The 57671-nt window shown below is 74.2% G+C and carries 42 protein-coding genes and 1 riboswitch (1 of these 43 running past the window's edge); of the genes, 25 read left to right on the top strand and 17 right to left on the bottom strand.

Annotation, left to right across the window (positions count from 1 at the left end; translation table 11 throughout):
- Positions 1-1222, bottom strand: the 5' portion of a protein-coding gene (locus AB6N24_RS06615; RefSeq protein WP_412868632.1) for an ROK family protein. Its footprint begins 116 nt before the window's first position; 1222 of the gene's 1338 nt are visible here — the first part of the coding sequence; its start codon is at positions 1220-1222; its stop codon lies off the left edge, out of view.
- Between the two features lie 134 nt (positions 1223-1356).
- Here AB6N24_RS06615 and AB6N24_RS06610 point away from each other — a divergent pair, with 134 nt between their 5' ends.
- The 4 genes from AB6N24_RS06610 to AB6N24_RS06595 all read left to right on the top strand — a co-directional run bounded on the left by AB6N24_RS06610 (position 1357) and on the right by AB6N24_RS06595 (position 6360).
- Positions 1357-2658 (top strand): ABC transporter substrate-binding protein, encoded by a 1302-nt coding sequence (locus tag AB6N24_RS06610; RefSeq protein ID WP_412868635.1) that lies wholly within the window; start codon positions 1357-1359, stop codon positions 2656-2658.
- Positions 2659-2700: 42 nt separating this feature from the next.
- A complete protein-coding gene (locus AB6N24_RS06605; RefSeq protein ID WP_412868631.1) occupies positions 2701-3627 on the top strand; it encodes a carbohydrate ABC transporter permease in 927 nt (308 codons plus the stop codon).
- On the top strand, positions 3627-4526 hold the full coding sequence (locus AB6N24_RS06600; RefSeq protein WP_412868630.1) for a carbohydrate ABC transporter permease: 900 nt from the start codon (positions 3627-3629) through the stop codon (positions 4524-4526). The genes AB6N24_RS06605 and AB6N24_RS06600 overlap by 1 nt, the downstream gene beginning before the upstream one ends.
- Before the next feature lie 148 nt (positions 4527-4674).
- On the top strand, positions 4675-6360 hold the full coding sequence (locus tag AB6N24_RS06595) for a glycoside hydrolase family 13 protein (RefSeq protein WP_412868629.1): 1686 nt from the start codon (positions 4675-4677) through the stop codon (positions 6358-6360).
- A gap of 148 nt (positions 6361-6508) precedes the next feature.
- On the opposite strand, the gene AB6N24_RS06590 is transcribed toward AB6N24_RS06595, so the two are convergent.
- Complete coding sequence (locus AB6N24_RS06590) at positions 6509-7168, bottom strand: YflT domain-containing protein (protein WP_412868628.1); 660 nt, start codon at positions 7166-7168, stop codon at positions 6509-6511.
- 151 nt (positions 7169-7319) lie between these two features.
- Here AB6N24_RS06590 and AB6N24_RS06585 point away from each other — a divergent pair, with 151 nt between their 5' ends.
- The 13 genes from AB6N24_RS06585 to AB6N24_RS06525 all read left to right on the top strand — a co-directional run bounded on the left by AB6N24_RS06585 (position 7320) and on the right by AB6N24_RS06525 (position 22014).
- Positions 7320-8624, top strand: a complete 1305-nt coding sequence (locus tag AB6N24_RS06585; protein WP_412868627.1) for a magnesium transporter MgtE N-terminal domain-containing protein — start codon at positions 7320-7322, stop codon at positions 8622-8624.
- Positions 8617-9150: a DUF1003 domain-containing protein gene (locus tag AB6N24_RS06580; RefSeq protein WP_412868626.1), complete on the top strand. Its 534-nt coding sequence runs from the start codon at positions 8617-8619 to the stop codon at positions 9148-9150. The genes AB6N24_RS06585 and AB6N24_RS06580 overlap by 8 nt, the downstream gene beginning before the upstream one ends.
- Before the next feature lie 103 nt (positions 9151-9253).
- A complete protein-coding gene (locus AB6N24_RS06575; RefSeq protein WP_412868625.1) occupies positions 9254-10414 on the top strand; it encodes an Mrp/NBP35 family ATP-binding protein in 1161 nt (386 codons plus the stop codon).
- Between the two features lie 172 nt (positions 10415-10586).
- Positions 10587-11408: a DeoR/GlpR family DNA-binding transcription regulator gene (locus AB6N24_RS06570; RefSeq protein WP_412868624.1), complete on the top strand. Its 822-nt coding sequence runs from the start codon at positions 10587-10589 to the stop codon at positions 11406-11408.
- The gene (gene galT, locus AB6N24_RS06565; protein ID WP_412868623.1) at positions 11405-12631 is read left to right on the top strand and encodes a galactose-1-phosphate uridylyltransferase; all 1227 of its coding nucleotides are present in this window, start codon (positions 11405-11407) and stop codon (positions 12629-12631) included. The genes AB6N24_RS06570 and galT overlap by 4 nt, the downstream gene beginning before the upstream one ends.
- Positions 12628-13899, top strand: coding sequence for a galactokinase (gene galK / locus AB6N24_RS06560; protein WP_412868622.1), 1272 nt, complete (start codon positions 12628-12630; stop codon positions 13897-13899). The genes galT and galK overlap by 4 nt, the downstream gene beginning before the upstream one ends.
- Before the next feature lie 324 nt (positions 13900-14223).
- Complete coding sequence (locus AB6N24_RS06555; RefSeq protein ID WP_412868621.1) at positions 14224-15270, top strand: permuted SH3 domain-containing protein; 1047 nt, start codon at positions 14224-14226, stop codon at positions 15268-15270.
- Positions 15267-16031, top strand: a complete 765-nt coding sequence (locus tag AB6N24_RS06550; protein ID WP_412868620.1) for an ABC transporter ATP-binding protein — start codon at positions 15267-15269, stop codon at positions 16029-16031. The genes AB6N24_RS06555 and AB6N24_RS06550 overlap by 4 nt, the downstream gene beginning before the upstream one ends.
- A complete protein-coding gene (locus AB6N24_RS06545; RefSeq protein WP_412868619.1) occupies positions 16028-17227 on the top strand; it encodes an ABC transporter permease in 1200 nt (399 codons plus the stop codon). The genes AB6N24_RS06550 and AB6N24_RS06545 overlap by 4 nt, the downstream gene beginning before the upstream one ends.
- 138 nt (positions 17228-17365) lie before the next feature.
- A complete protein-coding gene (locus tag AB6N24_RS06540; RefSeq protein WP_412868618.1) occupies positions 17366-18349 on the top strand; it encodes a hypothetical protein in 984 nt (327 codons plus the stop codon).
- Positions 18350-18389: 40 nt separating this feature from the next.
- On the top strand, positions 18390-20030 hold the full coding sequence (locus AB6N24_RS06535) for a hypothetical protein (protein WP_412868617.1): 1641 nt from the start codon (positions 18390-18392) through the stop codon (positions 20028-20030).
- Positions 20027-20746, top strand: a complete 720-nt coding sequence (locus AB6N24_RS06530) for an ABC transporter ATP-binding protein (protein WP_412868616.1) — start codon at positions 20027-20029, stop codon at positions 20744-20746. Before AB6N24_RS06535 ends, AB6N24_RS06530 begins: the two co-directional genes overlap by 4 nt.
- Positions 20743-22014, top strand: coding sequence for an ABC transporter permease (locus AB6N24_RS06525; RefSeq protein ID WP_412868615.1), 1272 nt, complete (start codon positions 20743-20745; stop codon positions 22012-22014). Before AB6N24_RS06530 ends, AB6N24_RS06525 begins: the two co-directional genes overlap by 4 nt.
- Before the next feature lie 16 nt (positions 22015-22030).
- On the opposite strand, the gene AB6N24_RS06520 is transcribed toward AB6N24_RS06525, so the two are convergent.
- Complete coding sequence (locus AB6N24_RS06520) at positions 22031-22969, bottom strand: winged helix-turn-helix transcriptional regulator (protein WP_412868614.1); 939 nt, start codon at positions 22967-22969, stop codon at positions 22031-22033.
- Between the two features lie 56 nt (positions 22970-23025).
- On the opposite strand from AB6N24_RS06520, the gene AB6N24_RS06515 reads away from it, so the two are divergent.
- Positions 23026-24411 (top strand): MFS transporter, encoded by a 1386-nt coding sequence (locus AB6N24_RS06515; protein ID WP_412868613.1) that lies wholly within the window; start codon positions 23026-23028, stop codon positions 24409-24411.
- Between the two features lie 152 nt (positions 24412-24563).
- Positions 24564-24941: a DUF5655 domain-containing protein gene (locus AB6N24_RS06510; RefSeq protein ID WP_412868612.1), complete on the top strand. Its 378-nt coding sequence runs from the start codon at positions 24564-24566 to the stop codon at positions 24939-24941.
- Positions 24942-24965: 24 nt separating this feature from the next.
- On the opposite strand, the gene AB6N24_RS06505 is transcribed toward AB6N24_RS06510, so the two are convergent.
- The 6 genes from AB6N24_RS06505 to AB6N24_RS06480 all read right to left on the bottom strand — a co-directional run bounded on the left by AB6N24_RS06505 (position 24966) and on the right by AB6N24_RS06480 (position 35282).
- Positions 24966-25778, bottom strand: coding sequence for an exodeoxyribonuclease III (locus tag AB6N24_RS06505; RefSeq protein ID WP_412868611.1), 813 nt, complete (start codon positions 25776-25778; stop codon positions 24966-24968).
- A 244-nt stretch (positions 25779-26022) separates the two neighbouring features.
- Positions 26023-31065, bottom strand: a complete 5043-nt coding sequence (locus AB6N24_RS06500) for an ExeM/NucH family extracellular endonuclease (protein ID WP_412868610.1) — start codon at positions 31063-31065, stop codon at positions 26023-26025.
- 373 nt (positions 31066-31438) lie between these two features.
- Positions 31439-32323, bottom strand: a complete 885-nt coding sequence (locus AB6N24_RS06495) for a bifunctional methylenetetrahydrofolate dehydrogenase/methenyltetrahydrofolate cyclohydrolase (protein WP_412868609.1) — start codon at positions 32321-32323, stop codon at positions 31439-31441.
- 117 nt (positions 32324-32440) lie between these two features.
- Positions 32441-33715 (bottom strand): serine hydroxymethyltransferase, encoded by a 1275-nt coding sequence (gene glyA / locus AB6N24_RS06490; RefSeq protein ID WP_412868608.1) that lies wholly within the window; start codon positions 33713-33715, stop codon positions 32441-32443.
- Positions 33716-33788: 73 nt separating this feature from the next.
- Positions 33789-33878: riboswitch (ZMP/ZTP riboswitch) on the bottom strand.
- An 89-nt stretch (positions 33879-33967) separates the two neighbouring features.
- Entirely contained in the window at positions 33968-34459 is a 492-nt protein-coding gene (locus AB6N24_RS06485; RefSeq protein ID WP_412868607.1) for a GNAT family N-acetyltransferase, read from the bottom strand.
- A gap of 94 nt (positions 34460-34553) precedes the next feature.
- Positions 34554-35282: a TetR/AcrR family transcriptional regulator gene (locus AB6N24_RS06480; RefSeq protein WP_412868606.1), complete on the bottom strand. Its 729-nt coding sequence runs from the start codon at positions 35280-35282 to the stop codon at positions 34554-34556.
- Positions 35283-35443: 161 nt separating this feature from the next.
- Between AB6N24_RS06480 and AB6N24_RS06475 the strand changes: the two genes are divergently transcribed.
- The 3 genes from AB6N24_RS06475 (at position 35444) to AB6N24_RS06465 (ending at position 40243) form a co-directional block, all read left to right on the top strand.
- Positions 35444-37735: an MMPL family transporter gene (locus tag AB6N24_RS06475; RefSeq protein ID WP_412868605.1), complete on the top strand. Its 2292-nt coding sequence runs from the start codon at positions 35444-35446 to the stop codon at positions 37733-37735.
- Between the two features lie 87 nt (positions 37736-37822).
- Positions 37823-38692: a formyltetrahydrofolate deformylase gene (purU, locus tag AB6N24_RS06470; RefSeq protein ID WP_412868604.1), complete on the top strand. Its 870-nt coding sequence runs from the start codon at positions 37823-37825 to the stop codon at positions 38690-38692.
- Between the two features lie 186 nt (positions 38693-38878).
- Positions 38879-40243 carry an extracellular catalytic domain type 1 short-chain-length polyhydroxyalkanoate depolymerase gene (locus tag AB6N24_RS06465; RefSeq protein ID WP_412868603.1) on the top strand — a complete coding sequence of 455 codons (1365 nt, stop codon included), beginning with the start codon at positions 38879-38881 and terminating at the stop codon, positions 40241-40243.
- Between the two features lie 27 nt (positions 40244-40270).
- On the opposite strand, the gene AB6N24_RS06460 is transcribed toward AB6N24_RS06465, so the two are convergent.
- The 4 genes from AB6N24_RS06460 to AB6N24_RS06445 are packed head-to-tail and all read right to left on the bottom strand — an operon-like array spanning position 40271 to position 44566.
- The gene (locus AB6N24_RS06460; protein WP_412868602.1) at positions 40271-41497 is read right to left on the bottom strand and encodes a sugar ABC transporter permease; all 1227 of its coding nucleotides are present in this window, start codon (positions 41495-41497) and stop codon (positions 40271-40273) included.
- Positions 41494-42348 carry an ATP-binding cassette domain-containing protein gene (locus AB6N24_RS06455; RefSeq protein WP_412868601.1) on the bottom strand — a complete coding sequence of 285 codons (855 nt, stop codon included), beginning with the start codon at positions 42346-42348 and terminating at the stop codon, positions 41494-41496. Before AB6N24_RS06455 ends, AB6N24_RS06460 begins: the two co-directional genes overlap by 4 nt.
- Positions 42345-43451: a sugar ABC transporter substrate-binding protein gene (locus AB6N24_RS06450; protein ID WP_412868600.1), complete on the bottom strand. Its 1107-nt coding sequence runs from the start codon at positions 43449-43451 to the stop codon at positions 42345-42347. Before AB6N24_RS06450 ends, AB6N24_RS06455 begins: the two co-directional genes overlap by 4 nt.
- Complete coding sequence (locus tag AB6N24_RS06445) at positions 43448-44566, bottom strand: ROK family transcriptional regulator (protein ID WP_412868599.1); 1119 nt, start codon at positions 44564-44566, stop codon at positions 43448-43450. Before AB6N24_RS06445 ends, AB6N24_RS06450 begins: the two co-directional genes overlap by 4 nt.
- Before the next feature lie 350 nt (positions 44567-44916).
- On the opposite strand from AB6N24_RS06445, the gene AB6N24_RS06440 reads away from it, so the two are divergent.
- Entirely contained in the window at positions 44917-46209 is a 1293-nt protein-coding gene (locus AB6N24_RS06440; RefSeq protein WP_412868598.1) for an ABC transporter substrate-binding protein, read from the top strand.
- A gap of 102 nt (positions 46210-46311) precedes the next feature.
- On the opposite strand, the gene pulA is transcribed toward AB6N24_RS06440, so the two are convergent.
- From pulA to AB6N24_RS06425, 3 genes are all read right to left on the bottom strand, one after another.
- Complete coding sequence (pulA, locus tag AB6N24_RS06435) at positions 46312-52176, bottom strand: pullulanase-type alpha-1,6-glucosidase (protein WP_412868597.1); 5865 nt, start codon at positions 52174-52176, stop codon at positions 46312-46314.
- 197 nt (positions 52177-52373) lie between these two features.
- Positions 52374-53360, bottom strand: coding sequence for a malate dehydrogenase (locus tag AB6N24_RS06430; RefSeq protein ID WP_412868596.1), 987 nt, complete (start codon positions 53358-53360; stop codon positions 52374-52376).
- 175 nt (positions 53361-53535) lie between these two features.
- Positions 53536-54753 (bottom strand): NADP-dependent isocitrate dehydrogenase, encoded by a 1218-nt coding sequence (locus AB6N24_RS06425; RefSeq protein ID WP_412868595.1) that lies wholly within the window; start codon positions 54751-54753, stop codon positions 53536-53538.
- Positions 54754-55025: 272 nt separating this feature from the next.
- On the opposite strand from AB6N24_RS06425, the gene AB6N24_RS06420 reads away from it, so the two are divergent.
- Complete coding sequence (locus AB6N24_RS06420) at positions 55026-56090, top strand: aquaporin (protein WP_412868594.1); 1065 nt, start codon at positions 55026-55028, stop codon at positions 56088-56090.
- Positions 56091-56302: 212 nt separating this feature from the next.
- On the opposite strand, the gene AB6N24_RS06415 is transcribed toward AB6N24_RS06420, so the two are convergent.
- Entirely contained in the window at positions 56303-56800 is a 498-nt protein-coding gene (locus tag AB6N24_RS06415; protein WP_412868593.1) for a DUF3017 domain-containing protein, read from the bottom strand.
- A gap of 37 nt (positions 56801-56837) precedes the next feature.
- Here AB6N24_RS06415 and AB6N24_RS06410 point away from each other — a divergent pair.
- Positions 56838-57671: FAD-dependent oxidoreductase (locus AB6N24_RS06410; protein ID WP_412868592.1), on the top strand; the 834-nt coding region annotated here is incomplete at its 3' end.

Raw genomic sequence — 57671 nt, 5'->3', positions numbered from 1 at the left:
CGCTCGGTCCGTCACCTCGTCCCGCGGGGAGCGTGACGGCGAGCGGGTCCGCACGCACGAGCGCGAGCGCGCTCCGCACGGCTCCGAGGTGCACGCCGTCGGCCCCGAGCGTCGACGCCACGACCTCGGGCACGGGCAGGTGCATGTACGCGGCGAGGCTCGCGGTCGTGCGCTCGAGCACGGGCCCGGCGCTGGCGGCGACCGCGCCGCCGACGATCACGCGCTCGACGTCGAGCAGCCCGCCGAGCACCGCGCAGACGCGCGCGAGCCGGTCGCCGAGCCGGTCGACGACACGCTGGGCGTCGCGGTCGCCCGCGAGCGCCGCAGCGGCGACGTCGGCGAACTCCGGCTCGGCGGGCAGCCGGCCGCGCAGACGCGCGAGCCCGCGCTCCTCGGTGAGCCACTGCCGCACGGTCGCGGCGAGCCCGGACGCGGAGCCGACGCCGTCGACGAGGTCGAGCACGTGCAGCTCGCCCGCGCCCCCGTGCCGTCCGCGCAGCAGCACCCCGTCGACCATGAGCCCGGCTCCGAAGCGCTCGCCCGACAGCAGCGTGACGAACGAGCGGGTACCGACGCCGGCACCGACGGCGCCCTCGGCGATCGCGGCGAGGTTGGCGTCGTTGTCGACGACGACCCGGTGGCCCGGGCGGTCGAGGGCGCCGACGATCCCGGGGTTCATCCGCGCCCAGAAGCCGTCCGGGGAGGCGGGCGGGCGGCCGAGCTCGTCGGTCGGCGCGGGGACGCCGACGACCGTCACGAGCACGGACCCGGCGTGGGCACCGGCCTCGTCGAGCGCGTCGTCGACCGCGCCACGCACCCCGTCGAGCCGCGCCCCGTCGAGCCGTGCCCGGGGGGCTTCGCCCGTCGGCTCGAGGACGCGCGTCGACCGCGCGAGGACGGTGCCGGCGAGGTCGGCGACGGACGCCGTCACGCGGTGCTGCCCGGCGTCGACCCCCACGACGTGCCCGGCGCGGCGGTCGAACGCGTAGCGGCGGGCGGGCCTGCCCTTGGCGCGGTCGCCGGGGAGCCGCTCGGGGCTGAGCTCGCGCAGCCAGCCGAGGCCCACGAGGTCGTCGCAGAGCCCGAGCACGGTGGTGCGGGTCAGGCCGGTCGCGTCGATCGCGTCGGTCGCGGTGAACGGACCGGCGTCCCAGGCGAAGTCGAGCACCGCCGCAAGGTTGGCGCGGCGGAGCTGCTGCGGGGACCCCGAGATCACGGACACGTCTTGACCTTACGGGCGCAGTGGGCTCATGCTCGTTATATCCAGTACTTAGATTTAGTTTCTGGATCAAGCAAGGGCCGCGCTCGCACCCGGCACCGCCGGGGCACCGACGAGGAGACGACGACGTGCCTTCCCTGCCTCCACCGCCGCCCGGGACCTCCGGCGGCCCGCATCGGGACCTGTCCCGGCGCACCTTCCTGCGCGCCCTCGGCGCCGCTGCCACGGGCCTCGCGCTGACCGGCTGCGCCCGCGGCGCCGGATCCGGCTCCGGCGTCACCGAGATCACCTTCTTCCAGTCCAAGCCCGAGGTGATCGGCTACTTCGACGAGCTGATCGAGCAGTTCCACGAGAGCCAGTCCCGCGTGCGCGTGCGCCACGACGCGACGTCGAACCTGGCCGGCTCGTTCGTGCGCGAGCAGCCGCCGGACATCGGTCTGCTCAACTACAACTTCGAGATCTCCCGGTACGTCGAGCGCGGCGTGCTGAGCGACCTCGGCGACCTGCCCGAGGCCGCGCGGGTCAAGAACGACCTGCTGCCGCTCATCGAGGTCACGGCGAGCTACCCCGGCCGCACGAGCGTCCTCCCGTACTCGCTGATGGCCGCGGCGGTGCTCTACAACCGCGAGATCTTCGCGCAGCACGGGCTGACGCCGCCGACGACGTGGTCCGAGTTCACCGCGGTCTGCGAGACGCTCGCGGCGGCCGGTGTCACGCCGCTCTACAGCACGTACCGGGACCCGTGGACGGTCGCGCAGGGCCACTTCGACTACGCCGTCGGCGGCATGGTCGACACCACCGAGTTCTTCACCGAGCTCGAGGCGCAGGGCGCCGACGTCGGGCCCTCCTCTCCCGTGTCGTTCGAGAAGCAGCTGCGCGAGCCCGTCGAGCGGATGGTCCGGCTCGCGGGCTGGACCAACGCGGACGCGGCGAGCCGCGGGTACGGCGACGGCAACCTCGCGTTCGCCCGCGGCGAGGCCGCGATGTACCTGCAGGGCCCCTGGGCGCTCACCGAGATCGCGAAGACCAACCCCGACCTCGACGTCGGCGCGTTCCCGCTGCCGATGACCGAGGACCCGGCCGACCGCAAGGTGCGCGTCAACGTCGACCTCGCGCTGTGGATCCCCGAGGCGTCGCCCCGCAAGGAGGCGGCGCGCGAGTTCCTGCAGTTCCTCATGCAGCCCGAGGTCATCGACCGGTACAACGCCGACAACCTGGGCTTCGGCGTCACCGAGGACGCCGCGCCGGTCACGAACGCGACGCTCGTGGAGCTCCAGGAGTACTACGACCGGGCGGACTTCTACGTCGGCGCCTCGCAGCTCGTGCCGCAGTCGATCCCGCTGCAGAACTACACGCAGTCCCTCATCACCGGCGCCGACCCCGGCTCGGTCCTGCGACGGGTCGACGCCGACTGGTCTCGCCTGGCCTACCGCTCCTGACCCGAACCCCGGCTCGACCCGCACAGAACCGGAGACCCCCGCATGGCGACCACCACAGCGCCACAGGCCGCCCGCCGCGAGCACGCGGCGCCGGCCCGCCCGCACGGCAGGCGCCCCGGCGCCGGCCGGACGCACTACCTCTTCCTCGTGCCCGCGCTCGTGCTGTTCACGCTCGCGATCACCGTGCCCGCGGTCATGGGCATCACGCTGAGCTTCACCGACTCGGTCGGTTTCGGTGAGTTCTCCTTCACCGGGCTGACCAACTACGTCGCGCTGTTCTCCGACCCCGCGATCCTCGCCTCGTACGCGTTCACCGTCGGGTTCGCGCTCGTGACCGTGCTCGTGGTCAACGTCGTCGCGTTCCTGCTCGCGGTCGGGCTCACCTCGAAGATCCGCGCCCGGGTGGCGCTGCGCGCCGTGTTCGTGCTGCCCATGGTCATCTCGGGCATCGTCATCGCGTACGTCTTCGCGTTCCTGTTCTCGAACTCGCTGCCGCGCGTGGCCGAGGCCGTGGGGTTCGGGCCGCTCGAGACCAGCATGCTCGCCAACCCGGACCTCGCATGGATCACCATCGTGATCGTCACCGCGTGGCAGGCGATCCCCTCGGCGCTGCTGATCTACGTCGCCGGCATCCTGTCGATCCCCGGCGAGGTCTACGAGGCCGCGTCGCTCGACGGCGCGAGCGCGGGCCGGCGGCTCCGCTCGATCACGCTGCCGCTCGTCGCGGGGTACGTCCTGATCAACATCGTCATCGGCTTCAAGAACTTCCTGAACGCCTACGACATCATCGTCGGCCTGACCAACGGCGGCCCGGGCACCGCGACCCGCAGCGTCGCGATGACGATCTTCTCCGGCTTCACCGGCGGCGACTACGCCTACCAGATGGCGAACGCAACGATCTTCTTCCTCATCGCCGTCGTCCTCGCCCTGCTCCAGATCCGGCTCACCCGCGGGAAGGCGGCCCTCTGATGACCGACCAGACGCTCCGCACGACAGCCCCCGCGCAGGTCCCGGTCCCGCGCTCGCGGACCCTCCGGAGCCGTGACCGCGACGACCGCACGAACCGGCCCGGCCTGGTCGTCCTCCTGCTGTGCTCGGTCGCGGTGCTCGCGCCGCTCTACGCCACGGTGACGATGGCGTTCAAGACCACGCAGCAGTCCGTCGACGGGAACGCGTTCTCGCTGCCGTCGCCGGTGAGCGTCGACGGGTTCGTCGAGGCGTGGCGGCTCACGAACTTCCCGCGCGGGTTCACCATCTCCGTGCTCGTCACGCTCGTCACGGTCGTCGGGACGGTCCTGCTGAGCTCGCTCGCGGCGTACGCGATCTCACGGAACTGGGACCGCCGGTTCTTCCGCTGGTCGTTCTTCTACCTGCTCGCCGCGATGTTCCTGCCGTTCCCGGTGCTCGCGCTGTCGCAGGTCAAGCTCACCGGCATGGTCGGGCTCGCCAACCCCGGCGGCGTCGCGCTGCTGCACGTGATGTTCCAGCTCTCGTTCAGCGTCATGCTCTTCACCGCGTTCCTGCGCTCGGTGCCCGAGGAGCTCGAGGAGAGCGCGCGGCTCGACGGCGCCTCGACGTGGCAGGTGTTCCGCCGGGTCGTCTTCCCGCTTCTCGCCCCCATGAGCGCGACCGTCGCGATCTTCGCGTTCCTGGCCTCGTGGAACGACTTCATGATGCCGTCGCTGATCATCGCCGACGCCACGCAGCAGACGCTGCCCGTGCTGCAGAGCGTGTTCCAGACCCAGTTCAGCAGCAACTACAACGTCGCGTTCGCCTCGTACCTCATGGCCATGGCGCCCGCGATCGTCGTCTACCTGTTCACGCAGCGCTGGGTCATGGCGGGCGTGACGCAGGGCGCCATCAAGTAGCGCGCGTCGCGAGCCGGACGGACGCTGGTTCGAGCGTCCGTCCTCGCACCCGGGCTCCCGCCCGGCACGAGCCGCCCGGCCGGCCCACCGCACGTCCCCGCCCCGACCCACCCCCGAGACCGACCCACGAGAGAGACGAGAGCCCTCCATGACCGACGTGACCGACGTCCTCGACGCCCGCGCGACGCCCGACCAGGGCCGTGACGGGGCCGCCTGGTGGCGCCAGGCCGCCGTCTACCAGATCTACCCGCGCTCGTTCGCGGACTCCGGCGCCGACGGCATCGGCGACCTGCCCGGCATCACGCGCCGCGTGCCGTACCTGTCGCGCCTCGGCGTCGACGCGGTCTGGCTCAGCCCGTTCTACCCCTCGGCGCTCGCCGACGGCGGCTACGACGTCGACGACTACCGCGCCGTCGACCCGCGGCTCGGCACGCTCGAGGACTTCGACGAGCTCGTCGCCGCGCTGCACGGCGCCGGCATCAAGGTCGTCGTCGACCTCGTCCCGAACCACACGTCGGACCGGCACGTGTGGTTCCAGGAGGCGCTCGCGTCCCCGAAGGGCTCCCCGGCCCGCGACCGGTACGTGTTCCGCGACGGCACGGGCCCCGACGGGTCGCTGCCCCCCGCCGACTGGGCCTCGACGTTCGGTGGGCCCGCGTGGGAGCCCGTGGGCGACGGCCAGTGGTACCTGCACTACTTCGCCAAGGAGCAGCCCGACCTCAACTGGAAGAACCGCGAGGTGCGCGACGACTTCCTCACGACGCTGCGGTTCTGGTCCGACCGTGGGGTCGACGGCTTCCGCGTCGACGTCGCGCACGGCCTGGCCAAGAACCTGCCCGACGCGCTGCCGACCCAGGCCGAGCTGGACGCGCACCCCAAGGACGGCACGCACCCGCTGTGGGACCGCGACGACGTGCACGAGATCTACGCCGAGTGGCGCGAGGTCTTCAACTCCTATGACCCGCCGCGCACCGCGGTCGCCGAGGCGTGGGTCGAGGCGTCGCGCCGCGCCCGGTACGCAAGCGCCGAGGGCCTCGGCCAGGCGTTCAACTTCGACCTGCTCGAGGCCGACTTCGACGCCGCGCAGTTCGGCGAGATCATCACGTTCAACCTCGAGCTCGCGGCGGAGTCCGGCTCGTCGACCACGTGGGTCCTGTCCAACCACGACGTCGTGCGCCACGCGACGCGGTACGGCCTCCCCGCCCGCGGCGCGAGCACCGACAAGCAGGGCAGCGCCTGGCTGCTCGCGCGCGGGGCCGAGCCGGCGCTCGACCACGACCTGGGCCTGCGCCGGGCGCGGGCCGCGACGCTCCTGCAGCTCGCGCTGCCCGGCTCGTCGTACCTCTACCAGGGTGAGGAGCTCGGCCTGCACGAGGTCCCCGACATCCCGGACGAGGCGCGACAGGACCCGGCGTTCTTCCGGAACCCCGGCGTCGACGCGGGACGTGACGGCTGCCGGGTCCCGCTGCCGTGGACGCGCGACGGGAGGGCGTTCGGGTTCAGCGCCGCAGCGCCGTTCCTGCCGCAGCCGGAGTGGTTCCGGGAGCACTCGGTCGAGGCGCAGGAGGACGACCCGGGGTCCACGCTGCACCTCTACCGCGAGGCGCTCGCGCTGCGGCACGAGCTGCAGGGCGACGAGAGCCTCACGTGGCTCACGACGAGCCGGGCCGACGTGCTCGCGTTCCGGCGCTCGGGCGGGTGGCTGTGCGTGACGAACTTCGGGGACCGGCCCGTGCCGCTGCCCGCGGGGGAGGTCCTGCTCAGCAGCGCACCGCTCGAGGGCGGTGCGCTGCCGGGCGCGACGACGGCGTGGCTGCGGGAGCCGGCGGCCTGACCTGCGGCCCGCGGGAGCGGAGCTGACGCGAGACCGACGCGCGGAGCGTCGGCACCGGGATGCGGTGCCGGCGCTCCGTGCCGTCGTCGACCGGCGGACGCCTGGGCGCCGGGCGTGCGTCGCGACCCGGCGTCAGCGCGACCCGGCGTCAGCGCGGCTCGGTCGGCGGTGCGGGCGGGGCCGACGGCGGGGTCACGCCCGGCGACGTCACCGGCGGCACCGTCGGCGAGCCGCTCACGGGCTGCTGCGCCCCGGGCGCCGGGTAGGCGCCGGACGGGTCCGACGGCGGGGTCACGCCGGTCGTGGGGCGGGCCGGCCAGCCCGACTGCACCCCGCCGATCTCCTGGAGCAGGTTGCGGGCCTTGTGCGCCTGCTCGGCCGCGCACAGCACCGCGTACTGCGACGCGACGATCTGGCTCGACGACGTGAAGTCGCGCTTGCCGCCCGTGAGCGAGTACGTGATGACCGAGAAGAGCAGGCCGAAGCCGCCACCGATGAGGATCGCCGCGAAGAACGTCGAGGAGCCCTCCTCGGAGAACAGCGACAGCAGCAGGCCCACGAAGAGCCCGAACCACGCGCCGGACGCGAAGCCCGCGAGCGCGACGCGCGGGTAGGACAGCCGCCCGGTGACCCGCTCGACCATGCGCAGGTCGGTCCCGACGATCGTCACGAGCTGCACGGCGAACTGCTTGTCGGCGAGGTGGTCGACCGCGCGCTGGGCCTCGAGGTAGGTGCTGTAGGACGCGACGAGCTCGCCCTGGGGCAGGGTCGGTGCCGTCGGGACGCGGGAGGCCTTGTTCATCGACATGCGACGATCCTCCCCCGCCGCCCCGTCCCACGCCAGGGGCGTCGCCGCAGCCCACGGCCACCCCGGCGCCACCTGGCAGACACCCGACCGGCACCTGACCGGCACCCGTCGAGCCCGGCCGACACGGGGCCGCCGGTCTAGGCTGACGCCCGTGAGCAGCGCAGGGACCCGTGTCTTCGTCGCGCGCCTCGCCGGGACCACGGTGTTCGACCCCATCGGGGACCAGGTCGGGCGGGTGCGTGACGTCGTCGTGCTCGTGCGCCCGACCGGTGCCCCCCGCGCGGTCGGGCTCGTCGTCGAGGTCCCCGGCCGGCGTCGCGTCTTCCTGCCGCTGACGCGCGTCACGTCGATCGACGCGGGCCAGGTCATCTCGACGGGCCTGGTCAACATGCGCCGGTTCGAGCAGCGCACCTCCGAGACGCTCGTGGTCGGCGAGCTGCTGGACCGGACCGTCGAGCTCACCGACGGCAGCGGGAGCGCCACGGTCGAGGACGTCGCGATCGAGCGTCAGCGCAGCGGCGACTGGGTGGTCGCCAAGCTCTTCGTGCGCCGCCTGGTGCCCGGCAAGTCGGCGCTGCTGCGACGCCGCGGCGAGACGCTGCTGGTCGACGTCGGCGCCGTCACGGGCCTCGGGGTCTCGGCGGCGGCGCAGGGCGCGGCCCTCATGCTCGCGAGCTACGACGACCTCAAGCCCGCCGACCTCGCGGACGTGCTGCACGATCTCGGCAGCACGCGCCGCAACGAGGTCGCGCACGCGCTCGACAACGAGCGGCTCGCCGACGTGCTCGAGGAGCTGCCGGAGGACGACCAGGTCGCGATCCTCTCGGGGCTCGAGCGCACGCGCGCCGCGGACGTGCTCGAGGCGATGCAGCCCGACGACGCCGCCGACCTGCTCGGCGAGCTCTCCGACGAGCAGGCCGCCGAGCTCCTGGAGCTCATGGAGCCCGAGGAGGCGCGCGACGTGCGGCGCCTGCTCGCGTACGAGGACAACACGGCCGGCGGTCTCATGACGACGGAGCCCGTGATCCTCGGCCCGGAGACCTCGATCGCGGCGGCCCTCGCGCACGTGCGCCGCCAGGACCTCGCCCCGGCGCTCGCGTCGATGGTGTTCGTCGCGCGACCGCCGCTCGAGACGCCGACCGGACGCTTCATCGGCGTCGTGCACCTCCAGCGCATGCTGCGCGAGGCGCCGCACGAGTCGATCGGCTCCCTCGTCGACACCGACATCGACGCGGTCACCGCCGACGCCCCGCTGCTGCAGGTCACGCGGCTGCTCGCGACGTACAACCTCCTCGCGCTGCCCGTGGTCGACGAGGAGCGCCGGCTGCTGGGCGCGGTCAGCGTGGACGACGTCCTCGACCACCTCCTGCCGCAGGACTGGCGCGAGCAGCACGACGACACCCCGCTGCCGGCGACCGGCACGCGCACGGTCGGCGGGCGGGTGCGTCGTGGCTGAGCGGCTCGACACCCCCAAGGAGTCGCGCCGCTCGTGGGTCCCGCGGTTCCAGCGCGACCCCGACGCGGTCGGCCGGGTCGCCGAGGCGTTCGCCCGGTTCATGGGCACCGGGCGCTTCCTGATGTACATGACCGGCTTCGTCATCGTCTGGGTCACCATCAACGCGGTCGGGTTGTTCGGGCTGCAGTGGGACCCGTACCCGTTCATCCTGCTCAACCTGTTCTTCTCGGTGCAGGCGTCCTACGCCGCGCCGCTGATCCTGCTCGCGCAGAACCGGCAGGACGACCGCGACCGCGTGAGCCTCGAGCAGGACCGGCAGCGCGCCGAGCGGAACCTCGCCGACACCGAGTTCCTGGCGCGGGAGATCGCGGCGCTGCGGATCGGGCTGAGCGAGGTCGCGACGCGCGACTTCCTGCGCTCCGAGCTGCGCAACCTGCTGGAGGACCTCACCGCGGAGCGCGACGACGTCCGCGGCGAGCACGACGGCGCGACGTCCGACGGCCCCGCGGACACCGCGCGGCGCTGAGGACCGGGCTGCCCGAGGGCCGGGCCTGCGGCCGCGCAGGGTGCACCTCGGACCGGGACGTGCGGCGCACGGGCCCCCGGGACGCCGCGCCTACGATGGGCGCATGCCCCTGACGACCGACCCGACCGCGCTCGCCGAAGCGGTGCGCACCGCGCTCGAGGGCGTCCTCGACCCCGAGATCCGCCGGCCGATCACCGAGCTCGGCATGGTCCGGTCGGTCGAGGTCGACACGACGACGCTGCCGGGCGGCGCGCGCGTCACGGTCGGCATCGACCTCACGACCGCGGGGTGCCCGCTCAAGGACACGATCACCAAGGACGTGACGGCCGCGGTCCAGCCGCTCGACGGCGTCGCGGAGGTCCGCCTCGCTATGGGCGTGATGTCGGCCGAGCAGCGCGCAGGCCTGCGCGAGCGGCTGCGCGGCACCGCCGAGCCGACGATCCCGTTCGCGCAGCCGGGCTCGCTGACCAAGGTCTACGCCATCGCGTCCGGCAAGGGCGGCGTCGGCAAGTCGTCCGTCACGGCGAACCTCGCGGTCGCGATGGCCGCGGACGGCCTGCGCGTCGGCGTGGTCGACGCGGACATCTACGGGTTCTCGATCCCCCGCATGCTCGGCGTCACCCAGCCGCCGACCAAGGTCGACGACATGCTGCTGCCGCCGGTCGCGCACGACGTCAAGGTCATCTCGATCGGTATGTTCGTGCCGCCGGGGCAGCCGGTCGTGTGGCGCGGGCCCATGCTGCACCGCGCGCTCCAGCAGTTCCTCGCGGACGTGTTCTGGGCCGACCTCGACGTGCTGCTCCTCGACCTGCCGCCCGGCACCGGCGACATCGCGATCTCCGTCGCGCAGCTGCTCCCGACGTCCGAGGTGCTGGTGGTCACGACGCCGCAGGACGCCGCGGCCGAGGTCGCCGAGCGCGCGGGGTCCGTCGCGCTGCAGACCCGCCAGCACGTGGTGGGCGTCGTGGAGAACATGTCGTGGCTCGAGCAGCCCGACGGCTCGCGGCTCGAGATCTTCGGGGCGGGCGGCGGTGCGCGTGTCGCGGAGAACCTGTCGCGGGCGACCGGCTCGGCGGTGCCGCTGCTCGGGCAGGTCCCGCTCGACGTCGCGCTGCGGCAGGACGGTGACGACGGCACCCCCGTCGTGCTCGCCCACCCCGACTCCCCCGCGGCGGTCGCGCTGCGGGACGTCGCGCGGGCTCTCGCGACGCGGTCGCGCGGGCTCGCGGGCAAGCCGCTCGGGCTGTCGCCGGTCGGCCGCTGACCGCCTGACCGGCGCTGCACCGCGCCCGCACGCGCGACCCGCCCGCCGAGCGCCCGCGCCCACCGCTGCGCACACTGGCAGGACGCCCGTCCCCGACCGACGCGCGCCCGGGCGCCGGACCCGCGCTCGTCGCACTGTTGGTTCTTGTTCGATCCTGGTGGATACTGTGCAGGTGCTCGCGTCTCAGCGTCAGGACCGCATCCTGGCCGAGGCGCGCCTGCACGGGGCCGTGCGCGTCGCCGACCTCGTCGAGACGCTCGACGTCTCCGACATGACCGTCCGCCGCGACATCGCCGAGCTCGCGCGCGCGGGGCTCGTCCGCCGGGTGCACGGCGGCGCGCTCGCGATCGACCCGGCGGGGCACTCCGCCGTCGAGCCCGCGTTCGCCACGAAGCTGGCCTGGGCCGCCGCCGAGAAGGCCGCGATCGCGCGCGAGGCCCTGACCCTGCTCGGGCCCGGCCAGTCCCTCGCGCTGTCGGCCGGCACGACGACCCACCTGCTCGCCCGCCTGGTCGCCGCCGACACCGCCCTGCGCCCGCTGACCGTGGTGACGAACTCCCTGCACGTGGCGGACGTGCTGCACGGCGCACCCGCGTCGCCCGCGGGCGGCACGCTCGAGGTCATCCTCACCGGTGGCGTGCGCACCCCGTCCGACGCGCTCGTCGGTCCCGTCGCCGACGCCGCCCTCGCGAGCCTGCGCGTGGACCACGCGCTGCTCGGGGTGCACGGGCTCGACGCGGGCGGCGCGACGACCCCCAACGTGCTCGAGGCCGCCACCGACCGGGCGCTCGTCCGCTGCGCCGCGCACGTCACGGTGCTCGCCGACCACTCCAAGTGGGGCGTCGCCGGGCTGGCCCGCATCGTCCCGCTCGACGAGATCGACGTGCTCGTGACCGACACCGGGCTGGGCGCGCACGCCCGGGCCACGCTCGAGACGGCGGTGGGCGAGGTCCGCCTCGTCTCCCCCGACCCCCTCCCCGAGGAGCAGCCATGACCGACACCGCACCCACCCCCGGCGCCCCGCGCGTGCGCCGGACCGCGACGACGATGGCCGACGGCCGCGAGCTCGTCTACTTCGACGACTCCGAGCCGTACGTCTCGGGTGCCGCGACCCGTCGCCTCGACGACCCGCGCCCGCTCGGCGACCGGTTCACGCCCGTCGCCCCTGCGCCCGGCGTCCCGGCCCCCGCGACGTTCGCCGGCCCGGAGATGCGCCGCGACCCGCTCACGGGCGACTGGATCCCGATGGCGTCGCACCGCATGAACCGCACCTTCCTGCCCGCGGCCGACTCGTGCCCGCTGTGCCCCGCGCGCCCCCCGACGTCGGGCACGACGTACTCGGACGGCGAGATCCCCGACACGGACTACGACGTCGCGGTGTTCGAGAACCGGTTCCCGGCGCTCATGCAGGTCCCCGGCGTGACGCTCGAGGACGGCTGGCAGGTCGACGGCGAGGAGCTCTGGGCCGCGCGCCCGGCCGCCGGGCGGTGCGAGGTCGTCTGCTTCAGCTCGGACCACACGAGCTCGTTCGCCGAGCTCGCGCCCTCGCGCGTGCGGACGATCATCGAGGCGTGGGCCGACCGCACGGCCGAGCTCTCGCGGCTGCCCGGCATCGAGCAGGTGTTCTGCTTCGAGAACCGCGGCAAGGAGATCGGCGTGACCCTCCCGCACCCGCACGGGCAGATCTACGCGTTCCCGTACGTGACCCCCCGCACGCAGGCGATGCTGACCCAGGCCGCCGCGCACCGCGAGCGCACCGGCCGCAACCTGCACGCCGACGTGCTCGCCGCCGAGCGCCGCGCCGGGACCCGCGTCGTGCTCGAGTCGGAGCACTGGACGGCGTACGTGCCCGCCGCGGCGCGCTGGCCCGTCGAGGTGCACCTCGCGCCGAACCGCGACGTCCTGGACCTCCCGGGGCTCACCGGTGCCGAGCGCGACGACCTCGCGGTCACCTACCTGGAGCTCCTGCGCCGCCTCGACCGGTTCTTCGTCGAGCAGGACGGCACGGCGGTCCCGCTGCCCTACATCGCGGGCTGGCACCAGGCGGTGGTCGGCGAGGGCCGCGACCTCGGCCGGCTGCACCTGCAGGTGTTCTCGGTGCTGCGCGCCGCGAACAAGCTCAAGTACCTCGCGGGCGTGGAGTCCGGGATGGCGGCATGGATCAGCGACACGACGCCCGAGCGGATCGCGGCGCGACTTCAGGAGGTGGCCCTGTGACGGTCGAGCGCGTCGAGGCGTGGACGCAGGACGAGGGCTCCGCGCGGGCCCGGGCGCTGTTCGTCGAGCGGTTCGGCGAGGAGCCCGACGGCGTGTGGTCGGCGCCGGGACGCGTGAACCTCATCGGCGAGCACACGGACTACAACGGTGGCCTGTGCCTGCCCATGGCGCTCCCGCACCGCACCTACGTCGCGCTGCGGCGCACGCCGGTGCCCGAGGGACGCGCGTCCGGGGTCGTGCGGCTCACCTCGGCGCAGGCGGCCGCGGGCGAGGTCCGCGAGGTCGCGATGTCCGACGTCGCGCCCGGCGCGGTCGACGGCTGGCCCGCGTACGTCGTGGGCGTCGCGTGGGCGCTGCAGCAGGCCGGCGACCTCGACGAGGCTGCCGGCGGGTTCGACGTCGCGGTCGACTCCTGCGTGCCGTTCGGCGCGGGGCTCTCCTCGTCCGCCGCGCTCGAGTGCGCCGTCGCGGTCGCGCTCGACGACGTCTTCGGGCTCGGGCTCGCGGGGACGCCCGGCGACCCGGGCTCGCCGGACGACGCCGGCCGGGCACGCCTCGCCGCCGCGTGCGTGCGCGCCGAGAACGAGATCGCCGGGGCACCGACCGGCGGCATGGACCAGGCGGTGTCGCTGCGCGCGAGCGCCGGGCACGCCCTCGGGCTCGACTGCCGCGACCTCTCGGTCCGGCAGGTGCCGTTCGACCTCGCGGCGCACGACCTCGCGCTGCTCGTGATCGACACGCGCGCCGAGCACGCGCTCGTCGACGGCCAGTACGCCGCGCGCCGTGCCACGTGCGAGGCGGCCGCCCGGCGGCTCGGCATCGCGACGCTGCGGGAGATCGACCCCGTCGCTCTCGACGAGACGCTCGCCGCGCTCGCCGCGGACGCTCCCGAGGGCGAGGACGCCGACGTCACGGTCCGCCGCGTGCGGCACGTCGTCACCGAGATCGCCCGCGTGCAGTCCTTCGTGGACCTGCTCGACGCGGGGCGGGTGCGCGAGGTCGGCCCGCTCATGGACGCCTCGCACGCCTCGCTGCGCGACGACTACGAGGTCTCGGCCCGCGAGCTCGACGTCGCGGTCGCCGCGGCGCGCGAGGCCGGTGCGCTCGGGGCCCGCATGACGGGCGGCGGGTTCGGCGGCTCCGCGATCGCGCTCGTCAGGGCGACGGCCGTCGACGACGTCGCTGCCGCGGTCGCCTCCGCGTTCGAGCGCGAGGGCCTGCGCGCCCCCGCGTTCCTCGTCGCGACCCCCGCGGAGCCGGCTGCCTGACGACGTCCCGACCCGGCCCCGGCGCCGTCCCCCACGGGGGTCGGGACCGGGGCCGTCGTGCACCCGGCCGAGGCCCCGCGCCGGCGCACCCGGCACCGGGACGGCTCCGCGAGCCACTGACCTGCGCGAGCGCCCCGGGGCGCGGCCTCGGCGCGCGTGCGACCCCGGGGGGACAACCGTCCCGCCCTCGTCGCAGGGGAGGACCAGGGCGCGACGACGGAGTCATCCCCCAGGCGGAGGCGACGCCCGCGAGCGCGTCGCTAGGTTTCGGCGTGCGGGGGCGGCCCACGTCGCCCCCGTCCACGCCGACAGAGGAGCAGGACCGTGGGGGTCACCCGCAGGATCATCTTCCCGACCGTCCGGATCGTCCTGTGGGCGGTGATCGCGGCGGCGCTCGTCAAGCTCGCGTTCGCCGGCTCGGAGGTCACGACCACGTCCGACGCGCTCGAGCCGTCCGGGCAGATCACCGAGCAGTACGTCGAGGTCGGCACCGGGACCATCACGAACGCGGTGACCGTGCAGGGCGCCGTCGTCGCCGACCCGGCCACCACCGTCAAGGCCACGATGGCCGGCACGGTCACCAAGCTCCTGGCCACGAACGGCCAGGCCGTCGCCGCCGACACCCCGGTGCTCGAGGTCACCCTCGAGACGCCCGTCGAGCCGACCACGACGACGAACGCCGAGACCGGCGAGCAGACGGTCAAGCAGAACAAGCCGAAGGTCAAGCGCGAGACGGTCAGGGCCGGCACCGCCGGGACGCTCACGCTCACGGCGCTCAAGGACCAGGTCGTCGCGGTCGGCGACCCGATCGGCTCGGTGTCCCCGGGGACGCTCTCCGTCTCCGGCACGCTCACCCCCGAGCAGCAGTACCGCCTGCTCGGCGCCCCGGCCGAGGCCCAGGTCACGCTCAAGGGCGGCCCGGCGCCGTTCACGTGCACGGGCCTGCGGCTCGGTGCCGCCGCGCAGCCGCCCGCGACGGCTCCCGACGCCACGACCGTGGCCGACCCCGGCGCACCGGCCGAGCCGGTCTCCGGCACCGTCACGTGCGCCGTCCCCGCCGGCGTGACCGCGTTCGCGGGGCTCGGCGCCGACATCGCGATCACCAACGGCACGGCCGAGAACGCCGTCGTCGTCCCCGTCTCGTCCGTCCAGGGCTCGGTGCAGAAGGGCAACGTGTGGGTCGAGGTCCCGGGCGGCGAGCCGGAGATGCGCGCCGTCGGGCTCGGCCTGACCGACGGGGAGACCGTGCAGGTCACCGAGGGGCTCGCCGCGGGCGACAAGGTGCTGCAGTTCATCCCGATCGGTGACGTCTCGGGACCCGTCGACTGCGGCGACCCGATGCAGTTCGACCCGGCGGTGTGCGGCGGATGAGCCTGCTCGAGCTCACCGACGTCACCCGCTCGGTCCGCCTGCCCGACGACCGCGTCCTGGAGATCCTGCGCGGCATCACGCTCTCGGTCGACGCGGGCGAGCACGTCTCGGTCGTGGGCCGCTCCGGGACCGGCAAGTCGACGCTCCTCAACATCCTCGGGCTGCTCGACGCCCCGACGTCGGGCGAGTACGTCCTCGAGGGCGCGTCGGTCGCGCGGCTGTCCGGCCGGGCCCGTGCCCGCCGTCGCGGCGACGACTTCGGGTTCGTCTTCCAGCAGTTCAACCTGCTCCCGGGCCGCACGGCGCTGGAGAACGTCGCGGCGCCGCTGCTCTACGCCCGCGGGCGGCAGTTCTGGCGCCGCAAGCAGCTCGCCGTCGAGATGCTCGAGCGCGTCGGGCTCGGCGACCGGCTCGAGGAGAAGCCCGAGAAGCTGTCCGGCGGCGAGCAGCAGCGCGTCGCGATCGCGCGAGCGCTCGTGCGCCGGCCGCGCGTGATCCTGGCGGACGAGCCGACCGGTGCGCTGGACGTCGACACCGGCGGGGAGATCATGGCGCTGCTCGACGAGATCGCCTCGGAGTCCGGGGCCGCGCTCATCGCCATCACGCACGACCTCGCCGTCGCGGCCCGCGCCCAGCGGCACTACCGGCTCGCCGACGGCGTCCTCGTCCCGATCCGTCTCAACGCGCCGGGCCGCGTGACCGAGTGGGTCGGCGACGTGCCGACCGACCGGCCCGACGACGCGACGGCGGTGCTCGCATGAGCGGGTTCATCGGCACGGTCGTCGAGGCGTGGGACGAGCTGCGCATCCACAAGCTGCGGGTCCTGCTCGCGCTCGTCGGCGTCGCGGTCGCGGTGACCGCCATCACCGGGGTGACGGCGATCGTGCAGATGCTCAACCAGGCGACGCACGAGATGGCCGAGCGCTCGTCGGGGAGGTCCGTGACGCTCGACATCTCGGCGTACCCCCAGGGCGCGTCCGCACCCAGCACCGCGCAGTACACCGCCGAGTTCGACCGGCTCGTCGAGCGGTACGGCATCGAGCACGCGAGCCGGCAGATGTGGACCGAGCTGCCGTTCCGCTTCCCGACGGGCAGCCGGCCCGTGCAGATGCAGGTCGTCGACCCGGAGTACGGCACGATCATGCGGCTGGTCCCCGAGGAGGGGCGCTGGTTCACCGACGCGGACGCGGACCGCTACGCACCGGCCGTCGTCGTGAACGAGGCGTTCCTCGACGCGCTGGGCGTGGCCGGCGTGTCGGGGCACCCGACCGTGCTGCTCGGCGGCGACACCCCGGTCCGCACCGAGGTCATCGGGGTGTACCCGAACATGTGGCCCGAGGCACCGCCCGAGGCGTACCTGCTCTTCGACCACTACGAGCGGTGGGCGACGCCGTCGACGGCGTACGGTCCGGCCGTCCCGACGCTCAAGGCCTGGGTGCCGCCGGACCTCGCGCAGGAGATGCAGCCGGTCCTGACGCGTGACCTGCGCGCCTCCCTGCCCGGGACGGACGTCAACGTGATGCTCCCCCAGGAGAGCTGGGGCGCGATCGACGGCGCGATGCGCTGGGCGGCGCTCGGCATCGGCGCGGTCGCGCTCCTGCTCGGCGGCCTGGGGCTCGTCAACATCGCGCTCGTGACCGTGCGGCACCGCATCCGGGAGATCGGCATCCGGCGCAGCTTCGGCGCGACGTCGGGCCGCATCTTCTTCGGGGTCCTCATGGAGTCCGTCGTCGCGACGGTCGTCGCCGGCCTGGTCGGCATCGTGGTGGCGGTCGCGATGATCAAGAACCTGCCGATCGAGCGCGCGCTGGGCACCGGGATCCAGGACATGCCGCCGTTCCCGGTCTCGGCCGCGCTGACCGGCATGGCGTGCGCGACGGCGGTGGGCGCCCTGGCGGGCCTCATCCCGGCGACCGTCGCGGTGCGCGTCAAGGTCATCGACGCGATCCGCTACTGAGCCCGGTGCGGGGTCCGTGCGACCTGCGGACCCCGCACGCGGCACCCGGTCATCCCCGAGAGTGATCCGGAAACCGTGCGGAACCGGTACGTTCCCGGAGGAATCGGAACGCCGACGGACGCCGAGGAAGGCACCCTCATGAGGACCCACACCCTGACCACCGCCGCAGCCGCGGTCGGCTGCACCGTGCTCCTGCTCGTCGGGGGGTGCAGCTCCGACAAGGACCCGAAGGACGCCACGACGGTCAGCGAGGACGAGAACGGGCCGCTGAGCGCCTACTTCGACGACGTCATGGGCAGCATGGAGGACCAGGACTGGTCCGAGATGGGCCGCCGCTCGGAGGAGATCGTCGCCGCGTGCATGCGGGAGCAGGGCTTCGAGTACACGCAGCAGGACATGTCGGCCGTCACGGAGACCATCGAGGAGGACCAGGAGGACGCCGACCGCTACGGCACCGAGGAGTACGCCGCGGAGAACGGGTACGGCATGTCGACCTCCTACGAGACGCCGACCGAGGGCGAGAAGGAGTGGGTCGACCCCAACGCCGACTACGTCGCCGGGATGTCGGAGCAGGAGCAGGCGGCCTACTACGCCGCGCTGTTCGGCGACCAGGCGGCCGGCGCCGAGGGCGAGGCGCCCGCGGGCGACTGGACCACGCAGGGCTGCCAGGGCAAGGCCCAGCACGAGGTGTACGAGCAGGGCCAGGCGTGGGCGGACCCGGAGTTCGCGAGCCTCCAGGAGGAGATGACCGCGCTGTACGAGCGCGCCGCGAGCGACCCGAAGATGGCCGAGGCGAACGCCGCCTGGGCCGCGTGCATGGCCGACGCCGGGTACGCCGACCACGCGACCCCCGAGGACGCGGTCAACGCGATCTCCGAGGAGTTCAGCACGCTCATGTCGCTGACGACCGAGGAGGCGCCCGAGCCCGACCCGGCCGCGGTCGCGGAGTTCAAGGAGAAGGAGATCGCCACCGCGGTCGCCGACGCGCGCTGCAAGGCGTCCACGAAGCACGAGGAGAAGGCGCGCGAGGTGCAGTTCGCCCTCGAGCAGGAGTTCGTGGACCAGCACAAGGCCGAGCTCGACGCCTGGTCCGAGAAGTACTCCACCGCCGACGGCGAGTGACCGACGGCGACCGACCGACCGACGAGGACGGCACGACGACGTGAAGCACGCAGGGGGCAGCAGGACGATCTGGGTCATGGCGGTCGTGGCCGTCGTGAGCCTCGCGGCGGGTCTCGGCCTGAGCCGGCTCATCGAGTCGCCGGCCCAGGCCGCGGCCGACGCCGCACCACCCGAGGCGGGGCCGATCACGGTCCCGGTCGAGAGCAGGGTCATCGCGAACGACGTGACGCTGCGGGGTGACGCCGTGTACGACGACCCCGCCGAGGTGCGGATCGAGACCGGCGACGCCGACGGCCCCGCGGTCGTCACCGGGCACGTGCCCGACGTCGGCGCGACGCTCGACGCCGGGAGCCTCGCGCTCGAGGTCGCGGGTCGCCCCGTCGTCGTCCTGCCCGGCGACCTGCCGACGTACCGCACGCTGCGCGCCGGGGTGACCGGGCCGGACGTGAGCCAGCTCAAGGCGGCGCTCCGGGCGCTCGGGATCGAGGGCGGCGACCCCGCCGACCCCACGTTCGACGCCACGACGGCACGGGGCGTCGAGGCGCTGTACCAGAAGGTCGGCTACGAGGCCCCGGCGCCGTCGAAGGAGACGAAGGAGCAGGTCACCCTCGCCACGTCGGCCCAGCGCGACGCGCAGGAGCAGCTCGCGACGGCGCAGCGTGCGCTGTCGAAGGCGGGCGGCGGCAAGCCGGCGTCCGAGCTCATCGCGCTCGAGACCGCGGTCACGGTGGCGACGGCCCAGCTCGCCGAGGCGCGCGCGCTCTGCGACGCTCCCCCGCCGGTGAGCCCCGACGGGGAGCCCGGCGCGGCCACGTGCAGCCAGAGCGCGGTCGCCCGCGCCCAGGGCGAGCTCGACGCGGCGGTCGCGGCGCGCGACGAGGCCAAGGCGGCACCCGACACCTCCGCGGAGAAGGCGCAGGTCACGGCGGCGCAGCGGGCCGTGACGGAGGCGAAGGCCGCGCTCACCGAGGCGCAGATCGCGGTGCTCACGACGCTCCCCGCGAGCGAGGTCGTGTTCCTGCCGTCGCTCCCGCGCCGCGTCGACGAGGTCACCGTCAAGCGCGGGGGCACGATCAGCGGCCCGGTCATGACGGTCTCGGGCGCGTCGCTCGAGGTCGTCGCCTCCGCGGCCCGCGCCGACGCGGAGCTGCTCACGGTCGGGACCGTGGGCTCGATCACCGTCGAGGGTACGGAGATCCCGGTGACCGTCGCCGAGGTCGCCGCGGGCGTCGAGGACGCCGGGTCCGCCGACGGGGACGCCGGCGCCGAGGGCGAACCGGCGGGCGGCGGCTCGGGCGACGCCGACGGGCAGGCCGCGGGCGCGGGCCGCTACACCGTGACGCTCACGCCGGGGACGCTGACCCCCGAGCAGCTCACGCTCCTGCAGGGCACGAACGTGCGCGTGCGCATCCCCGTCAGCTCGACCGGCGGCAAGGTGCTCGCCGTGCCGATCGCTGCCCTCACCGCCGGACCGGGCGGCGAGTCGCGCGTCGAGGTGCTCGGCGCGGACGACGAGAGCAGCCTCGTGACCGTCGAGACGGGGCTCGCCGCGGGCGGGTACGTCGAGATCAAGGGCGCCGACGCCGAGCTGACCGAGGGCGACCTCGTGGTCGTGGGTGCGCGCGGGGCAGCCGACGCCGGCGACCCGAGCCCCACGGCCACCGAGGCCTCGGCGGGATGACCGTCCTCGAGGTGTTCGGGGAGGCCCCGGTCGAGGAGCCGGCGCCCGCGGTCATCGAGCTCGCCGCGCTGACGCGCGCGTTCCCCGGCGACCCGCCCGTCGAGGCTCTGCACGCGGCGGACCTGCGCATCGAGCGCGGCGAGTACGTGTCGATCATCGGGCCGTCGGGCTCGGGGAAGTCGACGCTGCTGCACATCCTGGGCCTCCTGGACCGGCCCACGTCGGGCGAGTACCTGCTCGACGGCGTCCCGACCGGCACGGCGTCCGAGCGCGAGCGGTCGGCGCTCCGGGGCGGGCGGATCGGGTTCGTCTTCCAGGCCTTCCACCTCCTGCCGCACCGGAGCGTGCTCGACAACGTGATGCTCGCGACGCTGTACAGCGGCGTGCCGCGCGCGGAGCGCCGCGACCGGGCGCTCGAGGCGCTCGACCGCGTCCACCTCTCGCACCGGACCGGCTTCCTGCCGACCGTGCTCTCGGGCGGCGAGCGCCAGCGCGTCGCGGTCGCGCGCGCGGTCGTCGCCTCGCCGCGCGTGCTGCTCGCCGACGAGCCGACGGGCAACCTCGACACCACGAACTCCGCGGGTGTGCTCGACCTGTTCGACGAGCTGCACGCCGACGGCCTCACGCTCGTGGTCATCACGCACGACCCGGCCGTCTCGGCGCGCGCGCAGCGGCGGGTCAGGATCTCCGACGGCACCCTCACGGAGCTCGCATGAGCGTCCTGGCGGGCGCGCAGCGGGTGCACGCCGGCGACGGCCCGCGCGGGACCGACCGCTTCTCGGTCCGCGACCTGCTGACCGAGGCGACCTACGGGATCGGCGCCCGCCCGGGGCGGCTCGTGCTGACGATCCTCGGCACCGTGCTCGGCATCGCCTCGGTGGTGGTCACCGTCGGGCTCGCGCAGACCGCCGCGGGCCAGATCAACCGCCAGTTCGACGCCGTCGCCGCGACGCAGGTCGTGGCCGCGCCGGCGACGACCCGCGGGGCGGACGGCACCGAGCGGGCGAACGCGCGCCTGCCCTGGGACGCCGAGGCGCGGGCCGTGCGCCTCGCGGGCGTCGAGGCGGCGGGCACCCTTGCCGAGGTCGACGTCGAGGGCGCCGCCGTCACCGCCGTGCCGGTCAACGACCCGTCGCAGCCCGCGGGGGTCGCCATCCCCGTCGTCGCGACGTCGCCCGGCCTGCTCGACGCGGTCCGCGGCGAGGTCGTCACCGGTCGGTACTTCGACTCCGGCCACGACGACCGGGCCGACCGCGTCGTGGTGCTCGGGGCGCGGGCCGCCGAGCGGCTCGGCGTGCACCGCGTCGACCGGCAGCCGTCCGTCTTCATCGGCGAGACCTCGTACACGGTGATCGGCATCGTCGACGGGGTGCAGCGGCGGGGCGAGCTCGTCGACGCCGTGATCCTGCCGCAGGGCACCGCGCGGGCCGACTTCGGCCTCGCGTCGCCCGAGCAGCTCCAGATCAGGATCGCGGTCGGCGCCGGGCCCGTCGTCGGCGAGCAGGTGCCCGTCGCGCTCGACCCCAACGCGCCCGACGGGTTCAAGGTCCAGGTCCCGCCGACCGGCTCGAAGGTCCGCGAGAGCGTCCAGGCCGACGTCAACGCGATCTTCCTCGCGCTCGGCGCCGTGGCGCTGCTCATCGGCGGGCTCGGGATCGCGAACGTCACGCTGCTGTCCGTGATGGAGCGCGTCGGGGAGATCGGCCTGCGCCGGGCGCTCGGCGCGACGCGGCGGGACATCGGCGCGCAGTTCGTGGTCGAGTCCGTCGTCGTCGGGCTGCTCGGCGGGCTCATCGGTGCGGCCGTCGGTGTCGCCGCGGTCGTCGTGGTCTCCGCGGTGCAGTCGTGGACGCCGATCCTGGACACCGTCGTGGTGCTGCTCTCGGCACTCGCCGGCGGCGTGATCGGGTTGCTCGCGGGGATCTACCCGGCGCTCAAGGCCGCGGCGATCGAGCCGATCGCGGCGCTGCGCGGAGGCATCTGAGCCGACCGGTGCGTGGTCAGCCCGCGGGTCGGTCGCGCCGGAGCCGGCCGGCGTCCTCGTGGACCGCGTAGAAGATCGAGTACGGCGTGCCGTCGGGGTCGGCGGGCCGCGCGGCGAGCTCGTCGAAGAGCTCCTGGACGCGCCGGTCGAGCTCCGCCTTGCCCGCGGCGTCGAGCCGGACGCCCAGCCGGGTCGTCCCGACGCTGTCCGGGTCCGCGAGCGCGACCTCCTCGAGGAACGTGTCGATGAGGACGCGGCTGAACGCGTTCGGGTGGCGGGAGTGCCAGGAGCGGCCCGTCGCCCGGTACGGGACCTCGCGCGAGCCGCGGGCGCCGCGCCGGACCGGCTCGGCGGCGAGGTAGCCGCGGTCGACGAGCGTCCGGACGTGGTGCAGGGTCGTCGCCGGGTTGCGGCCCAGCCGCTCGGCGAGCTCGCGGTTCGTGAGCGCCTCGTCGAGGCACAGCCGCAGGATGCGCAGGCGCAGCGTCGAGGCGAGGGCACGCGCGTCGGCGTCACGCTCGCGGGTCTCGGCGTCCTGCTCGGTGAGGTCGGCGCCCGGGCCGGGCTCGTGGCGGTCCGCGTCCCGCCCGCGCCGGGCGTCGTCACGCTCGCGCCGGGCGTCGTCACGCGCGCGCCGGTCGTCGTCACGCGCGCGCCGCGCCCTCTCCCGCTCGCGCCGGGCGTCGTCCCGCTCGCGTTGGTCATCGTCCCGCTCGCGCGACGAGTCACCCCAGACCTCGTCCCGCTCACGGGCGGACTCGTCGCGGGCCGCGTCCCGCTCGTCCCGGGCCGCGTCACGCTCGTCCCGGGCTGCGCCCCTCTCGCGCCCCGCCACGTCCCGCTCGCGCCGGGCCTCGTCCCGCTCTCGCTCGGCCGCATCCGGCGTCCGCCCGCGCGCCGCGCTGCCGCCCGTCCCGGCGAGCACCCCGCCGGCTCCTTGCGCATCGTCGACCACCGTCCGATCCTAACCACTGATTGACACTTCCCAATCAGTCGCGCGATGCTGCATGCGTGAGCACCCCCGGCCCGGACCCCGCGCCCTCGCCGCCCGCAGCCGCAGCGGCCCGGCGGCGCTCGCTCGCCTTCCATCCCGACTTCCGGCGGCTGTGGACCGGCGACGCGCTCGGTCAGCTGGGCGCGCAGCTCACCGGGCTCGCGCTGCCCGTGTTCGCGGTCCAGCACCTCGGCGCGAACGAGTGGCAGATGGGTGCGCTCGGCGCCGCGGAGACCGCCGCGTTCCTCGTGATCGGGCTGCCCGCGGGCGCCTGGATCGACCGCATGCGCAAGCGACGCGTCCTCATCACGGCCGACCTCGTCCGGGCGGTCGTGCTCGCCGCGGTCGTCGCCCTCGCGCTCACGGGCCACGCGTCGATGGGCGTGCTGTACGGCGCGGCGCTCGTGCTCAGCTGCGCGAGCGTCTTCTTCGACATCGCCCACCAGAGCTACGTCCCCGCGCTCGTCGGGCTCGAGCACGTCGTCGAGGGCAACTCCAAGCTCCAGGCCACGCAGTCGGTCGCGATGGTCGCCGCGCCGGCGATCGGCGGCGCGCTGCTGCGGGTCATCTCGGCACCGCTGCTCATCGTCGTCAACGTCGTCACGTACGTGGTGTCGGCGTTCGCCGTCGGGCGGATCCGCCACGTCGAGGACCTGCCCGCGCGTGGTGAGCACCCGCCGCTGCGGGCCGCGATCGCCGAGGGGCTGCGGTTCGTCGTCCGCCAGCCGCTGCTGCGCCGGATCGTGGCCTGCACCGGGCTCGGCAACATGTTCCACGCGGTCGGCGAGGCGCTCGTCGTCCTGTACGCGCTGCGTCACCTCGGGCTCGACCCGGCGGGGCTCGGGCTCGTCTTCTCCGCCGGAGCCGTCGGCGGCCTCCTCGGCGCGCTCCTCGCGGACCGGCTCGCGCGGTGGGTCGGCGAGGGCCGGATCATCCCGGTCAGCGCCCTGTTCTTCGCCCCGGCGTACGCGCTCACCCCGCTCGCGTCACCGCTGAGCGACCTCGGGATCCCCCCCGAGGTGCCCCTCGTCGCGGGCGGCGCGCTGCTGTCGTTCTGGGTCGTCGTCTACAACGTCGCGCAGGTCAGCTTCCGGCAGCGGCTGTGCCCGCCGACGCTGCTCGGGCGCATGAACGCCTCCGTACGGTTCGTGGTCTGGGGCAGCATGCCGCTCGGCGCGATCCTGGGCGGCTGGCTCGGCAGCACCGTGGGCGTGCTTCCGACGCTCTGGTTCGCGGTCGCGGGCGTCACGCTCGCCGCCGTGCCCGTGCTCGCGTCGCCGCTGCTCGGGATGCGCGAGCTCCCGGGCGCCGACCGGCCCGTCGCCGCCCCCACGGACGACCTGCCGTCCGGCGTCCAGCCGTCGGCCGACCGCTCCACCGGCGAGCCCACGCCCCGGCACTGAGCGCCGGCGCGCACCGGCACGACCTCGACGGCCGTCCGCCGCCAGGGCCGCGCGGGCCACCGCGACCCGCGGGGCGACGTCCCCGTCCGGGCACGGCGCTGATGCCGGGTGCCGGGTGCCGGGTGCCGGGTGCCGGGTGCCAGGCTGGTGACGTGGCCGGCACACCGCGCGACGTCGAGGACTTCTTCGCGGGCGATCCCGTGGGCCTCGAGACGTTCCGCCGCGTCGACGCGGCCCTCGCCGCGCAGCACGACGACGTCGTCGTGCGCGTCTCGCGCAGCCAGGTGGCCTTCCGGCGCCGACGGGGCTTCGCCGCCCTCTGGGTTCCCGGCCGCTACCTGCGCCGGGCCGCCGCGCCGGTGGTGCTGTCGGTGGCGACGCGCGAGCGCATCGACTCCGACCGCTTCAAGGAGGTCGCGCACCCCGGCCCGTGGATGCACCACCTCGAGGTCACCGACCCGGCTCAGGTCGACGACGAGGTGCTCGGGTGGCTGCACGCCGCGGCGGACGAGGCCGGGGGGACCGGCTGACCTTCCGGGCCGGCACCGCCGTTCCTACAGCTCGTACCCCACGACGACCGGGGCATGGTCGCTGAACCGCGCGGCGTACGCGTCCGCACGGTCGACCTCGACGGTGCGTGCCAGGTCCGCGAGCGCCGGGGTCGCGATCTGGTAGTCGAGCCGCCAGCCCGCGTCGTTGTCGAACGCCTGGCCGCGCCAGGACCACCACGTGTACGGTCCGGGACCCTCGCCGCCGTGCTCGCGCCCGAGGTCACGCCACCCGAGGTCGTCGAACCAGCGGTCGAGGTACGCGCGCTCCTCGGGCAGGAAGCCCGCGGACTTCTGGTTGCCCTTCCAGTTCTTCAGGTCGACGTTGCGGTGCGCGATGTTGATGTCGCCCGCCACCACCGCGAGGCCCCCGCCCGCTGCGATCTCGGACATCCGCGCCGTGACCGCCTCGAGGAAGGAGTACTTCTCCTCCATCGACGGCGTGCCGACCGTGCCGGAGTGGATGTACGCCGAGACGACGGTGAGGGTGCGCGCCGGGGCGTCGTCGGTGGCGGCGACCTCGAGGTCCGCCTCGACCCAGCGCCCGGTGTCGCACGCGTTCCCCGTCGCGAGGCCGATCCGGATCGCGGACATCGGCAGGCGCGAGGCGATCGCGACTCCCGCGCGGCCCTTGAACTCCGACGCCTCGTGCGCGAGGTCCCACTCGGCGGTGGGCAGGAAGTCGCTCAGCAGCTCGTCGGGCGCGCGCACCTCCTGGAGCAGCAGCACGTCGGGCTTGCGGGTCGTGAGCCAGTCCCCCATGCCGCGCTTCCAGGCGGCACGGATCCCGTTCACGTTCACGGTCGCGATCGTCAGCACCGGACCATCCAACCCCATGCCACCGACACCCCCGGCCTCCGGCGGGCGCGACGCCGGTCACACCCGGGCGCGATGGCCTCCTCGTCGGGCACCGCGCCGGCGCGTCCGCCCCCGAGCCCCGCGGCCCCGAGCCCCCGAGCCCCGCCGCCCGCGGGACCACCCAGCGCGGACAGCACGACGGGGTGCCGGCGCCTCGCGGCACCGACACCCCGTCACCGGCTCGCGCCGGGTCACTCACCCACGGTCAGGACTTCTTCTTGACCTTGACCGTGATCTCGTTGCTGCTCGTCGTCCCCGCGGCGTTCGCGAGCTCGACGCGGTAGCGGTACGTGCCCGCTGCCTTGCCGGTGAACGCCGTCGACGCGGACTGCGCACCCGGGCCGGTGCCCGTGAGCGCCTGGGTGTCGACGAGCACGTCGTTCTCGTACAGCCGGTACTCGGTCGCCGCCGTGCCCCACCACTTCGTGGCGGTCACGGTGTACGTGCCGTCGCCGTCCCAGTTGTCGTGCGCGAGCGACGGCTTGCCGGGGTTGGCGTCCGTGACCTTGACCGTGACCGAGGTGGTCGTGGTCGTGCCCGCGGCGTTGACGAGCTCGCCGGTGTACACGTACGTGCCGTTCGCGCGCCCGGTGACGTGCACCGAGGCGAACTGCGGGAGCGGGGACCGGTCGGTGAGCTTCTGCTCGTCGATCAGCACCCCGTTCTCGAACAGGCGGAACGTCGTGCCGTTCTGGCCCCACCAGAGCGCGGCCGAGATGGTGTAGTCGCCGTCCCGCAGGCCGGTGTCCCACCCGTTGTCGCTCGCGAGCGTCGCGCGGCCCGGCGGCACGGTGGCTACAGGACCGCCCGCCTCGACGGTCACCGGGATCGTCACCGTCGTGCCCGACGGCGTCGCCACGAGCGTGAGCAGCACCTCGCCCTCGACGTCGTCCGGCACGGTCAGCTCGACCGACGCCGCCCCGCCCGAGACCGGGATCTCGACGGGGGCCGCCGCGCTGCCGGCCCACGTCGCGGTGAGCGACGTGTTCGCCGGGCTGCCGAGCGACGTGAGGTCGAGCCTCGCCACGTCGAACGCGACCGTCTCGCCCTGCGTCGCCTCGGTCGGCAGGCCGGTCACCTGGACCGACTGCCGCGCGAAGTCCGGCGAGACCGGCTGGTTGGCGCTCAGGTACGCGATCCACGCGTCGCGGTCGACGAGACCCGAGTCGCGCGGGTCCGTGCCCTCGGTGAAGACCCGGAAGTTGTCGCCGCCCGTCGCGAGGAACGAGAACGTCCCGACGCGGTACGACGCCTCCAGGTCGATCGGCTGACCGTCGACGGTGACCGACGTGATGCGGTCGCCCTCGGGCAGCGCGGGGTCGAACGTGTACGTGACGTTGTCCGAGAGGCCGAGCTGCAGGTAGGGGCGCGACGGGACGTTGCCGTCCTTGTCCCGCTGCCACTGCTGCTCGAGGAGCGTCACGAACTGCTCACCCGTGAGCGAGACCGTCCACAGGTTGTTGAGGAACGGCAGGACCGCGTTCGCCTGGGCGTACGTGATCTCGCCGTCCGCGGCCGGGCCGGGCGGGGTGTAGGAGGACTGCTTCGCGAACAGGTCCGCGCGCAGGCCGCCGGGGTTGACGACGCCGATCTGGGCGCCGCCACGGGCCGGGTCGCTCAGGCTGGCCTTGAGCGCGTCGGCCACGAGCCCGCCGAGGGTCGACTCCGACGCGCGGTCCCCGCTCGTCGTGCCGGTGTACGCGGTCGTGATGTCGGCGGAGATGCTGCCGACGACCTTGTTGCCCTCCGCCTGGGCGACCAGCAGCGCGGCGTCGACGATCGCCTTGACCTCGGCGACGCGCGGGTACGCGGCGGCGAGCTCGGCGGCGGGCGTCGTGGTGCGCTTGACGTTCTTCGCCTCGTAGGAGACGAGCGCGTCCGTGTCGTTGTCGACCGTCAGCGTGATGGAGCCGATGAACTCGCCGTACGAGCCGGTCTGCAGGACCGGGCGCGTCTGGCCCTCACGGCCCGGGACCGGGGCGTCCCACGCGTACTGCTTGTGCGTGTGGCCCGTGAAGATCGCCGCCACGTCGGCGTCGGTCCCGGTCACGATCTTGGCGAAGACACCGCCCGCGGCGACCTCCTCCTCGAGGGTCGCGCCGTCGGGCGTGCCCGCGCCGGCACCCTCGTGGTACTCGGCCACGAAGACGTCGGCCTCGCCGTTCGCCTGGTCGCCGTCGCTGAGCTGCGCGACGACGCGGTTGACGGCGTCGACCGGGTCACCGAAGTCGAGGCCCGCGACACCGGCCGGCGTGACGAGCGACGGGGTCTCCTGCGTCACGGCGCCGACGACGGCGAGCCGCTTCCCGGCGACCTCGAGGATCTCGTACTCCGGCAGCGCCGGCGTCGTGGTGCCGTCGAGGTAGACGTTCGCCCCGAGGTACGCCCACCGGGCGTTGGTCCGGTCGGCCACCACACGGTCGACGAGGTCGGCGAACCCGCCGTCGAACTCGTGGTTGCCCACGGCCGAGGCGCGCAGGTCGAGCGCGTTGAGCACGTCGATCGTCGGCTGGTCGCGCTGGACCGACGACGCGAACAGCGACGCGCCGATGTTGTCGCCCGCGGAGAGCAGCACGGTCGAGTCCTCGCCGTGCGCCGCGCGCTCCTGCTCGATGGTCCCCGCGACCGCCACGGTGTTGGCGTCGATGCGCCCGTGGAAGTCGTTGAGGTTGAGCAGCGTCAGCTCGGTGGTCTCCGCGGGGGCGGCGGCCGTGATGCCGAGCAGCACCGGGTCGTGGTCCGAGGACCGGTAGGGGCTCGCGTCCGTGAGGACCGTGCCGTGGTAGTTGTACCGGCTGTACTCGAGCGCGAGGGACTCGGGGGCGTTGATCTCCCAGATGTCCGCACCCGTCGAGCGCGCGAGCATCGCCTCGTTGACGAGCACGTGGTCGAGGGACCCTGCGAGCCCGCTGAAGCTGTACGAGTACTCGCCGGTGCCGAAGTGCGCGGTGACGTCGGTGTACCCGGCGTCGTACAGCACCTCGAGCGGGTCCTCGCGCGTGTAGGCGTTGAAGTCGCCGACGAGCGCGACGGCCTCGACCGGGGTGGTCGTGTAGCCGTCGAGCACGGTCGGGACCCAGGCGGCGAGGGCCGTGGCCTGCGCGACGCGGGACGCGTTCGACGCACCCTGGCCGTCACCGGCGTCGGCGTCGCCCGGGAGCGGGCCCGCCGAGCCCTTGGACTTGAAGTGGTTGACCACGACGAGGAACGGCTCGCCGCCCCCGAGCGGGGTGAACGCCTGCGCGATCGGCTCACGGGCGTTCGCGAACGCCTCGCCGGTGTCGCTCAGGTCCCCGAGGGCGCGCGGCTCGCCGAGGAGCTCGACCGAGCCCGTCCGGTAGATCAGCGCGTTGGTGATGACGTCGAGCTCGCTCGCGTCGGGCAGGTCCGCCGAGGACGGGACGTGCGCCCAGCCCGCCGACGGGTCCGCGGCGTTGAGCGCGGCGACCAGCGTCTGCGTCGCCTCGTCGGCCTGCTCGCCGAGCGCCGCCGAGTTCTCGATCTCCATGAGACCGACGACGTCCGCGTCCGTGGCGTTGATCGCCGCGACGATCTTGGCCTGCTGGCGGGCGAGGTCGCCGCCGTCCCAGGCGCCGCGCGGGCCGTTGTCGCTGCACTCGTCGACCGTCACGCCGTCCCCGGTGCGGTCCCGGTAGGGCGCGCAGCCCGCGGTGTCCGCGCCGAGCGTCGTGAAGTAGTTGAGCACGTTGAACGACGCGACCCGCAGGTCGGCGGCGCCGAGCGCCTCGGCGTCCGGGGCCGCGGTGCGCGTGTTCGTGAACTGCGTGCGCTCCGCGAGCGGCGTCGCGGCCGTGACCTGGCTCGTCGGGTTGAGCTTCCAGGTCGAGTTCCGGAAGTCGACGATCAGCGGCTGGGTGAACACCACCGGGGCGCCCACGCGGACCGGGTCGGTCAGCGAGACGTACGGCGGCGTCTGCGACGAGTTCGCCGCGGTGAGGAAGTTCGTCGTCGCGCCGTCGTCGAGCACCACGGCACGCGCCGCGTTGTCCGCGACGACCGCGGCGGCCTCGGGCGAGCCCGGGGCGGCGACGTCGGTCGGCTGGACCAGCGGGCGGTCGCCGGACGCGAGCCCGACCTCGCCGTACTGGTTCGTCGAGTACGTGTTGCTCACCGTGAAGGCGCCCGCCGGGGCGTACAGCATCGACTCGAGCGTCTCGCGCTGCGCGTCGGTCGTCGGCCACGGCGCGACCGCGGGGGTCACGGGGGCGGCCGCCGCGAGCGGCGTGACCGTCGACGCCGTGACCTGCGTCAGGCCGTTGAACTCGGACACCGTGCCGGCGACCTCGACGTGCTGGCCGACCGTCGCCGTGACGCCCGCGGGCTGGTACACGAAGATCGCGTCGGACGCCGTGCGCGTCGCCGGGTCGGTCGGGCCGCCGGTGCCGGGCGTCTGGATGACGAACCCGCGCAGCCCGCCGGCCGGGTAGGCGGCGGTGACGACGCCGCGCGTCGTGACGGTCGCGCCGACGTACGTGCTCGCCGCGCCGGTGCCCTGGATCGCGGCGATCGCGAGGGGCTCGGGGGCGGTCGTCGGGGTGGGCGTCGGCGTGGCGGTGGGCGTCGCCGTGGGCGTCGGCTCCGGGGTGGGCTGCGTTCCGCCCGTGCCCGCCGGCGTCGGGGCGCCCGCCGTGAAGTCGGCCTTGTTGTTCGCCGTGTTGGCCGCGTCCGTGCGCGCGATCGACGTCGTCGCGCTGGGCGACGGGGCGGCCTCGCCCGCGAACGCCGCGCCGGTGCCGAAGCCCACGAGGTCGACGACCGCCGGGTCGCTCGCGCACGCCGTCGTGGCGCAGGTCAGCCGGGTCGCCGACGAGACGAGGGCGACGTTGCCGTTCGTCCCGGACAGGTTGACCGTGCCCGTGGCGTCGGGCGCCGGGAGGTTCGAGACCGTCCCGGCCGTCTGCGTCGCCGCCTGGACGAGGTAGGTGCTGCGCGCGGGGACCGTGCCCGTGAGCGCGATGGACCCGCTCCAGCTCGTGCCGGCCGCGGACGCGTACTGCACCGTCCACGTGGACAGGTCGACAGCGGCGTCGGACGCGTTGTAGAGCTCGATGAAGTCGTGCGTCAGGACGGAGCCGGTGTTGCCGCCCCCGCCGTAGACCTCGTTGATCACGACCGCGGCGTCGGGTGCGACGGCGGCGTACCCCGGGGCGACCCCGGGGACGGTGAGTGCCGCGGTGGCGGCAGCGGCGACGGCGGAGCGCCGCAGCCAGGGGTGGGACAGGTGCATGCGTCGATCCCTTCGAGCGCGGACGTGCCGCGACGAGTCCGGGCGCGTCCGTCCTCGTGCGGACGGGGCGCAGGTGCCGACCCCGAGCGGTCGGCGGCACACATCTACGGGAGCCGATCGACGCGGGTGTTCGGGGGAGGTGAACCCGGTGTGAACATCTCACATCCCGGTCGTTCCGGCACGGACCGGACCGGGAAAGTTACCGGTCCGTCACATTCGCCGGGTTGCCCCGCCCGGCGGCTCGGACGCGCGTCGACGAGCCGCGCCGGGCGCGCCGAGACCGCCCTCGGGGCCGCCGTGCGGCCGGGACGGAGACGACCCCCGACCGGACGCAGCGGTCCGGGCGGGGGTCGTCAGGTCGTCGCGACGCGGGTCAGGCGTCGAGCGTGCGCTCCGCGGAGTCCACGACGTTGCTCAGGAGCATCGCGCGCGTCATCGGGCCGACCCCGCCCGGGTTCGGCGAGACCCACGCGGCGATCTCGGCGACCTCGGGGTGCACGTCGCCCGCGAGCCGGCTCTTGCCCGTCTCCGGGTCCGGCACGCGCGAGACCCCCACGTCGACGACGACCGCACCCGGCTTGACGATGTCGGGCGTGATGATGCTCGGCACGCCGGCCGCGGCGACGATCACGTCGGCGTGCCGGGTGTGCTCGGCGAGGTCGTGGGTCCCCGTGTGCGTGAGCGTGACCGTCGCGTTGACCGCGCGGCGGGTGAGCAGCAGCCCGATCGAGCGCCCGACCGTCGTCCCGCGACCCACGACCACGACGTCCGCGCCCGCGAGCTCGATGCCGTGCCGCTCCAGGAGCTCGATGATCCCGCGCGGCGTGCACGGCAGCGGGGAGCTGATCTCGTCGTTGACCCGCAGCACCAGCCGCCCGAGGTTCGTCGGGTGCAGGCCGTCGGCGTCCTTGCCCGGGTCGATCAGCTCGAGCACCCGGTTGGTGTCGATGCCCTTGGGCAGCGGGAGCTGGACGATGAAGCCCGTGCACGCCGGGTCGTCGTTGAGCCGGCGCACCGCGGCCTCGATCTCGTCCTGCGACGCCGTCTCCGGGAGGTCCTCGCGGATCGACGCGATCCCGACCTCGGCGCAGTCCTTGTGCTTGCCGTTGACGTACCAGCGCGAGCCCGGGTCGTCGCCGACGAGCAGGGTGCCGAGCCCGGGCTGCACGCCGCGCGCGGCCAGCGCGGCGACCCGCTCGGTGAGCTCGGCCTTGATGGCGGCGGCGGTCGCGGTGCCGTCCAGGATCTGTGCGGTCATGGTGTCTCCTCGCGCGGGGGCGGCAGGGTCGGGCGGCGTGCGGTCGGGCGGCGTGCGGTCACGCGAGCGGCGGTCGGGCCGTCCCCCGCGGGGTGACCGCCCGACCGCCGTCCGTGGTCAGTACTGCTGCAGGCCGGCGTACAGCGGGAACGCGTCCGCGAGCTTCGTGACCCGGGCGCGCAGGGCCTCGACGTCCGCCGACGCGCCGGCGACGAGCGCGGTCGCGATGATGTCGGCGACCTCCGCGAACTCCGTGTCGCCGAAGCCGCGCGTCGCGAGCGCGGGCGTGCCGATGCGCAGGCCCGAGGTCACGCGCGGGGGGCGCGGGTCGAACGGGACGGCGTTGCGGTTCACGGTGATGCCGACCGAGTGCAGGAGGTCCTCGGCCTGCTGGCCGTCGAGGTCCGAGTGGCGCAGGTCGACGAGCACGAGGTGCACGTCGGTGCCGCCGGTGAGCACCGAGACGCCGGCGCCCGTGACGTCGGCCGCCGTGAGGCGCTCCGCGATGAGCCGCGCGCCGTCGAGCGTGCGCTGCTGGCGGTCCTTGAACTCCTCGGTGCCGGCGACCTTGAACGAGACGGCCTTCGCGGCGATCACGTGCATGAGCGGGCCGCCCTGCTGACCCGGGAAGACGGCCGAGTCGATCTTCTTGGCGTACTCCTCGCGGCTCAGGATGAAGCCCGAGCGCGGGCCGCCGATCGTCTTGTGCACGGTCGAGGAGACGACGTCGGAGTGCGGGACGGGGCTCGGGTGCAGGCCCGCGGCGACGAGCCCGGCGAAGTGCGCCATGTCGACCCAGAGCTTGGCGCCGACCTCGTCCGCGATCGAGCGGAACGCCGCGAAGTCGAGCTGGCGCGGGTACGCGGACCAGCCGCCGATGATGACGTCGGGGCGCTGCTCGAGCGCCTTCTCGCGGACCTTGTCCATGTCGACGAGGAACGTCTCGGGGTCCACGCCGTACGCGCCGACCTGGTAGAGCTTGCCCGAGAAGTTGATCTTCATGCCGTGCGTGAGGTGGCCGCCGTGCGCGAGCTCGAGGCCGAGGATCTTGTCCCCCGCGTTGATCAGCGCGTGCAGCACCGCCGCGTTCGCCGTGGCGCCCGAGTGCGGCTGGACGTTCGCGTGCTCCGCGCCGAAGAGCTCCTTGGCGCGGCTGATCGCGAGCGTCTCGGCGACGTCGACCTGCTCGCAGCCGCCGTAGTACCGGCGGCCCGGGTAGCCCTCGGCGTACTTGTTGGTCAGGACCGAGCCCTGCGCCTGGAGCACGGCGCGCGGGACGAAGTTCTCGCTCGCGATCATCTCGAGCGTGCCCTGCTGCCGCGCGAGCTCGCCGTCGAGGACGGCGGCGATCTCGGGGTCCAGCTCGGACAGGTTCTGGTCGAGCAGGCTCATGGTTCTCCTCGCAGTCAGCGGGTGCGTGGTGTCTCCCGGCACACGGACGGGCACGCACACGAGTGGTGTGGTGACCGGGGGCCCAGGCGTCCGACCCGAAGTCTGCTGCTGCTCGTCGCTCCCCGGTGGTGACCCACCCGTTGCGCCAGTCGCGACGCGGACAGCCTAGCAACCGGACGCGGCGCGGCGGCAACGCGTCCGGCCGTCGGCGCGGATCGCGGGGACGACGCGGCGCGACCCGCTGCCGCGGCGTCAGACGGTCGCGCTGTCGCCCAGGATCTTGCGCAGGTACGCGTAGGTGAGGTCGCCGACGGTGCGGTCGTGCTCGTGCTCGTAGCCGTGCTTCTCGTAGAGCGCGAGGTTCTGCACGGAGTCGCGCCCGGTGAAGACCCACACCTCGGAGGTGTCCTCGGGCAGGTGCGGGAGGATCGCGAGCAGGAGCTGGGTGCCGATGCCCTGCCCCTGGAGGTCGGGGGCGACGGCGAGGCGGCCGAGGGTCGCGCGCGTGCCCTCGAGGAGCACGCGGATCGAGCCGACGAGCCGGTGCCCGGCCCACGCACCGAGCGTGATGACGTCGGGGTTCGCGAGGTCGGCGCGGAGCTCGTCGAGCGTCTGGGTGAGCGGCGGGATGCTCGGGTCCCCGTAGATCTGCGCCTCGCTCACGAACGCGGCGCGGCGCAGCGTGAGCAGCTCGCCGGACTCGGCGTCGGTCACGGGGCGGATGTCGACCTCGGGATCGCTCATGGGCCCATCGTCTCAGAGCCGACGCGCACCCGGCGACCGGCGACCAGGGTGAGGTGGTGGGTGAGGTCGTGCGCGACGCGCGGGCGCCGGGCGCTCAGACCCGGTCCGCCGCGGGGGCGGTGTAGCCGACGCCGATCGTGCGGGCGACCTGCTCGAGCTCGGCCTCGAAGTACGGCTCGACGTCGCTGAACATGAAGCGCAGGTGCCCGAGCGCCTCCATGCACACGACGCCGTAGAGCCGGACCCAGCTGTTGGCGAAGACCCACAGCGCCGCCTCGGGCAGGTCGACGCCGGCGGTGCGGGCGAAGGCGGCGAGCTGGCCGCAGCTCGCCGCCACTCCCCCGTGCAGCTCCGGCAGCGGGAAGGGCCGGGCCTCCCACAGCCCGACGAAGAGCTCGAGGAACAGCCCGGCGAAGCGGCGCGACTGCTCGCAGCCGTCGTCCCCGTCCGCCCACAGCCCGTCGCCCGAGCGGAACATGAGCCCGAACTCGGCGGGGTGCGCGAGGGCCCAGCCGCGGAACACCCGCACGGCCGCGAGCATCCGGGCACCCAGGTCGTCACCGTGCTGCTCGAGCGCCGCCGTGACGACGCCGTGGACCTCGCCGAAGAGGTCGTCGCACAGCGCGAGCAGCAGGTCGTCGAGGCTCGCGTAGTAGCGGTAGAGCCCCGGTGCGGTCATGCCCATCTCGCGCGCGATGCCGCGCAGCGTCGGGGGCTGGCCCTGCTCGGCGACGAGCTGCCGGCGCGCGGTCGCCCGGATCTCGGCCTCCGTGGCGGCGCGCAGCCGGTCGCGTCGCGGCACGACCGTCTCGGTCGTCGTCATGCGCTCCTCCTGTCCGCGGCCCGGTGCCGTCCACGGCACCGGGCCGACGCCGCCCCACCCGTCGGACCGCGAGCGTGCCACGCGGTCGCCGCGCTGCCGGCGTTGACACGAGCATACGCCCGATGCTTGAGTAAACATCGTTCGCTAACGCCGTTTACTTCGTGACGCAGCATCGCGTCGCGCCGTCTTTGGGAGGTCTCGTGCTCGACGCGCTCGGTCGTCTGACCCACCGGCACGCCCGCTGGGTGCTCGCCGTCTCGCTCGCCCTGGCCGCCCTCGCGGCGGTCTGGGGCTCCTCCGTCTCCGACCACGTCCAGGCCGGCGGGTTCACCGTCCCCGGCTCCGACTCCGAGCGCGCCGAGCAGCGGGTCGCCGCCGAGCTCGGGGCGACGCGCCCCGACGTGCTCGTGACCTACGCCCACCCGACGCTCACCCCCGACGACCCGCGGTTCGCCGCGGACCTCACGGCGCACCTCGCCGGGCTGCCCGAGGACGCGACCGCGCGCGTCGTCCAGCCCTGGACCGCCGGGCTCCCCGCCGACGCGCAGGCCGCGCTGCTCGGCACCGACGGCCGGTCCGCGCTCGTCGTGGTCTCGGTGCCCGGTGCCGACCTCGACGCCCGGGTCGACGCGTACGGCGACCTCGAGCCGCACCTCGCCGCGCCCGCGCCGTGGACGAGCGCCGTCGGCGGGGCCCTCGCGGTGAACGCGGACCTCTCGCACCGCGCCGAGACCGACATCGCCGCCGCCGAGACCCTCGCGATGCCCGTCCTGCTCGTCCTGCTCGCGGTGATCTTCGGCAGCGGGGTCGCGGCGCTGCTGCCCGTCGTCATGGGCGTGCTCGCGATCCTCGGCGCGATGGGCCTGCTGCGCGCGCTCACCCTCGTGACCGACGTGTCGACGTTCGCGATCAACGTCACGACGATCCTCGGCCTCGGCCTCGCGATCGACTACGCGCTGTTCGTCGTGAGCCGGTTCCGCGAGGAGCTGGGCCGCACCGACGACGTCGGCGCGGCGGTCGTGCGCACCGTCACGACCGCGGGCCGCACCGTGGTGTTCTCGGGGCTGACCGTGCTCATCGCCTTCGCGGGGCTGCTCGCGTTCCCGCAGATGTTCCTGCGCAGCATGGGGCTCGGCGGCATGGCCGTCGTGCTGCTCGACATGGTGCTCGCCGTGACGCTCCTGCCCGCGCTGCTCGCCCTCCTCGGGCGCCGCGTCGACGCCGGGCGGCTCCCGCGCGGGCTCACGCAGCGGCTCTCGACGCGCCGCCGCGCGGTCCGCACCCCGGCGTGGACCCGGCTCGGCCGCGGCGTGCTGCGCCGGCCCGGGCTCGTCGCCGCCGGCGTCACCGGCGTCCTCGTCCTCGTGGCGCTGCCGGCGCTCGGCCTCGTGGTCGGCTCGTCCGACGAGCGCGACCTGCCCGCGTCCTCGCCCGCCCGGCAGGCGACCGAGCAGCTCGCCGAGCTCTTCCCGGGCGGCGGCAGCGAGGTCACGCTCGACGTGGTGCTCGACGGGACCCCCGACCCGGCGGCTCTCGACGGGTACCTCGCCGGGCTCGCTGGGCTCCCGGGGGCCGGCGCGACGCGGGTCGTCGCCGCGACCGACGCCCTGACCGCCGTCGCGGTCACGGCCCCCGGCGCGGTCGACGCCCCGGCGACGCGTGACCTCGTCCGTGCCGTGCGCGGGCTCGACGGGCCCACCGGCACCGACGGCGCACCGGTGGAGGTGCTGGTCGGCGGCGCGGCCGCGGCGAACGTCGACTCGACCGACGCCATCACGGCGGCCCTGCCCTGGGCGCTGCTCGTGATCGCGGGCGCGACGGCCGTGCTGCTCTTCCTCGCGCTCGGGTCGGTGGTCCTGCCGGTCAAGGCGGTCCTGCTCAACGTCCTGTCGCTCGGTGCGACGTTCGGCGCGGTGTGGTGGGCGTTCGGCGACGCGCGCCTCGCCGACGCGCTCGGGTTCAGCGCGACCGGGCGGATCGACCCGTCGAACCTCGTCCTCATCGGGGTCGTCGCGTTCGGCCTCGCGATGGACTACGAGCTGTTCCTGCTCAGCCGCGTGCGCGAGGAGCACCTGCGCGGGCGGTCGCCGCAGGACGCGATCGTCGTCGGTCTCGAGCGCACGGGCCGGACCATCACGTCGGCCGCCCTGCTGCTCGTCGTGGTGCTCGTCGCCATGGGCACGTCCGGGGTGACGTTCCTCAAGGTCATCGGGCTCGGCCTCGCGTTCGCGGTGCTCGTCGACGCGACCCTCGTCCGGGCGCTCCTCGTGCCGGCGACCGTCCGGCTGCTCGGGCGGTCGGTGTGGTGGCTGCCCGCACCGCTCGCCCGGCTGCACGCGCGCGCGGGGCTCAGCGAGGGCGAGGCCCCGGCGGACCTCGGGACCGGCGCGGACACGGGTCCGGCGGCGCCGACCGACGAGCGGCCGCGCGAGCTGGTCGGGACGGGCCTCTGACGAGCGGCCCGGCGGCATCCTGCCACGGGTGCCACCGGCCCGGAGGCCGGACCGGGCCGCCGGGCCGCTCGACTACGCTCAGCCGTCGTGGCCACCACCGACGACACCGCCTCCGGCACGCACTGGGTCCTGACGCTCTCCTGCCCCGACCGCCCCGGGATCGTGCACGCGGTCGCGGGCGTGCTCGCGGAGCTCGGCGGCAACATCACCGAGTCGCAGCAGTTCGGCGACGCGCTGTCCGGGCTGTTCTTCATGCGGGTCCAGGTCACGTCCGCGGCCTCGCGCGCGGAGCTCGAGGGTCCGCTCACCGAGCTCGCACAGCGCTTCACGATGGACTGGGAGCTCGACGTCGCGGGCCGCCCGGTGCGCACGCTGGTGCTGGGCTCGACCGCCGCGCACTGCCTCAATGACCTCGCGTTCCGCCAGCGCTCCGAGAAGCTGCCGATCGACATCGTCGCGGTCGTCTCGAACCACACCGTGCTGGCCGAGCTCGCCGCGTTCTACGGCATCGAGTTCCACCACGTCCCCGTGACGGCGGCGACGAAGCCCGCCGCGGAGGCCCGGCTGCTCGCGCTCGTCGAGGAGCTCGACGTCGAGCTCGTCGTCCTCGCGCGGTACATGCAGATCCTGTCCCCCGAGCTGTGCGCGCGGCTCGCGGGGCGCGCGATCAACATCCACCACTCGTTCCTGCCCTCGTTCAAGGGCGCCCGCCCGTACGCGCAGGCGCACGACCGCGGGGTCAAGCTCATCGGCGCGACCGCGCACTACGTGACGGGCGACCTCGACGAGGGTCCGATCATCGAGCAGGACGTCGAGCGCGTCGACCACACCCGCACGGTCGAGGACCTCGTGGCGCTCGGCCAGGACGTCGAGCGCCGGGCCCTCGCCCGCGCCGTGCGCTGGCACGCCGAGCACCGCGTGCTGCTCGACGGGCACCGGACGATCGTCTTCCGCTGACGGGCAGCGGGCGTCCGGAGTCCGTCCGGGGCTGCGGTGAAGCGATTCGCGCGGCGCCGGCCGGTTGACCCGGTCCCACCCGCAGGCGAGGCTCCGACACAGCCCGCGGCAGAGCCGAGAGCTTCGGCTCCGCTGCCCGCACGACACCGCCGTCGTGCTCCGGCCCGGAGAGAGGACCCCCGCGCGATGAACCGCCTCACGACGACCTGGACGCGCCTGCTCGCGGGTGCGGCGGCATCGGCCGCGCTCGTGACCGGACTGGTCGCGACCGCCCCGACGGCCTCCGCCGCCTCGCTCGTCGAGGTCACCGGCTTCGGCACCAACCCGAGCAACCTCCGCATGCACCTGTTCGTCCCCGACCAGCTCCCCGCGAAGCCGGCCGTGCTCGTCGCGATCCACTACTGCACCGGCAGCGGCCCGGCGTTCTCCAACGGCTCGCAGTTCGACGAGCTCGCGACGCGGTACGGGTTCATCGTGATCTACCCGTCCGCGACGCGGAGCGGCAGCTGCTTCGACGTCGCGTCCCCGCAGGCGCTGCGCCGCGACGGCGGGAGCGACCCGGTCGGCATCCGGTCGATGCTGTCCTACGTCCAGCAGCGGTACACGACCGACGCGAGCCGCGTGTTCGTCACCGGGGTCTCGTCCGGCGCGATGATGACGCAGGTCATGCTCGCCAACTACCCCGACGTGTTCGCGGCGGGGTCTGCCTACGCCGGCGTCCCCGCGTCGTGCTTCGCGACGACCAACGGGTCCGAGTGGAACAGCGAGTGCTCGGGCGGGCGGATCGACCGGACGCCGCAGCAGTGGGGCGACCTCGTCCGCGCGGCCTACCCCGGCTGGACCGGCGCGCGCCCGCGCGTCCAGCTGTGGCACGGGACGCAGGACGAGACCCTGAGCTACGTGAACTTCGGCGAGTCCGTCGAGCAGTGGACGAACGTGCACGGCCTGAGCCAGACGCCGGCCTCCACCGACTCCCCCGCCGCCGGGTACACGCGCACGCGCTACGGCAGCAGCGGCCCGCAGGCGCCGGTCGAGGCGATCAGCATGGCCGGCGTCGCGCACAACCTCCCGGTCGACGCCGCGCAGGCCATCCGGTTCTTCGGCCTCGACCAGACCGGCCCGACGCCGACCCCCACGCCGACGCCGACCCCCACACCGACGCGCACCGTGACTCCGACCCCCACGGTCAGCGCGACGCCGACAGCGACCCCGACGCCGACCACCACGTCGAACCCGGCCGGCGGCTGCGCGGTCACCTACGCCGTGAACCAGTGGAACAGCGGCTTCACCGCCACCATCACCGTCAGGAACACCGGCTCCGCACCCCGGAACGGCTGGACACTCACCTGGACGTACCCCGCCGGTCAGCAGGTCACCCAGGCCTGGAGCTCGACCACGACCCAGTCCGGCGCCCACGTGACCGCCCGCAACGCCGCCTGGAACGCCGCCGTCCCCGCCGGGGGGTCCGTCTCCTTCGGCCTCAACGGCACCCACACCGGCACGAACACCGCGCCCAGCGGCTTCGCGCTCGACGGGACGCCCTGCGGCTGACCGCGGACCGGCCCGGCGCGCGCCGGGTCAGGCCTGGTTGGCCCGCCGCACGACCGAGTCGATCAGCACCGCGAGCGCGAGCACGACGCCGGTGATGACGTAGCGGACCGACGTGTCGAGGTTGAGCAGCGTCAGGCCGCTCGAGATGGACTGGATCACGAGGATGCCGAGCAGCGCCGACCACGCGCTCCCCCGGCCGCCGAAGAGGCTGGTCCCCCCGATGACGGCCGCGGCGATGGCCGTGAGGTAGATGTCGCCGCCGCCCGTGCCCTGGTTGGCGGCCGCGAGGCGACCGGCGGACAGGATGCCGCCGAGCGCGGCGAGCGTCGAGCACGCGACGAAGGCCGAGACGAACGTGCGCTGCACGGGCAGGCCGGCACGACGGGCGGACTCGACGTCGCCGCCGACAGCCCGGACCGCCCGGCCCCAGCGCGTGCGCCGCAGGAGCAGGTCGACGACCGCCACGAGGGCGACGAACAGCGCGAACGAGAAGCCCACGCCGCGGTTCGTGTTGAGGTACGCCACGGCGCCGAACAGCACGAGCGCGAGCGTCCCGACGCGGGCGGCGACGACCGTGAGGCTCGGGACGGGCAGCTCGGCACGCTCGCGGCGCGCCCGGCCGACGAGGAGGCTCGCGGCGTGCGCGACGACGACGAGCGCGACGAGGGCGTAGGACACCCCGGCCGGGAGGAACCCGCGCTGCGAGACCTGCACGAGCCACGACTCGAACGGCAGGTTGACCGAGCCCGTCGGCCCGAGCACGCGCAGCTGGAGCCCGGCGAAGACGAGCAGCCCGGCGAGCGTGATCACGAAGCTCGGCAGCCCCAGCCGCGTGAACAGGGCCCCGTACAGCAGCCCGACGAGGACGCCCACGCCGAGCGCCGCGAGCGCGGTCAGTGCGATCGGCCACCGGAGCTGCACGGCGCCGACCGCGACGACGGCCGCCGCGAGGCCGCTGACCGAGCCGACGGACAGGTCGATCTGCCCGACGAGCAGCACGAGCACGACGCCGAGCGCGAGCACTCCGGTCGCGGCGCACTGCAGGGTCAGGTTGACGAGGTTGTCGCTCGACAGGAAGTACGGGTTGAGCAGCTGGAACACGAGCCAGATGACCGCGAGCGCGACGACGACCGGGAGCATCCCCAGCTCGCCCGACCGCACGTGCCCCACGAGCTCGCGGAGCGCACCACCGGGCGCCGTGGGGGCCGGGGCCGTGCCGGCCGCGAGGCGGCGCTCGCCGCGGAGCACGCTCACGGGATCACCTCGCGCGCGTCCGGGCGCCGGGGTGCGTCGGAGACGCCCGCGACGTCCGCCGGTACCCGCGGCGCCGCACCGCGTCGCAGGTCGCCGGCGGGAGCGGCGCGCCGGGGCGCACCCGACGTCGCGCCCGTGACCGCCGCGATGAGGTCCTCGTAGCTCGTGCTCGCGGCGTCGAACTCGCCGTTGACCCGCCCGAGCCGCAGCACGACGATCCGGTCCGCGACGGCCTGGACGTCCGCCATCGAGTGGCTGATGAGGACGACGCCGTGCCCGCGCTCGCGCAGCCGCTCGATGAGGCTGAGCACCTCCGCGGTCTGCGTGATCCCGAGCGCCGAGGTCGGCTCGTCGAGCACGAGCACGCGCGGCTCGCCCAGCAGCGAGCGGGCGATCGCGACGGCCTGCCGCTGACCGCCCGAGAGCGCACCGACGGGGACGCGCACCGACGGCACGCGCGCGGCGAGCTGCCCGAGCAGCGTCCACGCCTGCTTCTCCATCGCGACCTCGTCGAGCAGGACCGCGCGCGTGACCTCCTGGCCGAGGAAGATGTTCTCGACGACGTCGAGGTTCGCGCAGAGCGCGCCGTCCTGGAACACCGCCGCGATGCCGTGCGAGCGGGCGGCGGCAGGTGTCGACAGGCTGACCGGCTGCCCGTCGAGCAGCACCTGCCCGGCGTCGGGCACGAGCGCTCCTGAGATCACGCCGGCGAGCGTCGACTTCCCGGCGCCGTTGTCCCCGATGACCGCGACGACCTCGTGCGGCCGGATCTCGAGGTCGACGTCGACGAGCGCACGGACGGCTCCGTAGCTCTTGGAGATGCCGCGCAGCGAGAGCACAGAGCCGTTCATCGGGCCACCTCTCCCACGAGACCTGCTTCGCTGCACGCGCGGGTGTAGGGCTGCACGCAGATCTCCTCGATCGTATAGAGGCCGCCGTCGACGACGACGCGGCCCAGGTTCTCGACGGTCACCGCGGTGGGGGTCAGCAGGAGCGCGGGGACACCCTCGACGGTCGCCGTCGTCGCCGGCTGCTCGCCGTGCAGCACGCGCACCGCGAGCTCGGCGGCGGTCCGCGCCTGCTCCGTGATCGCCTTGTACACGGTCATGTACTGGTCGCCCGAGACGATGCGCTGGATCGCCGCGAGCTCGGCGTCCTGCCCGGTGACGGGCGGGACGGGGTCGAGCCCGGCCGCCTTCATCGCGGAGATCGCGCCGCCCGCGGTCCCGTCGTTCGCGGCGTAGACGGCGTCGACGCGCCCCGCGTACTGCGTGAGCTGGCCGGCGACCCACTCCTGCGCCTTGTCCGGGCTCCAGTCGGGGGTGTCGTACGAGGCGAGCACCCGGACGTCCGTGCCCTCCAGCGCCCCACGCACACCGGCCTCGAGCGCGGCCGAGTTGGCGTCGGTCGGGGCGCCCCCGACGAGCAGGACGCCCGGCGGGTCGTCGCGGTCGGCGAGCTCGCCGCTCTCCGCGAGCGCGCGGACGAGCGCCTCGCCCTGCAGCTGGCCGACGCGGCGGCTGTCGAACGAGACGTAGTAGTCGAGCCGGGCGCCCGCGATGAACCGGTCGTACCCGATGACCGTCACGCCCCGCTCGCGCGCCGCCTCGACGATGCTCGCGGCCGCGGTGACGTCGACCGCGTCGAGCACCAGCACCCCGGCGCCCTGCGTGAGCACCGACTCGGCCTGCTCCTGCTGGCGCGCGGCGTCCTGGTCAGCGTTCGCGTACAGCACCCGGCACGTCGGGCACCGGCGCGCGACGACCTGCTCGAACGTCGGGCGGTCGACCGCCTCGTACCGCGCGGTCTTCGACTCGGGGAGCAGGAGCGCGATGGTCTCGCCCGACGGCGTGGGCGGTCCCTCGACGCCGGCCGTCACCGGCGCGCACGCCGCGAGCACGAGCGTCAGCGCGACGGCCACCGCGGCACCCAGCCCGGCACGACGGCGCGTCATCCCACCACCGCCACGGACCCGGCGACGGCCGCCCGGTCGAGCGCGACCGCGAGCGCCCCGCGGACCTCGGCGCTCGCCCCGAGCTCGGACGCGACGACGTCGACCGGCCCCGCGGTGCTCGGCACGGTGCGCTGCGCGAGCACCGTGCGCAGCGGGTCGAGCAGGATCCCGCCGGCCTCCGCGAGCTGGCCGCCGACGACGACGAGCTCGGGGTCGAAGACGTTGCACACGTTCGCCGCGGCGGCGCCGAGGTGCAGGCCCGCGTCGGAGATCACGCGGCGGCAGCCCGGGTCGCCGTCCTGCGCACGCGTGATGACATCGCGCAGCGTGAGGTGCCCGTGGCTCGCGGCGAGCATCGCGAGCAGCACGGGCGCACCGACGAACGTCTCGAGGCAGCCGCGGTTGCCGCAGCGGCAGATCGGGCCGTTGTCGTCGAGCGTCACGTGCCCGATCTCCCCCGCGGTGCCCGAGCGGCCGTGGAAGACCTCGCCGTTCAGGACGAGCCCTCCGCCGACGCCGTGCGAGACCTTGAGGTACAGCACGTGCCGGGACCCGCGGGCCGCGCCCAGGCGCACCTCGGCGAGCGCACCGAGGTTCGCGTCGTTGTCGACGTGCACCGGGATCCCGATGCGCCGCTCGAGCACCTCCGACACCGAGACGCCGTCCCAGCCCCGCAGCATCCCGACGGTGGCGATGCGGCCCGTGCGCACGTCGACGGGGGCGGGCACCCCGACCCCGACGGCCAGGACCTCCCCCATGCTCGCGTCGAGCGACTCGACCATCTCGGTGAGCAGCAGCGCCGCGCGGTCGAGGCCCGCGTCGGCGCGGTGGTCGGGCGGCAGGGGCATGCGCTGCTCGGCGATCACGCGGTGCGCGACGTCCGAGAGCGCGACGCGCATCGAGCGGGTGCCGAAGTGCACGCCGGCGACGAGCCCGAGGTTGCGCGCGAGCGTCACCTGCTGCGCGCGCCGGCCGCTGCGCGAGGTGGGTGCGGTGTGCAGGACGCCGAGCACCGTGAGCTCTTTGACGATGTTCGACACGGTCGCCGGGGACAGCCCTGTGACCCCGGCCAGCTCGACCTGCGTGAGGGAGCCACGCTGCTGGACCGCACTCACGATCCGGGCCCGGTTGGCTTCACGCAGTGAAGTCTGGGAGCCCGGCGTCACCCGGTCTGTGCCCACAGCGGGAAGGATACACAGCGGCAGGAACCCGCCCCCGCGGCGCCTTCGACGACAATTCCGGCACGGCGGCGACCGCACCGGAGAAATCCGTGCTGCCCAGCACTTTCGAGCTGTTCGCCCGGTTCGCGGAACGCCGGGGCGCCCCCGCGGCGCACGCCCATTTCACCCCGCTCAGGGCTTCGCAGGACGTGCTGAGGCGTCGATTCACTTGTTGACACCAACGAGGCCCCGTCCTTGGATGTGGTGCCTTCGGAACCCCGACCCGTCACAGAGGTTCGAACCCCATGCACCCAGCTCGTCCCCGCCGCCGTGCGCTCGCTCTCGTCGCCGCGGCCGCCCTCCTGCTCACCGCGTGCTCGTCCGGGTCGGAGGAGCCGGCGACCGCGCAGACAGCGACGCCCCAGCCCGACGAGGTCGAGGTCTTCACCTGGTGGGCCAGCGGGTCCGAGAAGCTCGGCCTGGACTCGCTCGTCGCCACGTTCGCCGAGCAGCACCCCGAGATCACGTTCGTGAACGGGTCCGTCGCGGGCGGTGGGGGCGGTGCTGCCAAGGACCTCCTGCAGTCGCGCCTCGAGGCGAACGACCCGCCGGACACGTTCCAGGCCCACGCCGGTGCCGAGCTGACCGACTACATCGAGGCGGGTCGCCTCGAGGACATCTCGTCGCTCTACGACGAGTGGGAGCTGCGCTCGGCGTTCCCGGAGGACCTGATCGAGCGGCTCACGGTCGACGGGAAGATCTACTCCATCCCGTCGAACATCCACCGCGCCAACGTCGTGTGGGCGAACCCCGGCGTGCTGAGCGCGTCCGGCCTCGACCCCGAGGCGACCTACGCGAGCATCGACGAGTGGATCGTCGCGCTGCGGGCCGTCGCGGCGACCGGTCGCACCCCGCTGTCGATCGCCACGACCTGGACCCAGGTGCACCTCCTCGAGACGGTGCTGCTCGCCGAGCTCGGCCCGGACGCCTACTCGGGGCTGTGGGACGGGACCACGGACTGGGCGGGCCCCCAGGTCCGCGCCGCGATCGACGACTTCGACGTGCTGCTCGACCTGAGCAACGCCGACCGGGAGAGCCTGGACTGGCCCGACGCGACACAGCGCGTGATGGACGGACAGGCCGCGTTCAACGTCATGGGCGACTGGGCCGTCGCCGAGTTCGAGGACGCCGGCAAGGTCCGCGGCACCGACTTCACCTACTTCCCGGTGCCCGGGACGCAGGGGGTGTTCGACTTCCTCGCCGACTCGTTCGTGCTGCCCGTCGGTGCCCCGCACCCTGACGGAGCGCGCGCCTGGCTCGACACCATCAGCTCGGTCGACGGGCAGACCGCGTTCAACCTCGAGAAGGGCTCGATCCCGGCGCGGGGCGACGTGTCGTCGTCGTACTTCAGCGACTACCAGCAGGGTGCGATGGAGTCGTTCTACGTGGACCGTATCGTCTCCTCGCTCGCGCACGGCGCGGCGGCCCCGAACGGCACGCTCACCGCGATCTCGACGGCCACCGGGCGGTTCTCCACGGGCGCGACCGACGCCGCGACCTTCCAGGCCGAGCTCGCGGCGGCGGCGCAGGAGTCCTGACCAGCGGTCGGCTGGTCGCGCCGACGGCCGGCGTCGCACAGGTGTGCGGCGCCGGCCGTCGGTGCCCGCCGACCGGGCCCTGCCCCGGTCAGCGGTCGTGCGTCAGCGGCGGAAGAGGTCGGACCACCAGTCGGTGACCCGGTCCCACCACGACGTGTGGTGCTCCTTCTCGACGAGCACCGCGACGGTGCGCGCCGGGACGGTGACCTCGCCGTCGGCCGCGACCCACTGCGTGGCCTTGACGACGGGGTCGGCGCCCGTCGCCTGGACCGGCGAGAGCGCCAGGCGGTGCCCCGCGAGCCCGGGGACGGTCTGCGTGGTCGCCTCGTCGGACGCGTTGACCACGACCAGCACGCCGTCGAGCTCCCGGTCGGTCTCCCGGCCGACCGTGTCGTCGATCCGCATGACGACCACACCCGGGTCGGCGTCCGGACCGGAGCCGGGGAACGTCACCTTCTTCTCGATCTGTGCCGCCGAGCCCAGCCGGAACAGGTCCGTCGAGAACCGCAGGCGCAGGAGCTCCTCGGCGGCGGTGGACGCCGCCTGGATGTCCGCCGGCGCGGGCTTGAGCGCCGGGTTCGCGAGGAGCTGCTGCTGGATCGGCCACTTCGCCTCGTTGTCCGCCGCGAGCGGCAGACCCCGGCCGAAGCCGTTGTCCTGACCGGACAGGTCGAGCAGGTTGAACCAGTCGCCCGAGTCGTAGGAGTTCCGGTCGAGCGACTTGCTCCGCAGCAGGTCGGCGCCCGCGTGCCAGAACGACGGCGTCTGGGCGAGCGCGGTCGTCGCGAGCGAGACCGTGTTCATCCGCACGCGGTCCGGCATCGCCGTGCCGACCGGGAGCTTGTACGTCAGCGCGTCGAACAGCGTCTCGTTGTCGTGCGCGTCGACGTACGTGACGACCTCCTCGGGCGAGTCCGCGTACCCGGCGGGCTGGCCGTTGTAGTCGATCTCCGCGCCGGTCCGGACGGTGCCGTCCGAGGCGAGGAACGCGTAGTCGCGCAGGTTGCCGGCCATCCCGAGCCGCACGAGGTCGCCCTGGTGCGCGGCCCGGGCGAGCTGCTCGGCCTCGGTGCCGTTGACCGCGGCGCCGTTCGGGTCGGTCGCGACGCCGGAGCCGAAGCCCTGGACGCGCGGGTCCTCGTCGAACGGGCCGCCGCCGCGGACCGCGTCGCGCAGCCGGTCGCTGAACGTCCCGATGCCGGTGCCACCGAGCTGGCCCTGCGTGGCCTGCGTGAAGAGCCGGTTGTCGGCGACCTCGCCGAAGTTCCAGCCCTCGCCGTACAGGTAGACCCGCTTCCCGTCGACGCCGTCCCTGCGGACGGTGAGGTCGTCGAGCGCGTCGCGCACGGCCAGCATGTTCTCGCGGGAGTGGTGCCCCATGAGGTCGAAGCGGAAGCCGTCGACCTTGTAGTCCCGGGCCCACGTGACGACCGAGTCGACCATGAGCTTCTCGGCCATCGCGTGCTCGGTCGCGACGTTCGCGCAGCACGTCGACGTCTCGACCGCGCCCACCGCGTTCAGGCGGTGGTAGTAGCCGGGCACGACGCGGTCGAGGATCGACCTCTCGTCCTGGCCGCTGGCCGCGGTGTGGTTGAACACCTGGTCGAGCACGACCTGCAGCCCGTCGGAGTGCAGCGCGCCGACCATCGTGCGGAACTCCGCGACGCGGGCCCCGCCGTGCGCGTCGACCGCGTAGGAGCCCTCGGGCGCCGACCAGTGCAGCGGGTCGTAGCCCCAGTTGAACGCGTCGCCGGCCCGGACCGCCTCGATGCACTCCTGCTGCTCCGGGGAGTCCGGGGCGTAGGCGGCGAGGTCGCACTGCGGCGTGAGCTGCTCGGCGCGGTCCTCCTCGATCGTCGAGATGTCGAACGTCGGGAGCAGGTGCACCGTCGTGAGCCCCGCGTCGGCGAGGTCGCGCAGGTGCTGGCGCCCGGTGCTCTCGACGGCGAACGCCGAGTACGTGCCGCGCTTCTCCGCCGGGACGGTCTCGTCCGAGATCGAGAAGTCGCGCACGTGCAGCTCGTAGATCGTCTGGTCGACCGGGCGGACGACGGGCTGCTTCGCCTTCTCCCACTGCTTCGGGCGGTGGGCGCCGTCGGCGAGGTCGACGAGCACCGAGTGCGTCGAGCTCAGCGTCAGCGCGACCGACGACGGGTCGGTCACCTCGTTGACCTCGACCGCGTCGGTCGACGGCACGTACACCGTGACGGCGTAGCGGTACGCGGCGTTCTTCCACGCCTTCTCACCGCGGGCCGTCCACGAGCCGTCGTCGCCGCGCTCCATCGCGACGCGGGTCGGCTCGGCGCCGAGGTCCGGCTTCCCGGAGCCGGGGCCCTGCGAGCCCTTCGTGGCGGGCCAGACCAGGAGCTCGACGTCCTGCGCGGTCGGGGCCCACAGCCGTAGCGTCGGGACGCCCTTGCGCCACGTCGCCCCGAACTCGCCGTCGTCGGCGGCGTCCGCGTACAGGTCGTCGAGCACGCCGGGGATCTGCACCCCGCTCGCCGCCTGGAGCGCACCGTCATCGCCTGCGGCGCGCTGGCTCACGAGCAGCTCGCCGCGCAGCAGCGCCTCGACCTGCGCGCGGTCCACGTCCTCGAGCCCGAGCGCGACGTAGCCGCCGAGCGCCGGGAAACGGTCGAGCTGCTCCTCGGTCAGGCCGCCGTCGCGCACGGTGAGCGGGAACGTCTCGCCGCCGGTGACGGCGCCGTCCGCGACCTCGACCGCGCCGTCGGGCGAGCCGTGCAGCGCGAAGCGGAGGTCGGCCGGGTCGGCGTCGCCCACGAGGGCGGCGGGCCACGCGAGCGTGGTCTCGTCGACCCAGTGCGCGCGCGCCTCGCCCGTGCCGGGGAGCGTCGGCTCGGCCGAGCCGACCGTCAGCACGTGCGTCGCCAGGACGTAGGTGAACGTCACGGGCTCGCCGGCGGGCACGGTGAACGCGATGTTCGCTCCGCCCGGTGCGCCGTCCGCCCCGTAGTTCTCGTCCCACGACAGGCCGTGCGCGACCTTCGCCTCGAACGCGCCGGCCTCCTCGAACGTGGCGGTCGCCGTGAACGTCCCGTCGCCGTCCGGGTCCTGCAGCCACGGCGCGAGGCACTGCGGCTGCCAGTCCTCCGTGCACCCGAGCTCGCTCTGGTGGCTGCCCGGAACCGTGAGGAGCGGACCCTCCGCGCTCGACGTGAACCAGTGCGTGACCGGGTCGTAGACGAACGTCACCGGCCCACCGGTCGACGTGTACGTGACGTTGCCGCCCCCGGGCACTCCGCCCGCGCCGTAGTTCTCCTCCCACGTGCCGTCGATCGCGACCTTGTACTCGTAGGTGCCCGCCGGGATCTCGAACGTCCCGGAGTACGCCCCGCCCGGCTGCTGCGTCAGGCGCGCGACCTCGCACGCCGGCTGCCAGTCGCCACCCGGGCAGCTCATCTCGGAGTTGTGGCTCCCGGGGATCGAGACCACCCCGCCGCCGGGCTCGGGCTCGGTCGGCACCACGCCGTCGAGCGCGACACCCACACCCGCGTACGTCGAGGCGGCCGTGCGCTCGCCCGCGGCGTCGACCGTGACGGCGCGGTACTCGACGACCGTGCCCTTCGCGAGCCCGGTGACGTCGTGGAAGACGCGCGGGTCGGTGTCCTCGGCGGTGCCGAGCGGGGTCCACGCGTCGTCGCCGAGCACGCGGTAGGCGAACGACGTCTCGGTCCACGACGTGTCGGGGACGTCAGCGGCGACCGGGGCGATCCCCGTGACGGCAGCGCCGGGCGCCGGGACGCTCACCGTGACGTCGGGGGCGTCCGCAGCCCACGCGGCGACCTGCGCGTCGGCCTTGAGCACGACGGCGGACAGCGCCGGGACCGTCAGCGTGACGGCGCCCGCGGCGTCGGCCGTGACCGTGGCGTCCGTGCCGGCGAGCGGGGCGAACGCCGCGCCGGGCGTGAGCGTCGGGATGGTGACGGTCGCCGCCTCGGCCGCGTTGTTGAGCGCGACGAGGTGCTCGACCTTCTCGGTGCGGTCGACGCGGGAGAACGCGTACACCGGGCCCTCGCTGAACCGCTCGACCTGCGCGCCGGTCGCGAGCGCAGGCGTCGACGAGCGCAGCGCCGCGAGCTCCGCGATGTGGTCGTACAGCGGGGCGTCGGTGTCGTACCGGTCGACCGAGCCGGCCGGGGTGCCGTCGACGAGCGGCTGGTCGGCGTACTCGGTGACCTGCGTCGCGAACAGCGACTGGCGGGCGTCCTTGTCCTTGCCGCCGAGCGACCCGGTGCCGACGAAGCCCTGCTCGTCGCCGTAGTAGACGACCGGCTGCCCACGCGTGAGGTACATCAGCGAGTGCGCGAGCTCGTCGCGCGCGAGCGTCTCCGCGGACGGGGCCGACGAGCTCGCGAGCGCGTACCCGATGCGGCCCATGTCGTGGTTGCCCAGGAAGGTCGGCAGCGCGGACGCGCTCGAGTCCGGCGTCGTGTAGTAGTCGTCGGTCGCGAACAGCTTCTGCAGGGCCTCCGCCGAGGAGCCCCCGGCGTAGCCGGCCGCGCTCGACTGGAACGCGAAGTCGAGCACCGAGCTCATGTCGGTGTTCCGGACGTACGGCGAGAGCTTCTTCGCGTCCGCGTCGTAGACCTCACCGAACATGAAGAAGTCCGGCTTGCCGTTCGCGTGCGCGTAGTCGCGGACCTGCGTGGTCCACTCCTCCCAGAACTCCATGTTCACGTGCTTGACGGTGTCGATCCGGAAGCCGTCGATCCCGAGGTCGATCCAGTCCTGGTAGACCTCGACGAAGCCGTTCACGACCGTCGGGTGCTCCGTCATGAGGTCGTCAAGGCCGTCGAAGTCGCCGTACGTGACGGACTCCCCCGTCCACGTCGAGTTCCCGCGGTTGTGGTAGAGCGTCGGGTCGTTGAGCCAGGCCGGGACCTTGAGGTCCGCGTCGGCGGGCGCCACGACGGGCGTGTACGGGAACGACGTCGCCGGGTCGAGCTCCGGGAACTCCCCCGTGCCGGCGTGGTCGGCGGGGTCGAATTCCTCGCCTGCGGCGTCCGTGTAGGGCCGGGTCGCCTGGTCGACGTAGGAGTACTGCTTCTCCGCGTAGTCGACGACGTCCGCCGTGTGGTTCGTGATGATGTCGAAGTAGACCTTGATGCCGCGCTCGTGCGCGTCCGCGATCAGCGCCTCCAGCTCGGCGTTCGTGCCGAGGTGCGGGTCGACGCGCGTGAAGTCGGTGATCCAGTAGCCGTGGTACCCGGCGGAGGCGTTCGCGCCGGTGCCCTGGACCGGGCGGTTCGCGAACGACGGGGTCAGCCAGATCGCGGTCGTCCCGAGGCCCTCGATGTAGTCGAGCTGCTCGTGCAGGCCCGCGATGTCGCCGCCGTGGTAGAAGCCCTTGTCGGTCGGGTCGAGGCCCGTCGTGAGGCGGTCGCCGGTCAGCCCGCCGGTGTCGTTCGTGGTGTCGCCGTTCGCGAACCGGTCGGTCATCACGAAGTAGAACTGCTCGGCGGACCCGGGCTGGCGCACGGGAGCCGCGACGAGGGCGTCGTCCGCCTCCGTGTACGCGCCCGTGAGGCCGAGCGGGGTCAGCGCCGTGCGGTGCGTGGTGTCGTCGTAGGTGAACCGCACCGCGGACTCCCCCGCGAGCACCAGCGGGGTGTTGTCGCCGCTGCCGTCCGCGCCGTAGGACTCGTCCCACGCGTCGTCGACCGCGACCTTGTACTCGTACGTGCCCGCGGGCAGCGTCACCTCGAGCGCGTACCGGCCGTCGGTGCCCGTCGGGGCGAGCTCGGTCTCGGCGCACGCGGGCGCCCAGTCCTCCGCGCAGCCGAGCTCGTCCTGCAGCGAGCCGACGAGCGCGAACGTGCGGGGGGCGGGCTCCGTCGCGGCGCTCGCCGGGCCGGTCGCAGGGTTCGCGACGAGGCCGACGGCGACGAGCGCGGTGACTGCCAGCAATGAGGTGGTGGTGCGGATGCGCGCGTCGGCAGCAGCCATTCCCGGGACTCCTTCGTCACCGCACACCGGCGTGCGGAAAGGGGACGTGTCGGGCTGACGGTACATACCCCCGCAAGTTTCAGCAAGAGTTTGCAGCCTGCCCGATCGAGCGCACCCCCGACCTGCCCCGGACGCACGTGCGGGCCGCCACCGGGAGGACCCGGATGACGACCCGCACGCGTCGCGGAGGGGTGCGCTCAGATGAGCCCGAGCGAGCGCACGGCGTCGCGCTCCTCGCCGAGCTCGGCGACCGAGGCGTCGATGCGCCCGCGGCTGAACCCGTCGATCTCGAGGTCGGGCACGATGTGCCACTCGCCGCCCGAGGACGTCACGGGGAACGACGAGATGAGGCCCTCGGGCACGCCGTACGACCCGTCCGACACGACCGCGGCCGACGTCCAGTCACCCTCGGGCGTCCCGTTGACCCACGAGTACACGTGGTCGACCGCCGCGTTCGCCGCGGAGGCCGCCGACGACGCGCCGCGCGCCGCGATGATCTCGGCACCGCGCTTGGCGACGCGCGGGATGAACTCGCCCTCGACCCACGCCTGGTCGCCGACCACCTCGGTCGCCGGGCGGCCACCGATCGTCGCGTGCGTGATGTCCGGGTACTGGGTCGCCGAGTGGTTGCCCCAGATCGCGAGCCGCTGGATGTCGGTGACCGACGCCCCGGCCTTCGTCGCGAGCTGCGTGAGCGCGCGGTTGTGGTCCAGGCGCGTCATGGCCGTGAAGCGGGACGTCGGCACGTCGGGGGCGTGCGACGCGGCGATGAGCGCGTTCGTGTTCGCCGGGTTGCCGACGACGAGCACCCGGATGTCCTCGGCCGCGCCCGCGTTGATCGCCTCGCCCTGCGGCTTGAAGATGCCGCCGTTCGCCGAGAGCAGGTCACCCCGCTCCATGCCGGCCGTGCGCGGGCGCGCACCGACCAGCAGGGCGACGTTCGCGCCGTCGAACGCGGCGGTCGCGTCGTCGAAGATGTCGATGCCGGACAGCAGCGGGAACGCGCAGTCCTCGAGCTCGAGCGCGACGCCCTCGGCGGCCTTGACGCCCTGCGGGATCTCGAGGAGCTTGAGCCGCACCGGGGTCTGCGCACCGAGCAGCTGGCCGGACGCGATGCGGAACAGCAGCGCGTAGCCGATCTGGCCGGCAGCTCCGGTGACGGTCACGTTCACGGGCGTTGTCATGGTCCGGGATCTCCCTCGATCGGTCGCTGCTCGGGATCAGGTGCTGCTGGGGACGCGCCCCACACGCTACGACGCACGGTACCCGGGGCCCAGGGGCCGTGCCGGGCACCGTGCGTCGCGGTGCGTGCAGGTCGTGCGGGGTGGCGTCGCGCGTGCGGCGGCGCCGACGGGCAGGTCAGCCCAGGCGTGCGGCGAGGTTCTCGTCGAGCGCCGCGAGGAACTCCTCGGTCGTGAGCCAGGCCTGGTCGCGCCCGACGAGCGAGGCGAGGTCCTTGGTCATCTTGCCGCTCTCGACGGTCTCGATGACGACCTTCTCGAGCGTCTCCGCGAACTGCGTGACCTCGGGCGTGCCGTCCAGCTTGCCGCGGTGCTTGAGGCCACCGGTCCAGGCGAAGATCGACGCGATCGGGTTCGTCGACGTGGGCTTGCCCGCCTGGTGCTGGCGGTAGTGGCGAGTGACGGTGCCGTGCGCCGCCTCGGCCTCGACGGTCTTGCCGTCGGGCGTCATGAGCACCGACGTCATGAGGCCGAGCGAGCCGAAGCCCTGCGCGACGGTGTCGGACTGGACGTCGCCGTCGTAGTTCTTGCACGCCCAGACGTAGCCGCCCTCCCACTTCATCGCGGCGGCGACCATGTCGTCGATCAGGCGGTGCTCGTACGTGAGGCCCGCGGCGGCGAAGTCCGCGGCGAACTCGGCGTCGAACACCTCCTGGAAGATGTCCTTGAACGCACCGTCGTACGCCTTGAGGATCGTGTTCTTGGTCGACAGGTACACGGGGTACCCGCGCTGCAGGCCGTACGCGAACGAGGCGCGCGCGAAGTCGCGGATCGACTCGTTGAAGTTGTACATCCCCATCGCCACGCCGCCCGCCTCGGGCATCGTCACGACCTCGAACTGCTGCGGCTCGGAACCGTCGGCCGGCTCGAACGTCATCGTGATCTTCCCGGCGCCGGGCACCTTGAAGTTCGTCGACTTGTACTGGTCGCCGTGCGCGTGGCGGCCGATGATGATCGGCTTGTTCCAGCCCGGCACGAGGCGCGGGATGTTCGAGATGATGATCGGCTCGCGGAAGACGACGCCGCCGAGGATGTTGCGGATCGTGCCGTTGGGCGAGACCCACATCTTCTTGAGGCCGAACTCCTCGACGCGCGCCTCGTCGGGCGTGATCGTCGCGCACTTGACGCCGACGCCGTGCTCCTTGATGGCGTGCGCCGCGTCGATCGTGACCTGGTCGTCGGTCGCGTCGCGGTTCTCGATCGACAGGTCGTAGTAGCGCAGGTCGATCTCGAGGTACGGGTGGATGAGGCGGTCCTTGATGAACTGCCAGATGATCCGGGTCATCTCGTCGCCGTCGAGCTCGACGACCGGGCCCACTACCTTGATCTTCGCCATGCGGGATCTCCTGAGCTCTCGTGTGCTGTCCGGCGCCAAGATTACTCGACGTCGAGAGACTTTGCCCCGACCGTCCGCCGTGGGCACGGTCACGTGCGACCGTGACCGTCCCCTACGCGGGTGAAGCGCTTCAGGCACGGCCGCCGGACGAGCACCTCGGGCTTACCCAGGACGCGCGCAGGTTCGGCTGGCATGCTGGCCGGTGCTGACCGCCCCGCGCCCGGCGCCGCAGCTGCCGGTCGCGCCACCCGATCCTCGACGACAGGAACCCCATGTCCCAGGACCCCACCGGATCGCCCGAGGCCACCGGCCCGGACGCCGTGACCCCCGACGCCACCACCACGCCCGCGGTCGGCGCGGGCGGCACCGTCCCGGCCGAGACCTCCACGAGCACCGCCGCTCCTGTCGGTCTCGACAAGCCCGCCGGGGCTGCGCCCGCCGCACCCGCACCCGCCGCATCTGCCCCCGCACCTGCTCCGGTCCCCTCGCTCGACGACGACGTGGCCCTCGCGCCCGTCGCCGTCGCGGCCGTGCCCGTCGGCCCGGGTCTCGGCCCGCGGCTCGCCGCCGAGGCGTTCGGCACGCTGTTCCTCGTGATCGCGGGCCTGGGCACCGCGCTGTACGCGAACATCACCGGGCTCGGCGGCGGGCCGCTCGCGACCGCGCTGGCCTTCGGGCTCGCGCTGCTCGCCGGCGCCGTCGCGGTCGGGTACGTCTCGGGCGGGCACTTCAACCCGGCCGTCACCCTCGGTGCCGCGATCGCCGGCCGCACGTCGTGGAAGGACGTGCTCCCCTACTGGCTCGCCCAGCTCGTCGGTGGTGTCGCCGCGGCCGCGGTGCTGTACGTGACGCTCTCGTCGTTCCCGACCCTCGCCGAGCAGGCGCGCGAGTTCTTCTCGTCGGTCGCGAACGGCTACGGCACGCACTCCCCGATCGGGGCCCAGGTCCAGGGCGAGGGCTTCTCGCTGCTCGGCGCGCTCCTCATCGAGGTCGTCATGACGGCGCTCTTCGTGGGCGTCATCCTCGGGTCGACCGACCGCCGCTCGACCAACAGCCTCGCGCCGGCCGCGATCGGCTTCGCGTTCGTCGTCGGCCTGCTCGTGACCATCCCGATGACGAACGGCAGCCTCAACCCCGCGCGCTCGACGGCCGCGGCGGTGTTCTCGGAGAGCTGGGCGTTCGGCCAGCTGTGGCTCTTCTGGGTGGCCCCGCTGGTCGGCGCCGCGCTCGCCGGCCTGCTCTACCGGGCCTTCGGCGCGGAGCCCGTCCAGGACGACCTGCTCGGCGAGGACGACGTCGTCGTGCTCACGGGCGACGAGGCCGAGCGCGCCCTCTGACACCCGCGGGGGCGCACGCCCCGCGTCGCACGCAGCGCCCGAGCGGCCGTGGAACCCACGGCCGCTCGGGCGTCTCTGCGTCCGGGGTCTCTGCGTCCGGCGTCTCCGCGTCCGGCGTCTCTGCGCCCGGCGTCTCCGCGTCGCTGCGTCCGGGCCCGTGGCGGCCCGGGCCCGTCGTGGTCGCCCCTGGCGGGTGGGCCGGGCGGGACGGGTCAGCTCGTCGGGATGGCCTGCGAGAGGACCCCGATGCCGACCGCGAGGCTCGTGAGCACCGCGACGTCGAGCGCCCGCGCCCGCACCGCGAGCGCGACCGGGCCGGGCTCGGGCACGACGGCACGCACGACGGCCGACATCGCGAGGATCGCCGCGATCACCAGCGCACCGGCGGCGCCGCCCCGCAGCACCGCGACGACGCACGCGGAGAGGAGCCCGGCGGCGACGAGCCACAGCGACCAGTTCCGGCTCGCGGCGAGCGACTCGCGCGCGATCCGGCGCGGGTCGAGCGGCTTCTCCTCGGGCGGGATCACCGGGACGCCCGCGGTCGACGTGTCCAGGGGCGCGACCTGGGGCTCCGGGCTGCCGTCGGGGCGCGACGCAGCCGGCTCGCCCCGGCCGGGCGCGGGCCGCGCACCGGGGGACGGCGGGGCCGCCACCGCCGGGCGGGGCTGCGGGTCACGGGCGTGCTGCGGGTCCTGCGGGTCGTGCGCCATCGGTCTGCCTCCTGCGCGTGAGACTACCGTTGCGCCCGTGACCGACCCCGCCCCGCGCTCGCCCAGGTCCGTCGTCGTCGTCGGGGGCGGGCTCGCCGCGCACCGCACCGTCACGGCGCTGCGCGAGGAGGGCTTCACCGGTCCCGTCACGCTGCTCGGCGCCGAGGGCGTCCCGCCCTACGACCGGCCCCCGCTGTCGAAGCACCTGCTCGACCGGCCGGAGCCGGTGTGGCTCGCGGACGACCTCGGGGTCGACGCGCTCGCGCTCGTCGACGACGCCCGGCTCGCCGAGCCCGCGCGCGCGCTCGAGGTGCGGGACGACGACGTCGTCGTCACGACCGGCGCGGGCAGCGTCGTCGCGGACGCGGTCGTGCTCGCGAGCGGGGCGCACGCGGTCCGGCCACCGGGCTGGGGGCACGCGCACGTGCTGCACACCGCGGACGACGCCGCCCGGCTGCGCGCGTCGCTGCGCCCGGGGGTCCGGCTCGTGGTGGTCGGCGCCGGGTGGGTGGGCGCCGAGGTCGCGGGCGTCGCCGCCGCCGCCGGCGTGCACGTCACCGTGGTCGAGGCCGCGCCCACGCCCCTCGCGGCCGCGCTCGGCTCGGACGTCGGGGCGCTCACGATCCCCTGGTACGCGGCGGCAGGCATCACGCTGGTCACGGGCGTCGGGGTCGCGGAGGTGCGCGCGGACGGCGTGCGGCTCACCGACGGCCGGGACCTCGACGCCGACGTCGTGCTCGCCGCGGTGGGTGCCCGGCCGGCGACCGCGTGGCTGGGCGGCGCTCTGCCGCTCGACCCCGACGGGGCGGTCCGGGTCGACGCGACCTGGGCGCCGGCGGGCGGCCCGCGGCACGTGCGCGCGGTCGGCGAC

The sequence above is a fragment of the Cellulomonas jepli genome, from assembly GCF_047229345.1.
In the GTDB taxonomy this organism is placed as follows: domain Bacteria; phylum Actinomycetota; class Actinomycetes; order Actinomycetales; family Cellulomonadaceae; genus Cellulomonas_A.
This window is presented reverse-complemented; position numbering and strand designations above follow the sequence as displayed.

Bases quoted from the DNA above. Each gene is read 5' to 3' on its own strand.
- AB6N24_RS06605 (WP_412868631.1), top strand. From the start codon at position 2,701: ATGGCGACCACCACAGCGCCACAGGCCGCCCGCCGCGAGCACGCGGCG.
- galT (WP_412868623.1), top strand. From the start codon at position 11,405: ATGACCGACACCGCACCCACCCCCGGCGCCCCGCGCGTGCGCCGGACC.
- AB6N24_RS06550 (WP_412868620.1), top strand. From the start codon at position 15,267: ATGAGCCTGCTCGAGCTCACCGACGTCACCCGCTCGGTCCGCCTGCCC.
- AB6N24_RS06500 (WP_412868610.1), bottom strand. From the start codon at position 31,065: ATGCACCTGTCCCACCCCTGGCTGCGGCGCTCCGCCGTCGCCGCTGCC.
- AB6N24_RS06540 (WP_412868618.1), top strand. From the start codon at position 17,366: ATGAGGACCCACACCCTGACCACCGCCGCAGCCGCGGTCGGCTGCACC.
- AB6N24_RS06425 (WP_412868595.1), bottom strand. From the start codon at position 54,753: ATGGCGAAGATCAAGGTAGTGGGCCCGGTCGTCGAGCTCGACGGCGAC.
- AB6N24_RS06415 (WP_412868593.1), bottom strand. From the start codon at position 56,800: ATGGCGCACGACCCGCAGGACCCGCAGCACGCCCGTGACCCGCAGCCC.
- AB6N24_RS06430 (WP_412868596.1), bottom strand. From the start codon at position 53,360: ATGACAACGCCCGTGAACGTGACCGTCACCGGAGCTGCCGGCCAGATC.
- AB6N24_RS06600 (WP_412868630.1), top strand. From the start codon at position 3,627: ATGACCGACCAGACGCTCCGCACGACAGCCCCCGCGCAGGTCCCGGTC.
- AB6N24_RS06545 (WP_412868619.1), top strand. From the start codon at position 16,028: ATGAGCGGGTTCATCGGCACGGTCGTCGAGGCGTGGGACGAGCTGCGC.
- glyA (WP_412868608.1), bottom strand. From the start codon at position 33,715: ATGAGCCTGCTCGACCAGAACCTGTCCGAGCTGGACCCCGAGATCGCC.
- AB6N24_RS06525 (WP_412868615.1), top strand. From the start codon at position 20,743: ATGAGCGTCCTGGCGGGCGCGCAGCGGGTGCACGCCGGCGACGGCCCG.
- AB6N24_RS06455 (WP_412868601.1), bottom strand. From the start codon at position 42,348: ATGAACGGCTCTGTGCTCTCGCTGCGCGGCATCTCCAAGAGCTACGGA.
- AB6N24_RS06440 (WP_412868598.1), top strand. From the start codon at position 44,917: ATGCACCCAGCTCGTCCCCGCCGCCGTGCGCTCGCTCTCGTCGCCGCG.
- AB6N24_RS06485 (WP_412868607.1), bottom strand. From the start codon at position 34,459: ATGAGCGATCCCGAGGTCGACATCCGCCCCGTGACCGACGCCGAGTCC.
- AB6N24_RS06575 (WP_412868625.1), top strand. From the start codon at position 9,254: ATGCCCCTGACGACCGACCCGACCGCGCTCGCCGAAGCGGTGCGCACC.
- AB6N24_RS06530 (WP_412868616.1), top strand. From the start codon at position 20,027: ATGACCGTCCTCGAGGTGTTCGGGGAGGCCCCGGTCGAGGAGCCGGCG.
- AB6N24_RS06495 (WP_412868609.1), bottom strand. From the start codon at position 32,323: ATGACCGCACAGATCCTGGACGGCACCGCGACCGCCGCCGCCATCAAG.
- AB6N24_RS06590 (WP_412868628.1), bottom strand. From the start codon at position 7,168: ATGTCGATGAACAAGGCCTCCCGCGTCCCGACGGCACCGACCCTGCCC.
- AB6N24_RS06480 (WP_412868606.1), bottom strand. From the start codon at position 35,282: ATGACGACGACCGAGACGGTCGTGCCGCGACGCGACCGGCTGCGCGCC.
- AB6N24_RS06595 (WP_412868629.1), top strand. From the start codon at position 4,675: ATGACCGACGTGACCGACGTCCTCGACGCCCGCGCGACGCCCGACCAG.
- AB6N24_RS06465 (WP_412868603.1), top strand. From the start codon at position 38,879: ATGAACCGCCTCACGACGACCTGGACGCGCCTGCTCGCGGGTGCGGCG.
- AB6N24_RS06450 (WP_412868600.1), bottom strand. From the start codon at position 43,451: ATGACGCGCCGTCGTGCCGGGCTGGGTGCCGCGGTGGCCGTCGCGCTG.
- pulA (WP_412868597.1), bottom strand. From the start codon at position 52,176: ATGGCTGCTGCCGACGCGCGCATCCGCACCACCACCTCATTGCTGGCA.
- AB6N24_RS06420 (WP_412868594.1), top strand. From the start codon at position 55,026: ATGTCCCAGGACCCCACCGGATCGCCCGAGGCCACCGGCCCGGACGCC.